Source organism: Methylorubrum populi (assembly GCA_036946625.1).
GTDB classification, from domain to species: Bacteria; Pseudomonadota; Alphaproteobacteria; order Rhizobiales; family Beijerinckiaceae; genus Methylobacterium; species Methylobacterium populi_C.
Genome location: JAQIIU010000003.1, coordinates 1,426,144 through 1,483,117 on the forward strand (window position 1 = coordinate 1,426,144; position 56,974 = coordinate 1,483,117).

At 69.0% G+C, this 56,974-nt stretch carries 50 protein-coding genes, 3 tRNA genes and 1 pseudogene (2 of these 54 running past the window's edge); 34 read left to right on the forward strand and 20 right to left on the reverse strand.

Translation table 11 applies throughout. The annotated features are described in order from the left end of the window. Window positions 1–877, reverse strand: partial view of an NAD(P)H-hydrate dehydratase gene (locus PGN25_18210; protein MEH3119455.1) — the 5' portion only. 647 nt of this gene lie to the left of the window's left edge; only the first 877 of its 1,524 coding nucleotides appear in the window; the start codon lies at window positions 875–877; the stop codon falls past the left edge of the window. A gap of 185 nt (window positions 878–1,062) precedes the next feature. Here PGN25_18210 and PGN25_18215 point away from each other — a divergent pair, with 185 nt between their 5' ends. Further along, complete coding sequence (locus PGN25_18215) at window positions 1,063–1,401, forward strand: P-II family nitrogen regulator (protein MEH3119456.1); 339 nt, start codon at window positions 1,063–1,065, stop codon at window positions 1,399–1,401. A 95-nt stretch (window positions 1,402–1,496) separates the two neighbouring features. After that, window positions 1,497–2,426 (forward strand): glutaminase, encoded by a 930-nt coding sequence (locus PGN25_18220; protein ID MEH3119457.1) that lies wholly within the window; start codon window positions 1,497–1,499, stop codon window positions 2,424–2,426. Between the two features lie 191 nt (window positions 2,427–2,617). Here the strand turns inward: PGN25_18220 and PGN25_18225 are convergent, their stop codons facing one another. Beyond that, window positions 2,618–3,664 (reverse strand): glutamine synthetase beta-grasp domain-containing protein, encoded by a 1,047-nt coding sequence (locus PGN25_18225; GenBank protein MEH3119458.1) that lies wholly within the window; start codon window positions 3,662–3,664, stop codon window positions 2,618–2,620. A gap of 599 nt (window positions 3,665–4,263) precedes the next feature. On the opposite strand from PGN25_18225, the gene glnA reads away from it, so the two are divergent. The 4 genes from glnA to PGN25_18245 all read left to right on the forward strand — a co-directional run bounded on the left by glnA (window position 4,264) and on the right by PGN25_18245 (window position 9,683). After that, window positions 4,264–5,673, forward strand: a complete 1,410-nt coding sequence (gene glnA, locus PGN25_18230; protein MEH3119459.1) for a type I glutamate--ammonia ligase — start codon at window positions 4,264–4,266, stop codon at window positions 5,671–5,673. 413 nt (window positions 5,674–6,086) lie between these two features. After that, window positions 6,087–8,456 (forward strand): ribonuclease R, encoded by a 2,370-nt coding sequence (gene rnr, locus PGN25_18235; GenBank protein MEH3119460.1) that lies wholly within the window; start codon window positions 6,087–6,089, stop codon window positions 8,454–8,456. A 23-nt stretch (window positions 8,457–8,479) separates the two neighbouring features. Then, window positions 8,480–8,974 (forward strand): DUF983 domain-containing protein, encoded by a 495-nt coding sequence (locus PGN25_18240; GenBank protein MEH3119461.1) that lies wholly within the window; start codon window positions 8,480–8,482, stop codon window positions 8,972–8,974. After that, a complete protein-coding gene (locus PGN25_18245) occupies window positions 8,925–9,683 on the forward strand; it encodes an NUDIX hydrolase (GenBank protein MEH3119462.1) in 759 nt (252 codons plus the stop codon). Before PGN25_18240 ends, PGN25_18245 begins: the two co-directional genes overlap by 50 nt. 297 nt (window positions 9,684–9,980) lie before the next feature. Here the strand turns inward: PGN25_18245 and PGN25_18250 are convergent, their stop codons facing one another. From PGN25_18250 to PGN25_18260, 3 genes are read right to left on the reverse strand one after another with little or no spacing between them, the layout of a single operon-like run. Next, a complete protein-coding gene (locus tag PGN25_18250) occupies window positions 9,981–10,850 on the reverse strand; it encodes an SDR family oxidoreductase (protein ID MEH3119463.1) in 870 nt (289 codons plus the stop codon). A 6-nt stretch (window positions 10,851–10,856) separates the two neighbouring features. Beyond that, complete coding sequence (queG, locus tag PGN25_18255) at window positions 10,857–12,071, reverse strand: tRNA epoxyqueuosine(34) reductase QueG (GenBank protein ID MEH3119464.1); 1,215 nt, start codon at window positions 12,069–12,071, stop codon at window positions 10,857–10,859. Then, a complete protein-coding gene (locus PGN25_18260) occupies window positions 12,068–12,760 on the reverse strand; it encodes a glutathione S-transferase family protein (GenBank protein MEH3119465.1) in 693 nt (230 codons plus the stop codon). The genes queG and PGN25_18260 overlap by 4 nt, the downstream gene beginning before the upstream one ends. A 228-nt stretch (window positions 12,761–12,988) precedes the next feature. Between PGN25_18260 and PGN25_18265 the strand changes: the two genes are divergently transcribed. The 4 genes from PGN25_18265 to PGN25_18280 all read left to right on the forward strand — a co-directional run bounded on the left by PGN25_18265 (window position 12,989) and on the right by PGN25_18280 (window position 17,372). Continuing rightward, window positions 12,989–13,828, forward strand: coding sequence for an undecaprenyl-diphosphate phosphatase (locus PGN25_18265; GenBank protein MEH3119466.1), 840 nt, complete (start codon window positions 12,989–12,991; stop codon window positions 13,826–13,828). A 367-nt stretch (window positions 13,829–14,195) separates the two neighbouring features. Continuing rightward, entirely contained in the window at window positions 14,196–16,016 is a 1,821-nt protein-coding gene (locus PGN25_18270; GenBank protein MEH3119467.1) for a methylmalonyl-CoA mutase family protein, read from the forward strand. A 331-nt stretch (window positions 16,017–16,347) separates the two neighbouring features. Then, entirely contained in the window at window positions 16,348–16,740 is a 393-nt protein-coding gene (locus tag PGN25_18275; protein ID MEH3119468.1) for a hypothetical protein, read from the forward strand. Between the two features lie 164 nt (window positions 16,741–16,904). Beyond that, entirely contained in the window at window positions 16,905–17,372 is a 468-nt protein-coding gene (locus PGN25_18280) for a hypothetical protein (protein MEH3119469.1), read from the forward strand. Between the two features lie 22 nt (window positions 17,373–17,394). Here PGN25_18280 and PGN25_18285 read toward each other — a convergent pair whose 3' ends face one another. Beyond that, the gene (locus PGN25_18285; protein MEH3119470.1) at window positions 17,395–17,838 is read right to left on the reverse strand and encodes a DUF2147 domain-containing protein; all 444 of its coding nucleotides are present in this window, start codon (window positions 17,836–17,838) and stop codon (window positions 17,395–17,397) included. A gap of 173 nt (window positions 17,839–18,011) precedes the next feature. On the opposite strand from PGN25_18285, the gene rfbC reads away from it, so the two are divergent. The 4 genes from rfbC to rfbA all read left to right on the forward strand — a co-directional run bounded on the left by rfbC (window position 18,012) and on the right by rfbA (window position 21,549). Then, on the forward strand, window positions 18,012–18,563 hold the full coding sequence (rfbC, locus tag PGN25_18290; GenBank protein MEH3119471.1) for a dTDP-4-dehydrorhamnose 3,5-epimerase: 552 nt from the start codon (window positions 18,012–18,014) through the stop codon (window positions 18,561–18,563). 128 nt (window positions 18,564–18,691) lie between these two features. After that, window positions 18,692–19,750, forward strand: a complete 1,059-nt coding sequence (gene rfbB, locus PGN25_18295) for a dTDP-glucose 4,6-dehydratase (protein MEH3119472.1) — start codon at window positions 18,692–18,694, stop codon at window positions 19,748–19,750. A 2-nt stretch (window positions 19,751–19,752) separates the two neighbouring features. Next, window positions 19,753–20,643 carry a dTDP-4-dehydrorhamnose reductase gene (rfbD, locus tag PGN25_18300; protein MEH3119473.1) on the forward strand — a complete coding sequence of 297 codons (891 nt, stop codon included), beginning with the start codon at window positions 19,753–19,755 and terminating at the stop codon, window positions 20,641–20,643. 15 nt (window positions 20,644–20,658) lie between these two features. Then, the gene (rfbA, locus tag PGN25_18305; GenBank protein ID MEH3119474.1) at window positions 20,659–21,549 is read left to right on the forward strand and encodes a glucose-1-phosphate thymidylyltransferase RfbA; all 891 of its coding nucleotides are present in this window, start codon (window positions 20,659–20,661) and stop codon (window positions 21,547–21,549) included. Between the two features lie 249 nt (window positions 21,550–21,798). Here the strand turns inward: rfbA and PGN25_18310 are convergent, their stop codons facing one another. Together PGN25_18310 and PGN25_18315 are read right to left on the reverse strand one after the other, a co-directional pair. Continuing rightward, window positions 21,799–22,425: a hypothetical protein gene (locus tag PGN25_18310; protein ID MEH3119475.1), complete on the reverse strand. Its 627-nt coding sequence runs from the start codon at window positions 22,423–22,425 to the stop codon at window positions 21,799–21,801. Window positions 22,426–22,483: 58 nt separating this feature from the next. Beyond that, window positions 22,484–23,923: a multicopper oxidase family protein gene (locus PGN25_18315; protein ID MEH3119476.1), complete on the reverse strand. Its 1,440-nt coding sequence runs from the start codon at window positions 23,921–23,923 to the stop codon at window positions 22,484–22,486. 177 nt (window positions 23,924–24,100) lie between these two features. On the opposite strand from PGN25_18315, the gene PGN25_18320 reads away from it, so the two are divergent. From PGN25_18320 to PGN25_18360, 9 genes are all read left to right on the forward strand, one after another. Further along, window positions 24,101–24,185, forward strand: a tRNA-Leu gene (locus tag PGN25_18320). A 113-nt stretch (window positions 24,186–24,298) separates the two neighbouring features. Continuing rightward, window positions 24,299–25,723 (forward strand): trigger factor, encoded by a 1,425-nt coding sequence (tig, locus tag PGN25_18325; GenBank protein MEH3119477.1) that lies wholly within the window; start codon window positions 24,299–24,301, stop codon window positions 25,721–25,723. Window positions 25,724–25,855: 132 nt separating this feature from the next. Beyond that, a complete protein-coding gene (locus tag PGN25_18330) occupies window positions 25,856–26,485 on the forward strand; it encodes an ATP-dependent Clp protease proteolytic subunit (protein ID MEH3119478.1) in 630 nt (209 codons plus the stop codon). A gap of 253 nt (window positions 26,486–26,738) precedes the next feature. Beyond that, complete coding sequence (clpX, locus tag PGN25_18335; protein ID MEH3119479.1) at window positions 26,739–28,010, forward strand: ATP-dependent Clp protease ATP-binding subunit ClpX; 1,272 nt, start codon at window positions 26,739–26,741, stop codon at window positions 28,008–28,010. A 266-nt stretch (window positions 28,011–28,276) separates the two neighbouring features. After that, window positions 28,277–30,700, forward strand: a complete 2,424-nt coding sequence (gene lon, locus PGN25_18340; protein ID MEH3119480.1) for an endopeptidase La — start codon at window positions 28,277–28,279, stop codon at window positions 30,698–30,700. Between the two features lie 138 nt (window positions 30,701–30,838). Then, window positions 30,839–30,914: transfer RNA gene (locus PGN25_18345), tRNA-Val, on the forward strand. Window positions 30,915–31,527: 613 nt separating this feature from the next. Then, window positions 31,528–31,671 (forward strand): hypothetical protein, encoded by a 144-nt coding sequence (locus PGN25_18350; GenBank protein ID MEH3119481.1) that lies wholly within the window; start codon window positions 31,528–31,530, stop codon window positions 31,669–31,671. A 3-nt stretch (window positions 31,672–31,674) separates the two neighbouring features. Next, a complete protein-coding gene (locus PGN25_18355) occupies window positions 31,675–33,372 on the forward strand; it encodes a methyl-accepting chemotaxis protein (GenBank protein MEH3119482.1) in 1,698 nt (565 codons plus the stop codon). 1,130 nt (window positions 33,373–34,502) lie between these two features. Continuing rightward, on the forward strand, window positions 34,503–35,675 hold the full coding sequence (locus tag PGN25_18360) for a glycosyltransferase (protein MEH3119483.1): 1,173 nt from the start codon (window positions 34,503–34,505) through the stop codon (window positions 35,673–35,675). Window positions 35,676–35,702: 27 nt separating this feature from the next. Here PGN25_18360 and PGN25_18365 read toward each other — a convergent pair. The 3 genes and pseudogenes from PGN25_18365 to PGN25_18375 form a co-directional block, all read right to left on the reverse strand. Beyond that, window positions 35,703–35,833 (reverse strand): annotated as a pseudogene (locus PGN25_18365) (L-histidine N(alpha)-methyltransferase). A gap of 71 nt (window positions 35,834–35,904) precedes the next feature. Then, window positions 35,905–36,660 carry a guanitoxin biosynthesis heme-dependent pre-guanitoxin N-hydroxylase GntA gene (gene gntA / locus PGN25_18370; GenBank protein ID MEH3119484.1) on the reverse strand — a complete coding sequence of 252 codons (756 nt, stop codon included), beginning with the start codon at window positions 36,658–36,660 and terminating at the stop codon, window positions 35,905–35,907. 272 nt (window positions 36,661–36,932) lie between these two features. Then, on the reverse strand, window positions 36,933–37,532 hold the full coding sequence (locus tag PGN25_18375) for an urea carboxylase-associated family protein (protein ID MEH3119485.1): 600 nt from the start codon (window positions 37,530–37,532) through the stop codon (window positions 36,933–36,935). Between the two features lie 360 nt (window positions 37,533–37,892). Between PGN25_18375 and PGN25_18380 the strand changes: the two genes are divergently transcribed. Continuing rightward, on the forward strand, window positions 37,893–38,687 hold the full coding sequence (locus PGN25_18380; GenBank protein MEH3119486.1) for an ABC transporter permease: 795 nt from the start codon (window positions 37,893–37,895) through the stop codon (window positions 38,685–38,687). Window positions 38,688–38,946: 259 nt separating this feature from the next. Beyond that, window positions 38,947–39,022, forward strand: a tRNA-Ala gene (locus PGN25_18385). Between the two features lie 188 nt (window positions 39,023–39,210). Here PGN25_18385 and PGN25_18390 read toward each other — a convergent pair. Beyond that, on the reverse strand, window positions 39,211–39,912 hold the full coding sequence (locus tag PGN25_18390; GenBank protein MEH3119487.1) for a hypothetical protein: 702 nt from the start codon (window positions 39,910–39,912) through the stop codon (window positions 39,211–39,213). 190 nt (window positions 39,913–40,102) lie between these two features. Beyond that, entirely contained in the window at window positions 40,103–40,414 is a 312-nt protein-coding gene (locus tag PGN25_18395) for a hypothetical protein (protein ID MEH3119488.1), read from the reverse strand. 456 nt (window positions 40,415–40,870) lie between these two features. Between PGN25_18395 and polA the strand changes: the two genes are divergently transcribed. Next, window positions 40,871–44,011, forward strand: coding sequence for a DNA polymerase I (polA, locus tag PGN25_18400; GenBank protein MEH3119489.1), 3,141 nt, complete (start codon window positions 40,871–40,873; stop codon window positions 44,009–44,011). Window positions 44,012–44,206: 195 nt separating this feature from the next. Here the strand turns inward: polA and nfi are convergent, their stop codons facing one another. The 7 genes from nfi to PGN25_18435 form a co-directional block, all read right to left on the reverse strand. Continuing rightward, a complete protein-coding gene (gene nfi / locus PGN25_18405) occupies window positions 44,207–44,869 on the reverse strand; it encodes a deoxyribonuclease V (GenBank protein MEH3119490.1) in 663 nt (220 codons plus the stop codon). A gap of 13 nt (window positions 44,870–44,882) precedes the next feature. Beyond that, a complete protein-coding gene (ychF, locus tag PGN25_18410) occupies window positions 44,883–45,980 on the reverse strand; it encodes a redox-regulated ATPase YchF (GenBank protein ID MEH3119491.1) in 1,098 nt (365 codons plus the stop codon). A gap of 20 nt (window positions 45,981–46,000) precedes the next feature. After that, window positions 46,001–46,450, reverse strand: a complete 450-nt coding sequence (locus PGN25_18415; protein MEH3119492.1) for a PIN domain-containing protein — start codon at window positions 46,448–46,450, stop codon at window positions 46,001–46,003. Next, entirely contained in the window at window positions 46,440–46,673 is a 234-nt protein-coding gene (locus PGN25_18420) for a hypothetical protein (GenBank protein ID MEH3119493.1), read from the reverse strand. Before PGN25_18420 ends, PGN25_18415 begins: the two co-directional genes overlap by 11 nt. Window positions 46,674–46,714: 41 nt before the next feature. After that, window positions 46,715–47,359 carry an aminoacyl-tRNA hydrolase gene (gene pth / locus PGN25_18425; protein ID MEH3119494.1) on the reverse strand — a complete coding sequence of 215 codons (645 nt, stop codon included), beginning with the start codon at window positions 47,357–47,359 and terminating at the stop codon, window positions 46,715–46,717. Window positions 47,360–47,463: 104 nt separating this feature from the next. Then, window positions 47,464–48,144: a 50S ribosomal protein L25/general stress protein Ctc gene (locus PGN25_18430; GenBank protein MEH3119495.1), complete on the reverse strand. Its 681-nt coding sequence runs from the start codon at window positions 48,142–48,144 to the stop codon at window positions 47,464–47,466. Between the two features lie 162 nt (window positions 48,145–48,306). Beyond that, window positions 48,307–48,789 (reverse strand): pilus assembly protein N-terminal domain-containing protein, encoded by a 483-nt coding sequence (locus PGN25_18435; GenBank protein MEH3119496.1) that lies wholly within the window; start codon window positions 48,787–48,789, stop codon window positions 48,307–48,309. A 361-nt stretch (window positions 48,790–49,150) separates the two neighbouring features. On the opposite strand from PGN25_18435, the gene PGN25_18440 reads away from it, so the two are divergent. The 8 genes from PGN25_18440 to PGN25_18475 all read left to right on the forward strand — a co-directional run. Next, window positions 49,151–49,348, forward strand: a complete 198-nt coding sequence (locus PGN25_18440) for a Flp family type IVb pilin (protein ID MEH3119497.1) — start codon at window positions 49,151–49,153, stop codon at window positions 49,346–49,348. A 371-nt stretch (window positions 49,349–49,719) separates the two neighbouring features. Then, entirely contained in the window at window positions 49,720–50,238 is a 519-nt protein-coding gene (locus PGN25_18445) for a prepilin peptidase (protein ID MEH3119498.1), read from the forward strand. Between the two features lie 527 nt (window positions 50,239–50,765). Further along, the gene (gene cpaB, locus PGN25_18450; GenBank protein MEH3119499.1) at window positions 50,766–51,551 is read left to right on the forward strand and encodes a Flp pilus assembly protein CpaB; all 786 of its coding nucleotides are present in this window, start codon (window positions 50,766–50,768) and stop codon (window positions 51,549–51,551) included. 11 nt (window positions 51,552–51,562) lie between these two features. Next, window positions 51,563–53,056: a type II and III secretion system protein family protein gene (locus PGN25_18455; protein MEH3119500.1), complete on the forward strand. Its 1,494-nt coding sequence runs from the start codon at window positions 51,563–51,565 to the stop codon at window positions 53,054–53,056. Window positions 53,057–53,080: 24 nt separating this feature from the next. Further along, on the forward strand, window positions 53,081–53,827 hold the full coding sequence (locus tag PGN25_18460; GenBank protein ID MEH3119501.1) for a CpaD family pilus assembly protein: 747 nt from the start codon (window positions 53,081–53,083) through the stop codon (window positions 53,825–53,827). A gap of 84 nt (window positions 53,828–53,911) precedes the next feature. Further along, entirely contained in the window at window positions 53,912–55,156 is a 1,245-nt protein-coding gene (locus PGN25_18465; protein MEH3119502.1) for an AAA family ATPase, read from the forward strand. Window positions 55,157–55,205: 49 nt separating this feature from the next. Beyond that, complete coding sequence (locus PGN25_18470; GenBank protein ID MEH3119503.1) at window positions 55,206–56,657, forward strand: CpaF family protein; 1,452 nt, start codon at window positions 55,206–55,208, stop codon at window positions 56,655–56,657. Then, window positions 56,654–56,974, forward strand: partial view of a type II secretion system F family protein gene (locus tag PGN25_18475; GenBank protein ID MEH3119504.1) — the 5' portion only. The gene runs 651 nt beyond the window's last position; 321 of the gene's 972 nt are visible here — the first part of the coding sequence; the start codon lies at window positions 56,654–56,656; its stop codon lies off the right edge, out of view. The genes PGN25_18470 and PGN25_18475 overlap by 4 nt, the downstream gene beginning before the upstream one ends.

Sequence of the window (56,974 nt, forward strand, 5' to 3'; positions counted from 1 at the left end):
CGTTCTCGGGCAGGGCTGCGGCGGGCGAGGCGACCGTGACGAGCCCCGCCCCGATCCGCAGCGCCCCGCGGGCGGCGAGCCGGGCCGCGCCGGTACGGTGGGCCGGGCCCGACAGGACCAGGGCATGGCCGCGGGTGTACTTGTGGCTGCCGGCGGTGAGCCGGGGCAGGGTCCAGAGGCCGGGCCCGTTGCGGAACAGCGCCGCCGCCTCTCCGGCGATGCCCGCGGCGAAGGCGGCCTCGCCGGTGCCGATCCCGGCGACGTGCAGCGTGCCGCAATGCGCCCGGCCCGGCTGCAGCAGATGGCCGGGCTTGAGTGCCACGAAGGTGACCGTCTCGGTCGCCTCGACCGCGACCCCACGCGCCGCGCCGCTGTCCCCGTCGATGCCGCTCGGCACGTCGACGGCGAGCACCGGGCCGCCCGCACGGTTGACCGCATCCACCAGCACCCGCGCCGCGCCGCCCAGATCGCGCGACAGGCCGGCGCCGAACAGGGCGTCGACGACGAGGTCGGCCGCCGGCAACTCCGCTTCCGCCGGGCCGACCGCTCCCGTCCACGCCTGGGCGGCGAGCGCGGCGTCGCCCTCGAGTGTCCCGCGGTCGCCGAGCAGGCGCAGGTCGACCCGGTAGCCGGCCCGTGCCAGGAGCCGCGCCGCGACGAAGCCGTCGCCGCCGTTGTTGCCGGGTCCGCACAGGACCAGCACCCGACTTCCCTCCGGCACCAGGGCGCGCGCCCGCGCCGCGACCGCGGCACCGGCCGCCTCCATCAGGGTGAAGCCGGCCGTGCCGCCGGCGATCGCCGCCGCATCGACCCGGCGCATCGCCTCAACGGTGAGCAGCCGGTCGGCGGTCCCCAGGGTCTTTGCCGGCTCATGCATGTAACGGGTCCACCTTGTGCCGTAATTTTCATCGATAATGATCGAATTGCCTATATATTCCGCTTTTATTGCCTATCTCATGCGCATCTTGCCGGGGGCGGTGTCCAAATCACCGTGGCGGTCGCGCGACGCGGATGGTAGATAAAGAGCGAAGTGAGCAACGCGCGCGGATCGGGCTTTTCCGGATGAAGAAGATCGAGGCGATCATCAAGCCGTTCAAGCTCGACGAGGTGAAGGAGGCCCTCCAGGAGGTCGGCCTCCAGGGCATCACCGTGATCGAGGCGAAGGGTTTCGGCCGTCAGAAGGGCCATACCGAACTCTACCGCGGCGCCGAGTACGTCGTGGACTTCCTTCCCAAGGTGAAGCTGGAGATCGTGCTCTCCGACACGCTCGTCGAGGGCGCGGTGGAAGCGATCCGCAAGTCGGCCCAGACCGGCCGGATCGGTGACGGCAAGATCTTCGTCTCGACCATCGAGGAGGCCATCCGCATCCGCACCGGCGAGACCGGCACCGACGCGATCTGAGTTCGCGGCGCCGGGACGAGCGCGCCGTTCCGGCCCGCTTCGTGAAGAGCCGTCGCACCCGTGACTCCCGCGACGTGCCGTAGCCGAGCGACGCCGTGCCCGATCTCGACGCCATCGTCAAAGACATCGCCGCGGAGATGCGGGCGCGGCCCGACCGCGGCGAGGTGGCGCGCTACATCCCCGAACTCGCCGACATCGACGCGCAGGCCTTCGGACTCGCCGTGATCGACGGCGACGGCCGGGTCGCGGCCGGGGGCGATGCCGACATCCCGTTCTCGATCCAGAGCATCTCCAAGGTCTTCACCCTGACGCTGGCGCTCGGCATGGTCGGCGACCGGCTGTGGCGGCGGGTGGGGCGCGAGCCCTCGGGCAGCCCGTTCAATTCCATCGTCCAGTTGGAGCGCGAGCACGGCATCCCGCGCAATCCCTTCATCAACGCCGGCGCCATCGCCGTCACCGACGTGATCCTGTCCGGCCACCAGCCGCGGGAGGCGCTCGGCGAGATCCTGCGCTTCATGCAGTTCGTGGCGCAGGACACGGGCATCGCCATCGACGCGCGGGTGGCGGCCTCCGAGAAGCGCACGGGCTTCCGCAACGCGGCGCTGGCCAACTACATGCGCTCCTTCGGGGTGATCGAGAACCCGGTCGATTACACGCTGGGCGTCTACTTCCACCACTGCGCCATCGCCATGACCTGCCGCCAGCTCGCCGCCGCCGGGCTGTTCCTGGCCTATTCGGGTCACCACCCGCTCGCCGGCCACTCGGTGATCTCGGCCGAGCGGGCCCGGCGCATCAACGCCATCATGCTCACCTGCGGCCACTACGACGGCTCGGGCGATTTCGCCTACCGCGTCGGCCTGCCGGGCAAGAGCGGCGTCGGCGGCGGCATCCTCGCGGTGGCTCCGGGCAAGGCCTCGATCTGCGTCTGGTCGCCGGGGCTCGACGCGGCGGGCAATTCCCATCTCGGGCGCATCGCCCTGGAGATGCTGGTGAAGCGCACGGGGTGGTCGATCTTCGGGGGGTGAGGGGCTGGGCGCCATCCTTGCGAGGCTTCAGCCGAAGCAATGACGGCGCTCCGCATTTTCCGGAAAGGTCGCGCCGCTGGATCGCTTCGCTGACGCTCGCGATGACGGCGTGACGTTTCGTAACGAAAAACCGCTCCCGCCTCGCGGCGGGAGCGGCTGTTTCGACGAGGTCGGCCGACCCCGAAAAAACCTTACGCGACGGCCTTCTGCGCGGCTTCGCCCGGGAGCGGAACCTCGGAGATCGTCTTCAGGACTTGGCTGGCGATCTGGTAGGGGTCGCCCATGGAGTTCGGGCGGCGATCCTCAAGGTAGCCCTTGTAGCCGTTGTTGACGAAGGAGTGGGGCACGCGCACCGAGGCGCCGCGGTCGGCCACGCCGTAGGAGAACTTGTTCCACGGCGCCGTCTCGTGCTTGCCGGTCAGGCGCATGTGGTTGTCCGGGCCGTAGACGGCGATGTGGTCGTCGAGGTTCTTCTCGAACTGGGCCATCACGGCCTCGAAATAGTCCTTGCCGCCGGTCTCGCGCATGAACGTCGTCGAGAAGTTGCAGTGCATGCCCGAGCCGTTCCAGTCGGTGTCGCCGAGCGGCTTGCAGTGGTACTCGATGTCGATCTCGTAGGTCTCGCACAGGCGCTGGAGCAGGTAGCGGGCCATCCACATCTCGTCGGCTGCCTTCTTGGAGCCCTTGCCGAAGATCTGGAATTCCCACTGGCCCTTGGCCACCTCGGCGTTGATGCCCTCGTGGTTGATGCCGGCGGCCAGGCACAGGTCGAGATGCTCCTCGACGATCTTGCGCGCGACCGGGCCGACGTTGGAGGCGCCGACGCCGCAATAGTACGGACCCTGCGGGGCGGGGTAGCCGGTCTCGGGGAAGCCGAGCGGGCGGCCGTTCTTGTAGAGGAAATATTCCTGCTCGAAGCCGAACCACGCGCCGGCGTCGTCGAGGACGGTCGCGCGCTTGTTCGACGGATGCGGGGTCTTGCCGTCCGGCATCATCACTTCGCACAGCACGAGCACGCCGTCGGTGCGGGCCGGGTCGGGGAAGTGGCGCACGGGCTTCAGGACGCAATCGGACGAGGAGCCCTCGGCCTGCTGGGTCGAGCTGCCGTCGAAGCCCCACAGCGGAAGCTGCTCGAAGGTCGGGAAGCTGTCGTACTCCTTGATCTGCGTCTTGCCGCGCAGGTTCGGTACCGGGGTGTAACCGTCGAGCCAGATGTACTCGAGCTTGTACTTGGTCATTTCGAGTCTCTCGTACCTTTGAGGATCCGCGTCCTGACGAAACCTGTGCGGGACCGGCGCCGTCCGAGTCCTGCCATCCCCGATGGAGCTTGGCGCGTCCGACAGGTCTTTCGCCCCGCCGCTTCCGAAGACGCCGACCCACCGGCGAGCAGGGCGCCAGCCCGACCCCCGAGCGCCGCCGTTCGGGCGGACGCTCCGATTCGCCCTCTAGCATGTCGCGTGCCAGCGGTGCCGTGACGCCGCGTCCGGTTCCTGCGGCAAAAGTGTCGGCAGGGCCGCCGGGCAGGGTCGCCGGGAGCGGGGACAAAATCCTGCGAAAGGGCCGCCGCGGCGCGGATTTTTGCCCGCCGACGGGTGGCAACGGGACGGCGCGGGCGATATCGTCCGCGCCGGCCGGCGAGATCGGCCGGGGCGCGAGAGGGGGCGGTGCCCGGACGAGCAGCCGAGCGGCGGACGCTGTGCGCGACGCCCCCGCGAGACGTCCCGCTCTCCCGATCACCCCCCCGACCCGCGCGAACGGTTCGGCTCGAGGGGCGAGCCCGGACCTTTCGGATGGCCCGCCGTCCCGCTTCCCGACATTGCCTGAGGAGACGCACACGATGACAACGGCCGCTGATGTGCTGAAGGCCATCAAGGACAACGACGTCAAATACGTCGACTTCCGCTTCACCGACCCGCGCGGCAAGTGGCAGCACGTGACCTTCGACGTCTCGCTGGTCGACGACGAGATCTTCCAGGACGGCACCATGTTCGACGGTTCGTCGATCGCCGGCTGGAAGGCGATCAACGAATCCGACATGCTGCTGATGCCGGACCCGGCCACCGCCTGCATGGACCCGTTCTTCTCCGCCTCGACCATGTCGATCGTCTGCGACGTGCTGGAGCCGTCGACCGGCGAGCCCTACGCCCGCGATCCCCGCGGCACCGCCAAGCTGGCCGAGGCCTATCTGCGCTCCACCGGCATCGGCGACGACATCTTCGTCGGCCCCGAGGCCGAATTCTTCGTGTTCGACGACGTGAAGTTCGGCGCCGACCCGTACCACACCGGCTTCCAGCTCGACTCGACCGAACTGCCCACCAACGGCTTCACCGATTACGAGGGCGGCAATCTCGGCCACCGGGTGCAGACCAAGGGCGGCTACTTCCCCGTCCCGCCGCAGGATTCGGCGCAGGACATGCGCGGCGAGATGCTGGCGGCGATGCAGTCGATGGGCGTGAAGGTCGAGAAGCACCACCACGAGGTGGCGAGCGCGCAGCACGAGCTCGGCATGAAGTTCGACAAGCTCACCACGCTCGCCGACCACATGCAGATCTACAAGTACTGCATCCACAACGTCGCGCAGAGCTACGGCAAGACCGCGACCTTCATGCCCAAGCCCGTCTACGGCGACAACGGCTCCGGCATGCACGTGCACCAGTCGATCTGGAAGGACGGCAAGCCGCTCTTCGCCGGCGACAAGTACGCCGATCTAAGCCAGGAATGCCTGTGGTACATCGGCGGCATCATCAAGCACGCCAAGGCATTGAATGCCTTCACGAACCCGTCCACCAACTCCTACAAGCGCCTGGTGCCGGGCTACGAGGCGCCGGTTCTGCTCGCCTACTCGGCCCGCAACCGCTCGGCCTCCTGCCGCATCCCGTGGACCACGAACCCGAAGGCCAAGCGCGTCGAGGTCCGCTTCCCCGATCCGATGGCCAACCCCTACCTCGCCTTCTCGGCGCTGCTGATGGCCGGCCTCGACGGCATCGTCAACAAGATCGATCCGGGCCCGGCGATGGACAAGGATCTCTACGACCTGCCCCCGCGCGAGCTGAAGAAGATCCCGACCGTCTGCGGATCGTTGCGCGAGGCGCTGCAGAACCTCGACCGGGACCGCGCCTTCCTCAAGGCCGGCGGCGTGTTCTCGGACGACCAGATCGACTCGTTCATCGAGCTGAAGATGGCCGAGGTGCTGCGCTACGAGATGACCCCGCACCCGATCGAGTTCGTGCAGTACTATTCGCTGTAGGGTCGGCTTCCACGCGGCGGATCGCCCGCGCACGGCGCCTTCGGGCAAGCCGGCCGGACGACGCCCGATGCGTGCCCTCGGCCGAGGATCGAACGATGAAGGAGGGGCCGGAGCGATCCGGCCCCTCTCTTCGGTCGCCCCTGCCTCGAACCCCATCCAGGGACCCGGATCGCGTGCGCGGACGGCAGCCCGTTCTCCATCGGTTCGCCTTGCCGTTGCCCGACGAAGACACGTCGGCCGCTCGAACAGGCTCTGAGTCGAGGCGCCGAACCTGTTCACGGGCGCCGCCGGAGCGTTGTCCCGGGGCGGGGAAGGGCCCATCTTCCCCGGGCGCCGGGATCGTCAACGGTCTCCCCGATCATCGAAATTTCTGCGCGCCGGCCTCGCACGGGGCGGCGCGGCGAGGCCCGTCCTTGGCCAGACGCATCACTCCGAAGGCGGGTCCTCCCGCTCTCCCCTCCCGCGAACGGATCCTCGCCTTCGTCGCCGACGCCCCCGGGACGGTCGGCAAGCGCGAGATCGCCAAGGCCTTCGGCCTGAAGGGCGCCGACAAGATCGGCCTCAAGGCGATCCTGAAGGACATCGAGGAAGAGGGCGCGCTCGACCGCGGCCGCGGCGGTTTCCGCAAGGGCGGCCGCCTGCCGCCGGTCGTGCTCGCCGACATCTTTTCGCGCGATCGCGACGGCGACTTGGTCGCCCGTCCGGCGCAGTGGGACGGCGAGGGCGAGGCTCCGAAGATCGCCGTCGAGGTGCCGCGCGCCGGGCGCCGGGGCGACCGTCCGGCCCCGGGCCTCGGCGACCGGGCCCTGATCCGCGTCGCGCCGGACCCGGAGGCGCCGGGCCGCTATACCGGCCGCGTCATCAAGGTGATCGGCAGGAACCGCTCGGAGGTGATCGGCGTCTACCGCGCCGGCCGCGACGGCGGGCGCATCCTGCCCGTCGAGAAGAAGTCGCAAGGGAAGGAGATCGCGATCCCGCCGGGCGAGGAGGGCGAGGCCCGCGACGGCGATCTCGTCAGCGTCGCGGTCGAGCGCGAGACCCGCTTCGGCCTGCCCCGCGGCCGGGTGACCGAGCGCCTCGGCGCCCTCGGCTCCGAGAAGGCGGTGAGCCTGATCGCCCTGCACCTCCACAACATCCCGCACGTCTTCCCCGCGGCCGTGCTGGCGGAGGCCGACGCGGCCAAGAGCGTGACCAAGCGCGGGCGGGAGGATTGGCGCGGGGCGCCGCTCGTCACCATCGACCCGCCCGACGCCAAGGACCACGACGACGCGGTGATGGCGCAGGCCGATCCCGATCCGGCCAACGCGGGCGGCTTCGTCGTCACCGTCGCGATCGCCGACGTCGCCGCCTACGTCCGGCCGGGCTCGGCCCTCGACCGCGAGGCGCTCCTGCGGGGCAACTCGGTCTATTTCCCCGATCGGGTGGTACCGATGCTGCCCGAGCGCATCTCGAACGACCTGTGCTCGCTGCGCGAGGGCGAGGACCGGCCGGCGCTCGCCGTGCGCATGGTGATCGGCGCCGACGGGGTGAAGCGTGGGCACAGCTTCCACCGCATCCTGATGCGCTCGGCGGCCAAGCTCGCCTACGCCCAGGCGCAAGCCGCCATCGACGGCCGGCCGGACGCCACGTCCGGGCCGGTTCTGGAGACGGCCCTGCGCCCGCTCTACGCGGCCTACGCGGCGATGAAGCGGGCCCGCGACGCCCGCGGTCCGCTCGCCCTCGACCTGCCGGAGCGCAAGGTGCTGCTCGACGCGCAAGGCGGCGTCGACCGGGTGATCGTGCCGGAGCGGCTGGAGGCGCACCGGCTGATCGAGGAGTTCATGATCCAGGCCAACGTCGCGGCGGCCGAGACCCTGGAGAAGGCGAACGCGCCGCTGATCTACCGGGTCCACGACGAGCCGGCGCTGGAGAAGATGCGGGCGCTCGCCGAGGTGCTGGCCTCGGTCGGCATCAGGATGACGAAGGCCGGGGCGCTGCGGCCCGACCTGTTCAACCGCATCCTGGCGCAGGTCGCGGACAGCGAGCACGCGCCCTTCATCAACGAGGTGGTGCTGCGCTCGCAGGCGCAGGCCGTCTACGCCGCACGGAATCTCGGCCATTTCGGGCTGAACCTGCGCCGCTACGCCCACTTCACCTCGCCGATCCGCCGCTACGCCGACCTGATCGTCCATCGCGCCCTGGTCCGGGCCTGCGGCCTGGGCAAGGACGGGCTGCCCGGCGACACCACGCCGGGAATGCTCGATGCCGTCTCCGAGCGGATCTCGGCGGCCGAGCGGCGGGCGATGGCGGCCGAGCGCGAGACCATCGACCGGCTGATCGCCGGCTACCTCGCCGACCGGGTCGGCGCCACCTTCTCCGGCCGCATCTCGGGCGTGACGCGCTCGGGGCTGTTCGTGAAGCTCGACGAGACCGGAGCGGACGGTTTCGTGCCGGTCGCCACCATCGGCCGCGAGTATTACCGCCACGACGAGGCGCTGCACGCCCTCGTCGGCGACCGCAGCGGCGAGACCTACCGCCTCGGCGACACGGTCGAGGTGCGTCTGGTCGAGGCGGCGGCGGTGGCCGGGGCGCTGCGCTTCGAGATCCTGTCGGAGGGCCGCAGCCGCTCCGGCGCGAAGGGCGGCGGGATCAGGCGCGGCGGCCTCAAAGCGAGGCCGGGTCAGGCCAAGGGCGGCGCCAAGAGCGGGGCGAAGGCGAAGTCGCCGAAGGGCAAGGCGCGTTCCGGCACCGTCTCCGCACCGGACGGCGACGGTGCCCGGCGGCATCGCGGCTCGCGCCGCTGAGCGGAAGGGGTTAGAGTCCGGCCATGGAGACCCCCGTCTTTCCCCCGCCGGCCCCGGTGCCGCAGGAGCGGACCCGGCTGATCCCGGCCATGGCCCGCGGCTTCCTCGACCGTTGCCCGCATTGCGGGCAGGGCCGCATGTTCGGGCGCTTCCTCAAGGTGCGGCCGGCCTGCGAGGCCTGCGGCCTGGAGATGGAGGGCCACCGGGCCGACGATCTGCCGCCCTACCTCGTGATCTTCCTCGTGGGCCACATCGTCGGCTATCTCGTCCTCGAGATCGAGATGGGCTACGAGGTGCCGCTCTGGGCGTCGATGACCGTGTGGCCGCTGCTCACCCTGGTCCTGGCGCTCGGGCTGCTGCAGCCCGTCAAGGGCGCGGTGATCGGGCTGCAATACGCGCTCGGCATGCACGGCTTCGGCAAGGCGCCCCCCGCCCGCGGCGGGAGCGGCGCGGGGGAGAGACGCGGCGGTGAGGCAGCAACCAGAACGGGCGACGCCGCCGGACTCGGATCGGCCTGAGCCCCCCGCCGCGGCACCGCGCCCGTCCCCCCTGCGCCCGCGCGACGCCGCGACGCTGATCGTCCTCGACCGTTCGCGCAAGCGGTTCAAGGTTCTGATGGGCCGGCGCCACGCCGGCCTCGCCTTCATGGGCGGCAAGTTCGTGTTTCCCGGCGGCCGCATCGAGCCGTCCGACCGGCGGATGCCGGTGGCCGGCGCCCTGTCGCAGCGGGCCGACGAGGCGCTCCGCGCCAAACTGCCCCGCGCCCCGCATCATCTCGGCCGCTCGCTCGCCCTGGCCGCCATTCGCGAGACCTACGAGGAGACCGGCCTGCTCGTCGGCACCCGTGGTTACGGCCCGCCGGAGGCACCGCCGGACGGGGCGTGGCGGGCCTTCGCCGAGGAGGGCGTGATGCCCGACCTCGAAGCGCTGCATCTGGTGGCGCGGGCGATCACGCCGCCCAGGCGCGTGCGCCGCTTCGACACCCGCTTCTTCGCCGTCGATCGCAAGGCGGTGGCCGCCGAACGGCCCGGTATCGTCGGGCCGGATGCGGAACTGACCGAACTCGCCTGGGTCGATCTCGCTGCCGCGCGCAAGCTCGACCTGCCGCGCATCACCCGCGTGATCCTCGACGATCTGGAGGCGGCGGCGGACGCCGGCTTCCCGCCCTACCGGCCGATCCCGCTCTACTTCGAGCGCCATGGCAAGGGCGTGCGGGAGGAGATCTGAGTCGGCCCGGTCCTGCCGCTGCGTCCGGCGGGGCGAGGACGGGATCGGCGTCCGGTTCGTCCGAGAGCCTGTTTGACTGCAGTGATCCCCTCTCGCCCCTCATCCTGAGGTGCCGCGTGAGCGGCCTCGAAGGATGCTCCAGATCCCGCGCGATTCCTGGAGCATCCTTCGAGGCCTCCGCTACGCTCCGGCACCTCAGGATGAGGGTTCAGGATGGGAGTAGGATCTTCCTCTCGCCTTGCCGTTGCCTGACGAAGACACGGCGGCCGGTCGAACAGGCTCTGACGCCGGCTCCGCTCACGCCTGCGCGTCGGCGACGAGCGCGGCCAGCCCTTCGCGGTAGGTCGGGTAGGCGAGCCGAACGCCCAGTTCCTCGCGGATCAGGCGGTTCCTGACCCGCTTGTTCTCGCCGTAGAAACTCCGCGCCATCGGGCTGAGGTCGGCGGTCTCGAAATCGACCGCCGGCGGCAGGGGCAGGCCGGTCAGCGCCGCGGCGTGCTCGATCACCGTCTGCGGCGGGGCCGGCTCGTCGTCGGTGACGTTGTAGGCCGCGCCCGGTCGCGGCCGCTCGATCGAGGCGGCGAGCGCGGCGGCGATATCGGCCACGTGGATGCGGTTGAACACTTGGTCCCGCTTGACGATGCGCTGGGTCCGGCCCTCGCGCAGCTTCACGATCGGGTTGCGGCCGGGTCCGTAGATGCCGGACAGGCGGAACACCTGAACCGCCTTGCCGGTCTCGGCGCCCAGGCGCAGCCACGCCTCCTCGACGGCGAGGCGCTCCCGCGAGCGGGCGCTCTTCGGCGTGGCGGGCGTGGTCTCGTCGATCCAGGCTCCGCCGTGGTCGCCGTAGACGCCGATGGTCGAGAGATAGCCGATCCAGCCGATGCGGCTCTTCGCGATCGCCTCGCGGTAGCGCCCGAGGGCGGTGTCGCCGTCCGGCCCCGGCGGCGCGGAGACCAGCAGAACGTCCGTGTCGGCGAGGTCGTCGGCGATGCGGAGATCGTCCGCATCCGGCCCGAAGGCGCGGACGGTGAAGCCGGTCTCCGCGGCGAGGGGTCGGGCCCGCGCCGGCTCGGTCACCGTCGCCCGCACGGTTCGGAAACGGGCTCGCTCGCGCTCGGAAAAATGCCGGGCGGAGAAGCCGAGGCCGAAGACGAACAGGTTCATGCGGGTTCAGGTCTCCCGGTTGCCGTCCTCTTCCATAGGAAGGGGAAGGGCGGCGCGCCATTCCTCCCTCACATGCGCCTCCGGCTCGTCGCGTCCATGGGTCTCGAACAGACCGTGGAGCCGCTGCCCCGGCAGCAATCGCCCGCAGGCCCAGACGGCCGCGCCGCGCACCACCGGGTCCGGTTCATCGAGGTGGGCCACCGCCTCCTCGGCGAGACCCGACTCACCGGAATTGCCGATGGCGATCAGCACGTTGCGCAGGAAGCGGTCGCGGCCGGTGCGCTTGATCGGCGTGCCGGCGAACCGCGTCCGGAAGGCCGCGTCGTCCAGGCGGGCGAGGTCCGCCAGAGGCGGTGCGAGAAGATCCGCGCGGGCGGCCATCCGGACGTCCCGGGCCGCGCCCGCGAACTTGTTCCAGGGGCAGACCGCGAGGCAGTCGTCGCAGCCGAACACCCGGTTGCCGATCTTTTCACGGTATTCGCGCGGGATCGGGCCGTGATGCTCGATGGTGAGGTAGGCGATGCAGCGGCGCGCGTCCAACCGGTAGGGGGCGGGGAAGGCGTCCGTCGGGCAGATGTCGAGGCAGCGGCGGCAGGAGCCGCAACGGTCGGTCTCGGGCGCATCGGGTTCGAGGTCGGCGCGGGAAAAGATCGCGCCGAGCATCAGCCAGTTGCCGTGCTCGCGCGAGATCAGCACCGTGTGCTTGCCCTGCCAGCCGAGCCCGGCGGCTTCCGCCAGCGGCTTCTCCATCACCGGGGCGGTGTCGCAGAAGACCTTCACCGGTTCGCCGGATTTCGCCGAGAGGAAGCCGCCGAGTTCCTTCAGCTTGCCCTTGATCACCTCGTGATAGTCGCGCCGCTGCGCGTAGGCCGCGATCGCGCCGCACGCCTTCAGGCGGACGAGATCGAGGGGATCGTGTTCGGGGCCGGCATTCAGGCCGAGCATGACGACGCTGCGGGCCTCGGCCCACAGGGCGGAGGGCGCGGCACGCTGGTCGGCCCGCTCCTCCATCCAGCCCATGGTGCCGTGATGGCCCGCCGCGAGCCATTCGGGCAGCCGCTCGCGCAAGCGCGGCACGGCGTCGGGCCGCGTGACGCGGAACGCCTCGAAGCCGAGACGGCGCGCGCGCGTCTCGACGGCGTGCCGGAGGGCGGGACCGGTGAGCGGGACTTTGCCCGCCCCCTTCGCCGACCGCTCGACCGCCCCCTCGGCCGACGTCAGAAGTCCAGATCCGTGTAGTGGGCCGCCGGCGGCATGCCCGGCGCCCGGTCGGCCAGGAGCGCGCGGAAGGAGGGCCGCGACTTCACCCGCGCGTACCAGTCCTTCGCCATCTCGTCCTCGTCCCATGGCACGTCGCCGAGATAATCCACGCAGGAGAGATGGGCCGCCGCCGCGAGATCGGCATAGGTCAGGTCGTCGCCCGCGAGCCAGCGGCGATGCCCGATCAGATACCCGACATATTGGAGGTGATAGCGCACGTTGGTGCGCGCCGCGCGAATGGCGTTCATGTCCGGAGGACCGCCCCCGGCCGCCGACGACATGAAGCGCTTGTCGATCTTCTCGGTGACGAGATACTCGGTCACTTCCGTGTCGAACTTGACGAGGAACCAGTCGAGCAGGCGCCGCACCTCGACCCGGGCCGTGGTGGTGTCCGGCAGCAGGCGCCGTCCGGCGAGCCCCAAGCCCCGCGTCTCGTCGAGATATTCCGCGATCACGCCCGCGCCCGGAATCGCGAGACCCGACTGCTCCACCAGCACCGGCGTGGTGCCGGCCGGGTTGACGACGAGGAAGTCGCGGCGCCGCTCCCAGGCCCGTTCCTCGACGAGGGTCGGCTCCATGCCCATCTCGGCCAGGACGAGGCGGATGAAGCGCGAGTTCGGGCAGAACGGGGAGTGATAGAGCGTCGCCATCGAGGCCGTGGTTCAGCGGTAAAGAAGGCAGAGCCCTGGGCAGACCGTGCCGCACCGGCAAAATTGGGGCGACGCGCCAGGATTATTTCTCCAGCGTTGCCACCTCATTAACAAACGCGCCGCAGGGCGGTAACCGCCCGTCAACCCTGCCGCCGCAAAGCTGCCGCATCGCCGTCGTCTGCCGCAGCCCGCATGTGCCGGGACATCGGCGCGGGGAACAGCAGGCCCATGGATCTCGTCCTGATCGCGAAGGCGCTCGTGCTCGCCGTGGTGGAAGGCGCCACCGAGTTCATCCCGGTCTCCTCGACCGGCCACCAACTCCTCATCGGCCACTTCATCGGCTTCCACTCGCCCAACAACACCTTCGAGGTGCTGATCCAGCTCGGCGCGATCCTGGCGATCCTGTTCGCCTATTTCGGGCGGCTCTGGGGGATCGCCACCGCGCTGCCGAACGACCCGAGGGCGCGCCGCTTCGTGCTGGCGGTGCTGATCGCCTTCCTGCCCGCGGCGATCGTCGGCGGGCTGTTCTCGAAATACATCAAGTTCTACCTGTTCAATCCGTGGATCGTCTGCGCGACCCTCGTGGCCGGCGGCCTCGTGCTGCTCGTCGTCGACGACACGGTCGGCGAGCCGAAGGCCGCGCCGCATGACGGCCCGACCGAGCGCCCGCGAAAGACCGACGTGTTCGAGTTCAGCCTGCCGATGGCGCTGAAGATCGGCCTGTTCCAGTGCCTCGCCATGATCCCCGGCGTGTCGCGCTCCGGCGCCACCATCGTCGGGGCGATGCTGATGGGCGCGAGCAAGCGCTCGGCCACCGAGTTCTCGTTCTACCTCGCCATGCCGACCATGGCGGGCGCCTTCGCCAAGGACCTGCTCGACAACTACAGGAACCTGTCCTCGAACGACGCGCTGCTGATCGTCATCGGCTTCGTCGCCGCCTTCGTCTCGGCCCTGATCGTGGTGCGCACGGTGCTCGACTACGTCTCCCGCCACGGCTTCTGGCTGTTCGCGTGGTGGCGCATCGTCGTGGGCTCGCTCGGCTTCGCCGGACTGATTGTTTTTGGCTGAAGCCTCAGGATTTTGAGCGAGGCGGGCGCGGTGACCCGGACGAATACCAAGCTGCAGGGAAGCCGACCGATGGTCGTATCCCTTGCGTCCGGCGGACGCCCGCCGCCGCGCCTTCGTGCGGGCAACGGGCGATGAGTCGGGATCATCGCCCGTTGGTATAAAGTCGGTTGTCGTCCGCCCGCGCCCCGTGCAAGGGCTTGCGGCCAAGTCGCTGCTCTCTCAAGAAGCAGCCGGGAAACGTCGCTGCCCTGGAGCTCGTCCCGACCGCGTTGCAATCGGGACAGGCTCCGGATCCTTGTTTTGACGCACTCTCTTTCGCCGAACCGGTGTCCATTTCGGCGGAGAGCGCTCTAGGGTCTCGCTCAAGATGGAAGATCGTCCCCTCGCCGCGTTGTTCGAGCCCGCCACCCGCGAGCGTTGGCGCGGCGCCGTCGAGGCCGCGCTGAAGGGGGGCGACTTCGAGAAACGCCTCGTCTCGAAGACCGCCGACGGCCTGCGCATCGAGCCGCTCTACGCGCCGGCGGCCGCCGCGGCGCAGCCGGTGCGGGCGCCCGGCCCCTGGCGGCTGGCGCAGCGCATCGACCATCCCGACGCGGAGAAGGCCGCGGCGCAGGCGCTGACCGACCTCGAAGGCGGCGCCGACGCGCTGGTTCTGGTCCACCGCGACGCGCCCGCCGCCCGCGGCTTCGGCCTCGACCTCTCGTCCGTGGACGCGCTGGACGCCGCGCTGAAGGGTGTGATGCTGCCGCTCATCGCCCTGCGTCTCGATGCCGGCTTGGCCGGCTTCGAGACGGCGGCTCTGCTCAAGCGACTGGTCGAGCGCCGCGGCGACGATCCGGCCGCCCTCGACCTCGATCTCGGCCTCGATCCCCTCGGCATCCGCGCCGCGACCGGCCGGCTCGATTCGGGCTGGGAGGCCCGGCTTTCCGAGGCGGTGAGCGTGTTCGAAGGCTATCGCGGCCGCGTGGCGCTCGCCGATGGCCGGCCCTACCACGAGGCGGGCGCGAGCGAGGTGCAGGAACTCGCCGCCGTGCTGGCCACGGCCGTCGCCTACCTGCGGGCGCTGGAGGCGGGCGGCCACGGCCTCGCGCAGGCGCGTGAAAAAATCTCCGTCCTGCTGGTGGCGGATGCCGACGAGTTCCTGACCATCGCCAGGTTCCGGGCGATCCGCCGGCTCTGGGCCCGGGTCGAGCAGGCCTGCGGCCTCGAACCGAGACCGCTGCGGGTGCTGGCCGAGACCGCGTGGCGGATGATGACCCGCCGCGATCCGTTCGTGAACATCCTGCGCACCGCCATGGCCTCGGCCTCGGCCGGCCTCGGCGGGGCCGATTCGGTGACGGCGCTGCCCTACACCCAGGCGCTCGGCCTGCCCGACGCCTTCGCCCGGCGCGTGGTGCGCAACAGCCAGATCGTGCTGATCGAGGAATCGAACCTCGCCAAGGTGTCCGATCCGGCCGCCGGCGCCGGCGGCTTCGAGGCGCTCACCGCCGAACTGACCGAGAAGGCCTGGGGCCTCTTCCAAGAGATCGAGCGCGAGGGCGGCATCGCCGCGAGCCTCGAATCCGGCGCGCTGGGCCGGCGGATCGCGGGGGTGGCCCAGGCCCGTGCCCGGGCGGTGGCGACCCGCAGGGAGCCGCTCACCGGTGCCAGCGCGTTTCCCTTCCTCGCCGAGAAGCCGGTCGCCGTCCTCGACGTGGCGCCCCGTCCCGCGACGACCCGGTCCGAGGCCGCTCTGCCCTCGCTGCGTCTGGCCGAGGCCTACGAGGCGCTCCGCGACGCCTCCGACGCCGTGCTGGCGGAGACGGGCCGGCGACCGGCGGTGTTCCTGGCCAATCTCGGCCCGGTGGCGGTCCACAACGCCCGCTCGACCTTCGCCGCCAACGCCTTCGCCGCGGGCGGCATCGAGGCGCTGGGCAACGACGGCTTTTCGGATGCGAGCGACTTGGCGGACGCGTTCAAGGCATCCGGCGCGCGGCTCGCCTGCCTGTGTTCCTCCGATGCCGTCTACGCGACGGACGCCGTATCCGCCGCCGAGGCCCTGAGGGCGGCCGGCGCCGGCACGATCTACCTCGCCGGCAAGCCCGCGGATGCGGATGCGCTGGGCCGGGCCGGCGTCCACGGCTTCCTGTTCGCGGGCTGCGACCTGCTCGCGCTGCTGCGCGAGGCGGCGGAGCGGGCGAGGGGTTGAGGGGAGAACCGTGTCGCAGGGGCGTGGTTTTCGAAGGGTCACGGCGCCGCCAAGGCTCGGAACTCAGGGCTCGGAACCAGGGCTCTGTACTCAGGCTCACGGCATTCGACCGTCATTCCTCTTGCCCTTGTCCGTCATTCCGGGTTCGCCTCCGGCGCCCCGGAATGACGGCGGAGGGGACGGACGGGGTGGATCGGTATCCTGCGCGCTTGTCGTGTCGACCCGGGGTCGCGGCCCTGCGGTGCCGCACGCAACCTTGACTCTGCGGGGTCCGAGGCAATCTTCCGGCAGGCACCGCCGTCAAGGCCTCCACCAGCCGGACCCCGACCCCATGCGCCTGCCGATCCTCGCCGCCGTCATCCTCGCCGTCACCGCCGCGGGGCTCGGCACGGCGGACGCGGCCAAGCGCAAGGTGCAGGTGCCCGACCGCTTCGACGGCCGCTGGAGCATCGAGGTCGTGACCCTCGATGGTCCCTGCGACCGGGCCTACCGCTATGGCGTACAGATCGAACGCGGCGAGGCCATCTACGGCGGCGGCGAGTTCGATATTCGCGGTCGTGTCTCGTCCAACGGCACCGTCCGCGGCACCATCTCCCGCGGCGGCAGTGCGGCGCAGGTGCTCGGCCGCCTCACCGCTCAGGGGACCGGCTCGGGCCGCTGGACGACGCTGGGCGACGGGCCGATCAGTTGCAGCGGAAACTGGAACGCCGTCCGCCGCGGCTGATGCCACCCGAGCGCCCCCGCCTGCCTGCGCCGGCTGGCTGTGGCCGCCGGGCGACAAACACTCACTTTATCTCGCGGTGCGGCAGAAGGGGCCGATTCTCGCCCTAGATCCGGCACGTTCTCCGGCGAACACTGACGGCGTTCGACACCCGTTCGAGGCGCCCCATGAAAGCCGCGATGAAAGCCGTGCCGTTCCTCGGCCTTGCCGCCGTGCTGCTCGATCCCGCGGCCGAGGCGCGCCCGGCCCGGCAGCACGTGCCCGGTTCCCCGCACGCGGTGCTGGCGCCGCTCGAAGAGGCGGCCACGGCCTGCTTCGCCGAGACGGTGATGTCCAACCCCAAGGCCGTTCGGCTGGCCCGGGACGGACGCTGGTACGAGGCCGCGGGCGTGACCGGCTTCCTGTGCCGCCCCGAGGTCGACCGCATGGCGGTCGCGCACGACCGCATCTACGGCCGCGGCACCGGCGCCACCTACTTCAAGGGCGCCTATGCCCGCCACCTCGACAAGCAGCTCGCCACCCGCCTGCAGCCCCTGCTGGAGCCGAAGGCCGTCGCGAGCGCCGAGCCGCCGACGGAGAAGGCGTCCCTCGCCGACAGCGCGGCTGAAGCCGCGCCGGAGGGTGCGGATCACTGACCCGGGTCGAAGCCGGGGCCTGTTACCGGACCCGCCGCCAGGTCTGGCGCTTGCACAGGACGCTGAGCACGCAGCCCGCGACCTCGACGGTGTCGGGTCCCTTGGGAGTCAGACTGCCCGAATAGGTCTTGCCGTCGGTCGGGTTGTAGAGACTGCCGTCGAAACCCGCACCGCCCGGAGTGCCGACCTGCATGATCTGCACGCCGACGAGCTTGCGCGTGCGCAGCGACGGATCGGGATTTTGCGCGTCGACGCCGGGACCGGTCGTCGACGCGATCACTCCGCAATAGCCGCCGCCGCAGCGGGAGATGCGTACGGTCGAGCCCGGCGTCTCCGTCTGCCATACGCCGGAGAGGTCCGCCGCCTTCTGTGCCAGGACGCCCGTGCCGGACACGGCAAGCAGCAGCGCGGCCGCGCGCGCCGCCGTCGACAGATGGCGTGAACGGTTGGCACGAAGCGTCGTCATCGGTGTTCTCCTCCTCTCCGGCTGTCGTTGCCGGATATCACCAGCGGTAGTCGTGCGGCCACGCTTCGACAAGGAGCGGGACGGCCGACGAGTTACGATACGGCCTTGACTTCGCCACCTTGGCGCGGCCTACGACCCGCAATTGCCGAGAGCGGGCGAGGCAGGAGCAACGGATGCAGGTGATCGAGACCGAGATCCCGGCGGTCAAGCGGGTGATCCCGAAGCGCCACGGCGACGACCGCGGCTGGTTCTCGGAAGTGTACCGGGCCGACATCCTCGCCGAGCACGGCATCGCCAACGTCTTCCTTCAGGACAACCAGTCCTTCTCCGCGCCCGTGGGCACGATCCGCGGCCTGCATTTCCAGGTGGCGCCCGGCGCCCAGGCCAAGCTGGTGCGGGTGCTCGCCGGGGCGATCCTCGATGTCGCCGTGGACATCCGCTCCGGTTCCCCGACCTACGGCCGGCACGTCGCCGTGCGCCTCGACGCGTCGGGCGGCGAGCAGCTCTTCGTGCCCGCCGGCTTCGCCCACGGCTTCTGCACCCTGGAGCCGGATACCATGGTCGCCTACAAGGTCGACGCCTATTACAGCCCGGCCGACGACCGGAACCTGCGCTGGAACGATCCGGCCATCGGCATCGAATGGCCGGTCGCCGAGGCCGATGCGATCCTGTCGGGCAAGGACAAGGTCGCCCCCCTCCTGGCCGATCTCGGCCGCGTCTTCTGATTCGAGGTGCCGGGAGCGGCGGCCGAGCCGGTTGATCCCGACCTCAGGTTGACATAGCCGCAACGCAACATGCCTCTTCCGGCTCGATGGGCGGAGAGCACGGGCCGGCACCGACGGAGTTTGGATCGATGCGCATTCTGGTGACGGGCGGCTGCGGCTTCATCGGCTCCGCCCTGGTGCTGCATCTGGTGCAGGATCTCGGCCACGAGGTGCTGACCCTCGACGCCCTGACCTACGCCGCCAACCCGATCTCGCTCGACCCGCTGAAGGGTGATCCCCGGCACCGCCTGGAGCGGGCCGACATCTGCGATCCGGCCCGTGTCCACGCGCTCTACGCCGACTTCCGGCCCGAGGCGGTGATGCATCTGGCCGCCGAGAGCCATGTCGACCGCTCGATCACCGATCCCGGCGCCTTCGTGCGCACCAACGTGATCGGCACCCAGGTGATGCTCGACGGCGCCCGCACCCACTGGGAGAGCCTCGACGGCGAGGCCAGGAAGACCTTCCGCTTCCTCCACGTCTCGACCGACGAGGTCTACGGCTCGCTGCCGCCGGACGCCTTCTTCACGGAGGAGAGCCGCTACGATCCGCGCTCGCCCTACTCGGCCTCGAAGGCGGCCTCCGACCACCTCGCGCGGGCCTGGCACGAGACCTACGGCCTGCCGGTGCTGGTGACGAACTGCTCGAACAACTACGGCCCGCGCCACTTCCCCGAAAAGCTGATCCCGCTGATGATCCTGGCGGCGCTGGAGGGCAAGGCGCTGCCGGTCTACGGCGACGGCCTGAACGAGCGCGACTGGATCCATGTCGAGGACCATGCCCGCGGCCTCGTCGCGGTGCTGGAGCGCGGCCGGCTCGGCGAGACCTACCTGCTCGGCGGGCGCTCGGTGCGGAACAACCTCGCCGTGGTGAAGGCGCTGTGCGCCGCCTTCGACCGGCTGCGCCCCGAGCACGGCCCGCACGAGCGCCTGATCTCCTTCGTCGCCGACCGGCCCGGTCACGACCGGCGCTACGCCATCGATCCTTCGAAGGCCGAGGCCGATGTCGGCTGGCGGCCGACCAAGGTGTTCGAGGAGGCGTTGGAAGAGACCGTGCGCTGGTATCTCGACAACGAGGCGTGGTGGCGCCCGATCCGAGAGGGCCGCTATTCCGGCGAGCGCCTCGGCCTCGCGCAAAAGAGCGCCTGAGCATGGACATCCTGATCCTCGGCGGCGCCGGTCAGGTCGGCACGGAGCTTCAGGCCTTTTCCTGGCCCGAGGGCGTGCGGGTGCATGCCCCCGACCGCCAGACCCTCGACATCGCCGACGAGGGAGCGATCGCCGCCGCGCTCGACGCGCGGGCCTATGCGGCGGTGATCAACCCGGCCGCCTACACGGCGGTGGACCGGGCCGAGAGCGAGGTCGCGGCCGCGTGGCGCCTCAATGCGCTCGCCCCCGCCTTCCTCGCCGCCGAGACGAACAGGCGAAACATCCCGCTCGTGCACGTCTCGACCGACTACGTGTTCGACGGCTCGGGCGACGGCTTCCATGCCCCCGACGCGCCCGTGAACCCGAGAAGCGTCTACGGCGCCAGCAAGGCGGCGGGTGAGATGGCGGTGCGCTCGGCCAACCCGCGCCACGCGGTTGTCCGCACCGCCTGGGTGGTCAGCCCGCACCGGGGCAACTTCGTGAAGACGATGCTGCGGCTGGCAAACGAGCGGGATCGTCTGACCGTGGTGGACGACCAGCACGGCTGCCCGACTTCGGCCGCCGACCTCGCCGCGGCGCTGGCCACGATCGCCCTGCGGCTGGCGGGTGACGAGGCCGCGCCGACGGGCACCTTCCACTGCGTCAACGACGGCGCCACCACGTGGTGCGACTTCGCCCGCGCGATCCTGGCGGGTTCGGCGCGGCGTGGCGGGCGCTCGGTGCCGGTCGAGGGCATCCCGACCTCCGCCTACCCGACGCCCGCGAAGCGCCCGGCCAATTCCCGCCTGTCCACGCAGAGCCTGACCGACGCCTTTCGTATCGCGCCGCGGCCCTGGGAGGCGGCGCTCGACGACATCCTCGACCGGCTGGTGGGGCCGGTCCGCTCCAACTGATCGGGACGTGTTCGTATGAAGGGCATCGTGCTCGCCGGCGGCTCCGGCACAAGGCTCCATCCGGCGACGCTGGCGATCAACAAGCAACTGCTGCCGGTCTACGACAAGCCGATGATCTACTATCCGATCTCGGTGCTGATGCTGGCCGGCATCCGCGAGATCCTGATCATCTCGAGCCCTGAGCACCTGGGCAACTACCAGCGCCTGCTCGGCACCGGCGAGCAGTTCGGGCTGACCTTCTCCTACGCGGTGCAGCCGCGCCCCGAGGGACTGGCCCAGGCCTTCCTCATCGGGCGCGACTTCGTCGGCCGCGACGACGTGGCCCTGGTGCTCGGCGACAACCTGTTCTTCGGCAACGGCATGAGCGAGCTGCTGGCCAAGGCCCGCGCCCGCAAGAGCGGGGCGACGGTGTTCGCCTACCACGTCGATCATCCGGAGGCCTACGGCGTCGTCACCCTCGACGAGTCGGGCCGGCCGCTGAAGCTGGTGGAGAAGCCCAAGACCCCGGAAAGCCCCTGGGCGGTGACCGGGCTGTACTTCTACGACAATCAAGTGCTCGACATCGCTGCCGACGTGAAACCTTCGGACCGGGGCGAGCTCGAGATCACCTCCGTCAACCAGACCTATCTCGAACGCGGCCAGCTCCATGTCGAGCGGATGAGCCGCGGCTACGCGTGGCTGGACACCGGCACGCACGACAATCTCCTGGAGGCCGGCGAGTTCGTGCGCGTGCTCCAGCACCGGCAGGGGCTTCAGGTCGCCTGCCTGGAGGAGATCGCCTACCTTCAGGGCTTCATCGGCCGCGAGCAGCTCCAGGCACGGGGCGAGCTCTTCGCCAAGACCAGTTACGGCCAGAACCTGCTGCGCCTCGCCCGGGAAGGCCGCCGGCCCGATCGGGATTTTTGAAGCGGGAGCCTTGGCGTTTCCGGCGCGGATGCCGTCGGACCGCCCGGATGCTCCTTTCGGCGCCGTCGCGGGTGCTGGATTGCTTCGCCTGACGGCTCGCGATGACGGCGCGGGTGCCTCTCTCCGTCATTGCGAGGCTCGGCGCAAGCAATCCAGCGCGCCGCATGTTCCGAAAGCTCGCGCCGCCGGATCGCTTCGCCATGCTCGCGATGACGGTCCGGGCAGCGAACCGTTCGGTATGAAATCGCGTCAGCGCCCGCCCTGGATGAGCACCGCGCCGGCATAGGTCTCGGCGACCTCGCAGAACGGCACGCCGCCGGCCGAGAGCACCGCCTCGACGGAGAACAGGGGCTCGCCGGGTCCGGGCGTTCCACCGCTCTCGGGGCGCCACAGCATCGTCGGCGTCCGGTTGCGGCGGCTGGGCCCCAGCGGGCGCACGACGTGGCCGAAGGGGGCCTGCGTGCCGTCCAGGGCCGCGTTCATCGCCGGCGTCAGGCGGCCCGGAACGTACCAGTTGTCGGCTTCCGACAGGACGTGGGCGCCGCAGGTGAGCCGCACCCGGCGGTAGCGCACCGGCTCGTCCGGCCCCACGGCCAGCCGCTCGCGCCGCGCCGCGCCGGGAGGCTCGTCCGGACCGGGGACGCGCACGGCGACGATCCGTGGATCGGGGCTGAGCCCGCGCTCGGCGCACCACGCTTCGAGCACGGCGGTGGCGCTCGGCCCGGCGAGCAGGCGGGCGCTCAAGGTTTCGATCAAGGCACGTGCCGCGGATCCATCCTGCACCTCCGGCCTCGCCTCGACCGCCTGGGCACGACCCTCGCCGGCCCCGCCCGGCGCCACGACGGCTCCGAGTGCGGCGAGACCGGCCGTCGGCATTCGTGTCGCTGCCCTCTCCATCGTGCAGCGCCATACGTCGCCGGCCGGCAAAGGTCCATCACGTCACCTCGAAGCTCGTCCACAGCCCCGTGTCGAATCGCTCCAGCACGGTGGCACCGAGGAGCCAGCGGCCGGGATTGTCGGCGACGAACGCGATCTGGGCGCTGCGTCCCTCCGGGATCTGCACGGTGTCGAGCCAGTAGGGCTCCCAGCCGTCGTCGAGCTGATGCAGCAGGCGGAAGACGTGGCCGTGCAGGTGCAGGCTCTGGATGAAGCCGGTGTCGTTGCGGATCGTCAACACCACCACGCCCCCGCGCCTGACCGAGAACAGCGGCGCCATTCCCGCCGCCCCGCTCGCCCCGTTGATCTGCCAGACCTTGCCCGGATCGCCCTGATAGGGCGTTTCGGCGCCGGGCTTGGTCTTGTCCGGCCGCACGCCGCCGGTCAGCACGAGGTCGCGGCGCAGCGCGCTCTGAAGGCGGATCTCGGCGGGCAGGCGCTTGTTCTCGGGGATCGAGCCGATCGCCGCCCGGCCCGCCTGCGCCACCGGTTCGCCGGAAGCCGTCAGCGTGGCGAGCGGCAGGCCCTGGCCGATCAGCGCGGTGATGGTGCCGGCCGGGCCCGCCTGCGCCGGCAGGTCGAGCAGCAGATCGTAGCGGGTGCCGGGCGCGAAGGGCAGCGTCGCCTTCAGCGGCTCGAAGGTGTCGCTGGGCTGCCCGTCCACCGCCGCGACAGAGGCCTTCAGCCCGTCGAAGCGAACGCGCAGGCTGCGCGCGTTGCAGGCATTGGCGAGCCGAAGGCGCAGGCGGCTGCCGGGCCGGGCCTCCAGCCCGAGGGGGATCGGCCGGCCGTTGAGCGTGACGACGCTCCCGAGGCGCCCGGCTGCGGCGGCGAAGGCGACCTGCCCGAACGGCTGGAGCGCGCCGGCCTCGTCGAGCCGCCAGTCCTGCAGCAGCAGCGCGATGTCCCCGTCGACCGGGGGCGGGGAGGGCTCCTCCACGATCAGCATGCTGGCGATGCCGCGGCCCGAGGGCTCGCTCGACCCGCCGACCACGAGGGGGCGGATCAGGAAGCTGCCGGCATCCGGCGGGGTGAACGCGTAGGTGAAGCGTTCGCCCGGCTCGATCGGCTCCTGCGTGACGCCGCCGACGCCGTCCATGGCGTTCCGGTTGCGCACCCCGTGCCAGTGCAGCGAGAGCGGCTTGTCGGTTCCGTTCTCGACGCGCAGCCGCACGGTCTCGCCGAGCTTGACCCGCAGGATCGGCGCCTCCGCCTGGCCGAGGCGCCAGACCGCCGTCTCGGGGGCGGGTTCGGGCTTGAGGCGGAGTTGAGCCGGCGCCGCCTTGAGGGGCATCGGCTCCGGTGGCGGCGTCTCGTCGGCCGGCGCCTGGGCTCCCGCGGCCGCCGGGATCAGGGCGAGGGCGGCGCTGCCGGCGAGCAGGTCGCGTCGCGAAAAAGATCCCGGCTCGGGCTGGGCCATCGGGTCGGGCTGTCGCATGGCGCCTCGCGTGGTCGTCGCGTCGTCTTTGACTTCGGGCCCCGCGTTGTAGACAGGCGCGGTTCGCCCCGCCACCGCGCAAACCCGTTCGCAAGTTTTTTGCTGCGGCCCCGGGTGCGCATGCTATAGACGCGCGCTTCGACGGCTCGGAACCCTGAGCCCGTGTCGATGGCGCTCGCGGGCGTGGCGGAACTGGTAGACGCGCTGGATTTAGGTTCCAGTGTCGCAAGACGTGGGGGTTCGAGCCCCTCCGCCCGCACCAAGTCCGTATCGGGATCGGCGTCAGGAACCGAAAACGGTTCCCGCCGGGGCCTCGCCATGGTGCCGCGGCACGCGAAGACGAGATTGCGGTTTAAAAACAGCGGACGAACGACGATGCAGGTGACCGAGACGACCTCCGAGGGGCTGAAGCGCGAGTTTCAGGTGCTCCTCCCCGCGACCGAGCTTGAGGATCGCCTCAACACCGAGCTCTCGAACATCAAGGGCAAGGTCCAGATCAAGGGCTTCCGCCCCGGCAAGGTGCCGGTGGCGCATCTGCGCAAGGTCTACGGCAAGTCGGTGATGGCCGATGTCCTGCAGAACGCCGTCAACGAGGCCAACCAGCAGATCGTGGCCGACAAGGGCCTGCGCCTCGCGCTGGAGCCGCAGATCGAGTTCCCGAAGGACGAGGAGCAGACCATCATCGAGCGCGCCCTCGATGCCAAGGGCGACCTCGCCTTCAAGGTGAAGCTCGAGGTGCTGCCGAGCTTCGACCTCGCCGATCTCTCCGACGTGTCGGTCAAGAGGCTCGTGCTCAAGCCCTCCGACGAGGAGGTGAACGAGACCCTGGAACGGATGGCCAAGGACAGCCGCTCCTTCGAACCCCGCGAGGAGGGCGCCGAGGCGCAAGCAGGCGACCGGGTCACCATCGACTTCGTCGGCCGCATCGACGGCAGCGCGTTCGAGGGCGGCAAGGGCGAGGATGCCGATCTGGAACTCGGCTCCAACACCTTCATCCCCGGCTTCGAGGACCAGCTCGTCGGCGCCAAGGTCGGCGAGCGCCGCCTCGTCAAGGTGGCCTTCCCGGCCGATTACCAGGCCGAGCACCTCGCCGGCAAGGACGCCGCGTTCGACGTCGCCGTGAAGGCGGTCGCCGCCCCCGGCGAGACGAAGATCGACGACGAACTCGCCAAGCGCTTCGGCATGGACGACCTGGAGAAGCTGAAGGAGGCCGTCTCCAAGGCCGTCGGCGCCGATTACGAGGCCCAGTCCCGCCGCAAGCTCAAGAAGGAGCTGCTCGACGCGCTCGACGGCAAGTACGCCTTCGAGCTCCCCCCGAGCCTCGTCCACCAGGAGTTCGCCGCCGTGTGGGCACAGGTCGAGCAGGACCTGAAGACCCGCGGCAAGACCTTCGAGGACGAGGGCACCACCGAGGAGGCCTCGCAGACGGAGTACCGCAAGATCGCCGAGCGGCGCGTCCGCCTCGGGCTGGTGCTTGCGCAAGTCGGCGAGACCGCCGATATCAAGGTCTCGGACGATGAGGTCAATCAGGCCCTGTTCGCCCGGATCCGGCAGTTCCCGGGTCAGGAGAAGCAGGTCTACGACTTCTACCGCAACAATCCGCAGGCGCTCGCCGAGCTTCGCGCGCCGCTGTTCGAGGAGAAGGTCGTCGACCATGTCCTCGGTCAGGTCCAGGTCGTCGAGGAACCCGTCTCCAAGGAGACGCTCTTCGCCGAGGCCGACGAGGCCGACGCGGCCTCGACGGACGGGAAGCCGAGCGAGTCCAGCAACGAGGCGGCGGCCGACAAGGCTGCCGGCTGATCGCCGACCCTCCGGCTCCGCGGCGGGCGGCGATCTTTGAGATCAGGCGGCGTTAACGGCTGCCATGTTCGCTGTAACCAACCGGCCCCGGGCGATTCGCGCCGGGGCCGGACTCCGGAGCCGAGGGCTGACATGAGAGATCCGGTCGACTACTTCCACAACTCGCTCGTGCCGATGGTGGTCGAGCAGTCGAGCCGCGGCGAGCGCGCCTTCGACATCTATTCCCGGCTCCTGCGCGAGCGGATCATCTTCCTCACCGGCCCCGTCGAGGACCAGGGCGCTTCGCTGGTCGTCGCCCAGCTCCTGTTCCTTTGGGCCGAGAACCCGAAGAAGGAAATCTCCTTCTACATCAACTCGCCCGGCGGTGTGGTGACCTCGGGCCTGTCGATCTACGACACGATGCAGTTCATTCCCTGCCCGGTCACGACGCTCTGCATCGGTCAGGCGGCCTCGATGGGCTCGCTGCTGCTCGCCGCCGGCGAGCCCGGCCATCGCTTCGCCCTGCCCAACGCCCGGATCATGGTGCACCAGCCCTCCGGCGGCTTCCAGGGTCAGGCCACCGATATCCTGATCCATGCCCGCGAGATCGAGGCGCTCAAGAAGCGCCTGAACGAGATCTACGTGAAGCACACCGGCCGCGACTACGAGACGATCCATCAGGCGCTCGAGCGCGACAACTTCATGACCGCCGACGCGGCCAAGGAATTCGGCCTGATCGACGAGGTGAAGCTCAAGTCCCCCGAGACGGCTGCCACGGTCTGAGGACGGCGGGGAACCTGAGGCGCCCAGGGCACGCTCTCTCGACCGCGACGGGTCTCATGCGTCCTTTGGGCGCCCGCCCTGGAGCCCAGGCCGGTTGATCCCGAGCCGGCCACATGATTGCATCGGGATTCGAGCGCCTCAATCCCGACGCATCCGCCCCGTGTGACTGTTTCTTTAGGCGGATGCGCTTACATCGTATGACCGAAGCGTGGGCCCTCCTGGCTGGGGCCGCGCCCGCGAACCGGAGACCGACATGAGCAAGACAGGCGGCAACGACTCGAAGAGCACGCTGTACTGCTCGTTCTGCGGCAAGAGCCAGCACGAGGTCCGCAAGCTGATCGCGGGCCCGACGGTGTTCATCTGCGACGAGTGCGTCGAGCTGTGCATGGACATCATCCGCGAGGAATCGAAGTCCTCGCTGGTGAAGTCCCGCGACGGGGTGCCGACCCCGAAGGAGATCCGCCGGGTCCTCGACGACTACGTCATCGGACAGGACTTCGCCAAGAAGGTTCTCTCGGTGGCCGTGCACAACCACTACAAGCGGCTCGCCCACGCGACGAAGCACAACGACGTCGAGCTCGCCAAGTCCAACATCATGCTGATCGGGCCGACGGGCTCGGGCAAGACCCTGCTCGCGCAGACGCTGGCCCGCATCCTCGACGTGCCCTTCACCATGGCCGACGCCACCACGCTGACGGAAGCCGGCTATGTCGGCGAGGACGTCGAGAACATCATCCTGAAGCTGCTCCAGGCCTCCGACTACAACGTCGAGCGGGCGCAGCGCGGCATCGTCTACATCGACGAGATCGACAAGATCTCCCGCAAGTCCGACAACCCCTCGATCACCCGCGACGTCTCGGGCGAGGGCGTGCAGCAGGCGCTCCTGAAGATCATGGAGGGCACCGTCGCCTCCGTGCCTCCCCAGGGCGGTCGCAAGCACCCGCAGCAGGAGTTCCTGCAGGTCGACACCACCAACATCCTGTTCATCTGCGGCGGCGCCTTCGCCGGGCTCGAGCGGATCATCTCCCAGCGCGGCAAGGGCACCTCGATCGGCTTCGGCGCCGTCATCCAGGCGCCCGAGGACCGCCGCACGGGCGAGATTTTTCGCAGTGTCGAGCCCGAGGATCTTCTCAAGTTCGGCCTCATTCCGGAATTCGTCGGCCGTCTCCCCGTGCTCGCCACGCTGGAAGACCTCGACGAGGAGGCCCTCAAGAAGATCCTGCAGGAGCCGAAGAACGCGCTCGTCAAGCAGTACCAGCGGCTGTTCGAGATGGAGAACGTCGAGCTGACCTTCCAGGACGAGGCGCTCAGCCTCGTCGCCCGCAAGGCCATCGAGCGCAAGACCGGCGCCCGCGGCCTGCGCTCGATCCTGGAGACCATCCTCCTCGACACGATGTACGACCTGCCGGGCCTCGATTCGGTCGAGCAGGTGGTCATCGGCCCGGAGGTGGTCGAGGGCAAATCCAGGCCGCTCTTCATCCATGGCGACCGCAACAAGGACGCACCGGCCAGCGTCAGCGCCTGACCGGCCTGCATCCAGGGCCGCCCGGTAGTGAGCCGGCGGCCCTTTTTCGTTCCGGGGGGGCCGCGCTTGAAAGCGTCTCCCGCAACGACCACTTCAGGCTCAGCGCGGGACCCTACGCTTGATCCCCCGAAAGGTTCGGGTCCGCGTCACCAGCCGCAAACGAATTCTCCGCTTCCGACCCTTCGCGGCCCGGTCGGCACCTGGCAGGATGCTTGCTCTCCGCATGAGGAGCGAATGCCCGGCGTCAACATATAAGGGAAACCCCCATGACCCAGTCGAAATCGCGCCAGCCGGTCGTTCCCGGTTCGACGGGCTCCTACGCCGTCCTGCCGCTGCGCGACATCGTCGTGTTTCCGCACATGATCGTGCCCCTGTTCGTGGGCCGCGAGAAGTCGATCCGCGCGCTTGAGGAGGCGGTGCGCTCGGACCGGCACATCCTGCTCGCGACGCAGATCAACGCCGGCGACGACGATCCGGCCACCGACGCGATCTACACGATCGGCACGCTGGCTTCCGTGCTCCAGCTCCTCAAGCTGCCCGACGGCACCGTGAAGGTGCTGGTCGAAGGCGCCGGCCGCGCGCAGATCGAGTCCTTCGTGCGCTCGGACGAGTACTACGAGGCGCGTGCCCTCACGCTCGCCGACGATCTCGGCGACCGCGTCGAGGCCGAGGCGCTCGCCCGCTCGGTGATCTCCGAGTTCGAGAACTACGTGAAGCTCAACAAGAAGATCTCGCCCGAGGTCGTCTCCGCCGTCACGCAGATCGACGAGCCCTCCAAGCTCGCCGACACCGTCGGCTCGCACCTCGCGGTCAAGATCGCCGACAAGCAGGCGATCCTCGAAATCCCCACGGTGGCGCAGCGCCTGGAGCGCGTGCTGTCGCTGATGGAGAGCGAGATCTCCGTGCTGCAGGTGGAGAAGCGCATCCGGACCCGCGTCAAGCGGCAGATGGAGAAGACCCAGCGCGAGTACTACCTCAACGAGCAGATGAAGGCGATCCAGAAGGAGCTCGGCGACAGCGAAGATGGTCGGGATGAGCTGGCCGAGCTTGAGGAGAAGATCGAGAAGACCAAGCTGACCAAGGAGGCTCGCGAGAAGGCCACCGCCGAGCTGAAGAAGCTGCGGCAGATGTCGCCGATGTCGGCCGAGGCCACGGTCGTGCGCAACTACCTCGACTGGATGCTCGGCATCCCGTGGGGCAAGCGTTCGAAGATCAAGAAGGACCTGCTGGGCGCCCAAGCGCTTCTCGATTCGGATCACTTCGGCCTCGACAAGGTCAAGGACCGGATCGTCGAGTACCTTGCCGTGCAGCAGCGGGCGAACAAGCTCACCGGCCCGATCCTCTGCCTCGTCGGCCCGCCCGGCGTCGGCAAGACCTCGCTCGGCAAGTCGATCGCCAAGGCCACGGGCCGCGAGTTCGTGCGGATGTCGCTCGGCGGCGTGCGTGACGAGGCCGAGATCCGCGGTCACCGCCGGACCTATATCGGCTCGATGCCCGGCAAGATCGTCCAGTCGATGCGCAAGGCCAAGACCTCGAACCCGCTGATCCTGCTCGACGAGATCGACAAGATGGGCATGGATTTCCGCGGCGACCCGTCGGCCGCCCTGCTGGAGGTTCTGGATCCGGAGCAGAACGGCACGTTCAACGACCACTACCTTGAGGTCGATTACGATCTCTCGAACGTGATGTTCGTGACGACCGCCAACACGCTCAACATCCCCGGCCCGCTGATGGACCGGATGGAGGTGATCCGCATCGCCGGCTACACCGAAGAGGAGAAGCTGCAGATCGCCCGCCGCCACCTGATCCCCGAGGCGATGAAGAAGCACGGGCTCGGGACCGACGAATGGTCGATCACCGACGACGGCCTGATGATGCTCATCCGCCGCTACACGCGGGAGGCGGGCGTGCGCAACCTGGAGCGCGAGATCTCCAACCTGATCCGCAAGGCGGTGAAGGAGATCCTGATCACCAAGGTGAAGCAGGTGGAGGCCAGCCCCGACACGCTGCCGGAATTCCTCGGTCCGCCGAAGTTCCGCTACGGCGAGATCGACGCGGACGATCAGGTCGGCGTCGTGACGGGTCTGGCCTGGACCGAGGTGGGCGGCGAATTGCTGACCATCGAGGGCGTCATGATGCCCGGCAAGGGCAAGATGACGGTCACGGGCAACCTGCGCGACGTGATGAAGGAGTCGATCTCGGCGGCGGCGAGCTACGTCCGCTCGCGGGCGATCGACTTCGGCATCGAGCCGCCGCTGTTCGAGCGCCGGGACATCCACGTCCACGTTCCGGAGGGGGCGACCCCGAAGGACGGCCCGTCGGCCGGCATCGCCATGGCCACCGCCATCATCTCGACGCTCACCGGCATCCCGGTGCGCCGCGACGTGGCGATGACCGGCGAGGTGACCCTGCGCGGCCGCGTCCTGCCGATCGGCGGCCTGAAGGAGAAGCTGCTCGCGGCGCTCCGCGGCGGCATCAAGACGGTGCTGATCCCCGAGGAGAACGCCAAGGACATCGCGGAGGTGCCCGACAGCGTGAAGAACGGCCTGGAGATCGTGCCCGTCTCGCGGATGGACCAGGTGCTGCAGCACGCCCTCGTGCGCCAGCCCGAGCCGATCGAGTGGGACGAACCGCTGCCCGCCAAGACGCCCAAGCGCGACGAGGACGGTGCGGCGGTGGTCGCCCACTGACCGTCCTCACGCCGCCCCCATGACGAAGCCCCCGGAGCAGCCGCCCCGGGGGCTTTTTCGTCCGACAGGAGAGCGGAGGCGGCGGCTTGGCCTTGCGCCGCCGCGTTCCCTTCCGTAACGCTCACAGGGTGCCGGTTCGGGCGGTTAGCTCAGTTGGTAGAGCGTCTCCTTTACACGGAGAGGGTCGGGGGTTCGAGTCCCTCACCGCCCACCAGTGTTTGCAATGATTTAGCCGATGCTCGGCTTTGTGATGCACCCCGATCGGCGGGTACTGGGGTGCATGCGGAGTGCAGAGGGTATGCGAGCTAAGCGAACCAAATTCCTGGCTTTGCTCGATCTCTGTAGCGCGCAAAATCGAATGCCATCAGTTCATGGCGGGCGACAGGGTTCACGGTTGAGGCTCGCTTGAAGCGGTGACGGGCCACACGCCCGAAAGGCGGTGGAGGCTCTTCTCAGCCTCCTACGGTTCCTTGCGAAAAACTTGGCTTTTACCTTGCGCCGTACCACGCGAGCGATGTGCAGTCTGTCGTCGCAGACTAGTTATCTTTTTGTTTTTATTGGTTTGATTTTTGTTGGTTTCTGTCCTGCCGAGCCGACCACTACTTGAAATCCGACGTTTGCCTTTTGCTCGCGGGAACCGATGAGGGGGAGAGTGGCAGTTGGCTCGACAGCCGGAAGCGGCCGTTCGAGGCCGTGCCGCCCCAATGGGTGCAGCATCATACATTCGGTGGGATGCCCGTTTGGCTGCGAAGTACGCTGTAACCCCATTTGGAGTAAGTGTTCCCGCAATTCCACACTTCTCAGCGGAACCGCAGGAAACACGGGAAATGAGACGCATCAACAATGAACAAGCATCTCGCGGTATGCAGGCCATGGTGCAGTGCGAAGATATCATGGCGATGGCACAGCCGATTTATCATGTATTAATGAATATGTCGTTTTTCAAATGCCGAATAGAAAGAGAAGGATGATTTATGTCCATGCTCAGGAATAGTAAAATAATTCTCAAAATCCTTGCGCCCATCGGCCTCATGGCCATGATGGCCGTGGGTCTGATCGCCTATGCGCGCCATGCCCTGCTCGATCTTTCGGAGCAGGCGCAGCGCATCGTCAACGTTCAGGTGGGCCGCCAGGAGAACATTCTGCGCTTGCAGATCCATATCACCGAGGCGACAATTCAGAACCGGAATATTATCATCGAAACCCGCCAAGAGCAGATGGATGGTTACAAGGTTCGACACGAGGCCGCGATCAAGGGCGCCTATGAGGCGATCGACCGTTTGATTGCCCTGGCTGATACAGCCAATCGACGGGAGATGAACCAGCGGCTGCGTCAATCGGCCGAGACGTTCTTTACCATCCTGGCTCGTTCGACGGATCTCGGGCTGCGCAACGAGGGTGCGGCTGCGATGAAGATCGCCCAGCAGGAGGCCTCGCCCGCTAGAGCCGCGCTGTGCGACCAAGTTCAGCGCCGCATCGATGGAATTGTGCAGGAACTGGCCGAGGCCAAGCTGGCGGCTCGGGCAGCCGCGGATCGCGCCGCCAACCTTCTGATTGTGAGTGCCGTTGCCGGTCTGCTGCTCGCCTTGGGCCTAGCGACGGCGATCGTCGTCTTCGGGATCACGCGCCCCCTCACGAATCTCGTTCGCGTGCTTCAGCACATGGCCCAGGGTGAGACGGATGCGGAGATCCGGGAAGCGGTCCGCGGCGACGAGATCGGTGCCGTCGGCCGTGCCGTCGAGGGGATCAAGGCCATGGTGGCTCGCAAGGCCGCCGAGGAGGCTGAGATGCGCCGCATCGCCGACGAGGCCGCCGCCGCCGAGCGCAAGCGCACGATGATCGAGCTGGCCGACCGCTTCGAGGCGGCCGTGGGGGGCATCGTCGGCATGGTCTCGTCCTCTGCCACCGAGTTGCAGGCCACCGCCTCGACCATGACCGCGACGGCGACCGAGACCGCGACGCAGGCCACCACCGTCGCCGCGGCGGCGGAGGAGGCGGCGACCAACGTCAACACCGTGGCCTCCGCCGCCGAGGAACTCGGCAGTTCCGTCGTCGAGATCGGCCGGCAGGTCTCCGGCTCCGCCGAACTGGCGCAGACCGCCGTGTCGGAGTCGGACCAGACCGCGCATCTCGTGCAGGAATTGAATGCCGCCATGAGCCGCATCGGCGACGTGGTCGGCCTGATCTCCTCCATCGCCGGCCAGACCAACCTGCTGGCGCTGAACGCCACCATCGAGGCGGCGCGTGCCGGCGAGGCCGGTCGCGGCTTCGCGGTCGTCGCCGCGGAGGTGAAGGAACTCGCCAACCAGACGGCGCGGGCGACCGAGGAGATCTCGGGTCAGATCGGGCAGATCCAGGGCGTCACCGGCCAAGCGGTCTCGGCCATCGGCGGCATCGCCGGCCGCATCCGCGACATCGACGCGACCGCAGCCGCCATCGCGGCGGCGGTGGAGCAGCAGGGCGCGGCGACGCAGGAGATCGTCCGCAACGTCTCCCAGGCCTCGACCGGCACGTCGGAGGTGACGGGCAACATCGCGGGCGTGGCGGGCGCCGCCGAGGAGACGGGCGCGGCCGCGGCCCAGGTGCTCGCCTCGGCCTCTGAACTGTCGCGCCAATCCGAGCACCTGGGTTTTGAAGTCACGCGCTTTCTGCAAACCGTGCGCGCGGCCTGATCGCACGCCGTCGTTTCGTGGCGAGAAGGCACGCGAGGGTTCGGGTCGCTCGGACGGCCCGGACCCGTCGCATTCTTGACGAGGCGATCAGGCTGCTCGCGGTATACTCGGCCGGAAGGCCGCTGAGTGCCTGTTTGAAAGCGGTGATCCCATCTCGCCTTGCCGTTGCCTGACGAAGACACGTCGGCCGGTCGAACAGGCTCTCAAACGCCATATCTCGACTGTTTGGGCTCCACGGCGCAGCACATGGTTGATACGCCATAGTCTGTCGCGGCGCCGCCAAGTCATTGATGTGCGTAGAGTATTCTTCGGCTGGTTCCCGTCCCTCGCCGCCCGCCAAGCGGATCGAGGACTTCGTTACTTCAACCGGGGCATTGTGTGGATGGCTGCACAAAGTCAACAGCCCTCGCGAGAGGGCCGTCTGTCATTCGATTGCGCGCAGCGTGTTCGGTTGTGCCGCAACCGCGGTCCGGAGGCGGACGCGCCGATACCCTGCTACGTCGAGGAGGAAGCCGCTCCGAGACCGGATTGCTCCGCGCCATCGCCTGCGCTCGTTTCCGCCGAGTTGTCGTTGCCGCCCGGTCGGAGGACGTTGCGGCTTGGCCGTCCGTTCCTCGATTTCACGCGCAAAAGCACGGGGGCGATGCGCGTCGAGCGCCGATGGATCCAGGCATCCTGCCTTCCGCGCAAGGGGCGTCCGTACTGCACGGTTCTGCGTCCTCTCATCGTCATGCCTCGGCGTACCGACGAACGCGATTGTATGCGAAGCCGAGCGGGAGATGGGCCGATTGAATTGACTGAGCGTCCCAAATTTCCCTGAAACGTCGGGTGTGATCGTGCGCGTCCGACCCGTTCGAGGGCAGCCGGGCCAAATCGACGGCCTTTGGCGGGACGCCTGGGCCGGTCGTCGCGGTTCGATGCGGCCGACGGCTTTTTCGCCGTATCGATGCGTTCGCGCGGATGAAGCGCCCCTGCTGAGTCGCTCAACCTTGGGGACAGGCGAAGAGGCGCTCGAGCGTCCGCTGCATGGCGCCGGAAGGGCATGAGGAGACCGGCGCGCCGGGATGACGGATTTCCTGTTCGTTCACAGTCATTTTCCGGGCCCGTTCGGCTTTCTCGCCGAGGCTCTCATGGACCGGGGGCATCGCTGCGCGGCCATCGCCGCGGAGACGGCCCCGGGCCTGTCCGGCCTGCCGGTCCTGCGCTGGCGACCGGGCCGGACGGCGACGCCCGGCCTGTTCCCTCTGGCGAGCCCCGCCGAGGCGGCGTTCATCAACGCCACCGCCGCCCTGGGCTGTGCCCTCGAACTGCGCAAGCACGGGTTCGATCCGTCCGTCATCGTCGGCCATCCGAGCCGGGGCGAGACGCTGCTCCTCAATCAGGTGTTTCCGCGCGCCCGCGGGCTCGCTTACGCGCCGTACTATCGAGCGGAGGGCGATGCGCTCGGCTTCGATGCCGAGTGGGCCCGCCCACCGTCCCTGGAGGACCGCCTTCGGGATCGGGCGGGCAATGCGGCGCTGGCGATGGCCTATGCCGAGGCCGACCGGCTGGTCTGTCCGACCGAGTTCCAGCGCGGCCTCCTGCCGCCGGCGCTTCGGGCGCAAGCCAGCGTGATCCACGAGGGGATCGACACGGATCGGGTGCGCTACGATCCCAGGGCGGTGGTGCGGTTGCCGACCGGACGCGTCCTGACCAAAGCGGTGCCCGTCGTCACCTTCATTGCCCGCCGACTGGAGCCCCTGCGCGGCTTTCCGACCTTCATGCGTGCCCTGCCGCGCCTGCTGGCGGCGGTGCCGCAGGCCGAGATCCTGGTGATCGGCGAGGACGGGCGCCGCAATTCCGTGACCAAGGTCTCGCGGGCCCAGACCTGGAAGGAGCGGATGCTGGCCGAACTGGAGGGGCGGTTCGATCTGGAGCGCGTTCACTTCCTGGGCCGGCTGTCCCACGAGGAAATGCTGGCCGCGCTCTCGGTCGCGACGGCCCATGTCGCCTACACCTATCCCTTCGCCCTCTCCCGCTCGCTGCTCAAGGCGATGGCCTGCGAGTGCCTCGTGATCGCCTCGAACTGCGCGCCGATCCACGAGGTGATGCAGGACGGCGTCAACGGGATCGTCCGCGACTTCTTCGATGCGGACGCTCTGGCGGAGGAACTGATCACCGCCTGCCGCTCACCGGAGCGGGCGCGGCTCCTGCGCGAGGCGGCCCGGCGCACGGTCGTCGAGCGCTACGACCGGCGGCGGTACTGCCTGCCGACCTGGCTCGCGCTGCTGACCTACCTCGCCGACGCGCCGCCCCGAGGCTGATGCGAAAAGCCGGTCTCGCGCACCGCATCAAGCGCGGAACAGATGTAGGCTGACGCCGCTTCCGCATCGACCCAGAGGCGAACCGGCTCCCATCCCTGTGCCGCTGCCAGGGCGCGGAACGTCTCGGGCGGATACTTGTGAGAAGTGTCGGTTCGGATGAACAGCGCATCCTCGCGCGTCTCGTCGCGGGCGCCCGCCTCATGGGAGAGAGAGGCGGCCCGCGCCATCTTCAACCCTCCATCTGTCCGGCGACGAAGGCGCCCGAGCGCAGATCGGCCGCGACCTGCTGCGCGTCCCATTCCGGCGCGTTCTCGCGGCGGCGGTAGGGGCAGATCCAATCGTCCGGCACCGCCCGCCCGCTGAACTGCCGTGCGGCGGAGCGCTCGCCGTGCCGGGCGAGCATCGGGTTGGCCGAGCCGGTCCAGGCCACGTCCCGCTCGACGATGGAATCGCGCATCCGCTCGTAGCGGCCCTCGGCCCGCAGGCGCTCGAACTGGTCGTGCAGGTTGAACACCAGCACCGGATTCTCGAAGCGGCGCGCCTTGCGGCTCGCTCCCGGATGCAGCCCGACGATGAAGAAACCCTCGCCGCCGAGGCTCATGGAGAAGTGCATGTCGTCCGGATCGGCCGAAACCCGTGGGTCCTGGGGATGGCCGAGCCCGCTGTCGCGGTCGGACAGCGACTGCATCCGCTGCCACAGGGCGGCCTCGAACGCCTCCTCCGAGAGGCGGCGCGGTTCCTCGAACACCACGGCGAAGCTCTGGAACCGGTCGCGGCGGGCGCGATAGCGGCAGATGAAGGCCAGCAGCGCCGGGTAGATCCGCCCGTCGTCGCGGTCGGAGGCGATGTCGCGGGCAACCAGCACCTTGATCTGCCCGCGGGACAGGGCGGATTTGGCGCCGACGCAGGGGAAGGGCTGCTGGCGGATGAAGTGCCGAAAGCGTTCGGCCAGGGGGTGACCGGCATCGTCGGTAGGCAGAAGCATGACACCTCGTGCGAAGCGGGCAAGCGGATGCGGCGAAGCGGGTTCTCGGCCCGAGTCGGCAGCCGGGATGTGAGGAGATTCGGCCGTCCGCAGTCGGCCGGCCCTCGGAGAAGATGAACTGCGCGGAAAACCGCAGGACCAATCCATTGTTCCGCTGCCGCTGGGGATAACCGTAAAACTACAGTGGTTATCTCTTCTGCGGTCTTCTTGTGTGTCCGCGACATCGTGGCGCAGAATGTTCGAAATCGCGCGCAAAGACTTCCTGTCTGGGTTCAGGATTCGATCTCGTAGTGGATCGGCTTGAAGGAGAAGTTGTTGGATTGCAGGGCCGAGCAGGCCGTCAGGCCGACGACGAGGTCGGTTTCGGCGACGAAGCTCACCCGGTCGCCGGCTTGGCTGAGCGGCGGACGTACGGCGATTTCGCCGCTCTGCCCGTCGACGGTGACGTGCATGAACACGTTGAAGGCGACGGGGATCCGGTCCGGCGCGATCCCGTAGGGTGCCAGTGCCTCGGCGAGATTGCCGAAGCAGCCGCGGTGCGGATGCTCGTCGCCGTAGATGATCCGGAAGGTGTCGGCCGAGCAGGGCGTGAGCAGGAAGTCGTGGCGTCCCACCGTGTCCTCCACGATGCGCAGCAGCACGTTGGAGCGGTTGGAGTAGATCGGGTCGCCCGTCGTGAGGAAGATGCGCGAGGCGTAATCGATGGTGCGGCCCGAGGAGATGGCCTCGTCGAGGTCGTCCCGGCGGAAGGCGACGAGGTCGGCCACCTGCTCGCCCTGCGGATCGATCACGGTGAGACGCTGGCCGCGGTCCAGGGTGAAGGCGGTCCCCGAGCGCGGCGGGATCTCGTGGCGCGCGGCGGTCTGGCTCATCGAATGGGGTCTCCTCGAAGCGGGCGCTGCCCGCGGGTCTGCGTGGGTCGGCGGCGGAGCAGGCTTGGCCGCAGCGTTGGCGCGACAGGGGATCAGACGAGGGAGTTGTCGGGTTCCCGCCCCGTGTGAGCGTTCCGGCCGCAGCGCCTGCCTCGCCCTCGCCGCGGACACGCTCGGCGGGGCGGGGCCGTGGCTCGGCCTCGCGGTGTTCACGGTGGTATTGGCAGCATTCTCACCGCGTCGCCTCGCGTTCCGATCCGCCGGAGGCGGGCTCGGCCTCCTGAGGTGTCGGCCCGTCCTCGATTTCGTCGCGATTGCGGAGGACCATAGAGGCGCGACCGCCCCGTGACGACGGATTCCATGAACGCCCACGCCTCGTCTCTGCCTCGCCGCCAGAGCCATCTCGACGTCTACCTGCGGGTCATCAGCGCCTTGATGCTGCGCGACATGCGCAGCCGCTTCGGCGGCAACTACTGGGGTTACCTCGTGCAGGTGCTCTGGCCCTGCGCCCACTTGGCGATCATCGTCGGGGCCATGACGTTTCGCGGCATCACCGCCCCGATGGGCGACAACGCGATGGTCTTCGTCGCCACGGGCGCGCTGCCGGCCCTGGCTTTCCAGTACATCTCCCGCGAGGTCATGAAAGGCTACATGATCCACAAGCCGCTGACCTATTTCCCGCAGGTGAAGCGGTTCGACACCGTCGTGGCGCGCATCCTCGTCGAGATCGTCAGCAGTTTCATGGGCGTCAGCCTCGTCTGCGTCGTCCTCCTCTGCTTCGGTGCCGATCCCGTCCCGGTCGACATGGTCACCGCGATCACGGGGTACTTGGCCGCCATCGGCCTCGGGATCGGTGTCGGGACGATCAATGTCGGAATCTGTTCCGTATTCCCGGGATGGCAGATCGGCTATATTTTGGTGACCTTGACGCTCTATCTTACGAGTGGTGTCTATTTCATGGCCTGCTACATGCCGGAAGAGATTTACGGCTACATGAAATGGAATCCGATCACGCAGCTCATCGAATGGGTCCGCCTCGGCTATGATCCGACGCTCCCCATTCAGGTCGATTACATCTACGTCTTCGGCTGCATCTTCGGCAGCCTCACCATCGGTCTTCTCATGGAGCGCTACGTCGTTCGGGCGCAGGTGTAGGGGGGACGGGCCGCGGTCGTCGCGTTCGCCGGGGACAGCGGCGGCTTGCATCGCTCACGGAAAGCCCGGGATCGGCCGCACCGGACGCGCGTGGATCGATCGCACGGCGTGGATTGCGAGGCGGCTCAAAAAGTCGGCGGCGCCTCGAAAAAAGGGGGTTGAGTCCCGCCGATCCGCCCCTTATAGAACCGCCATCGCCGACGCACTCAGCGCCGTCGGTGGCGACGGAGGCCGGAAGCGGTCACCGCGACAAAGTGATGGGGCCTTAGCTCAGCTGGGAGAGCGCTTCCATGGCATGGAAGAGGTCATCGGTTCGATCCCGTTAGGCTCCACCATCTCAAATCGGCGTTACGAGGCGGACGCTTCGGTTTCATTCCGAGCGTCGGACGCTTGATACGAATTCTCCGAAATTCGTTCGATGGGCCGATCGCGTCCGGAGCGATCGTATATGGCTGCGCCGTTGCGGGCTCGTCCGAAAGGTCGGGTTTGCCTGGGCCCTCGACGGTTCCGTGCGTGGTCCGGGTTACCGCGCCGTCCGCCAGGGACTGACGACCCGGGTGGTCCGCGGCTCCGTCTCGGTGCGGGCTTGGCGGTCGAGCGTCTCGACATCCTCTCGCGGCGCCCATCGGCGGGCCTTGGCCAGGGCCTTGCGCGCTTCGTCGGCGGGCATGGCGCCGTGCGGCAGCATCATCGCCAGCAATTGCCGACGGGTCTTGGCGTCGATCGAGCGGGACCGCTTCACGTCCTCGAAATCGCTCAGCCGGTGACGCGCCGCCTTGGCGCCGCGGCCACGCTCCTCATGACCCATGAACACTTTCGGACCACCGGACATCACCACGATGTCCCCGGGGCGCAGGGTCTCGTCCCGCAGGAGCGCTGCCGTCGGATTGGCGGCGATCGCCTTCGAGTCGACCGGCTGTTTTCCGCTGATCCCGTCCCCATCCTCCGGCAGGGCGGCGTAGCGGACCTTCGGACGGCTCCGCTCCGTCGTGCCGCGATGACGGCGCCAGCGGTAGCGCTCGTTCACCTCGCCACCGCCATAGACATCGATGGGGGCGACCGGCGCGGGGGCGGGGGCAGTCTGTTGCGGCGCGAACAACTGCTGGAACAGGCCGCCGAGGCCGCCCTCCTGTGCGCGGACTCCGGCGGCGGTGGACAGAACGAGGGCGGACGAAGCCAGGACGAGCGCGAAGCAACGTCCGGAGCGGGGCGAGGTCGAGGGCATCGACGGCTCCTGAAGCGAGGCGGTCGCGTTCGACCGATGCGCTGTCAACAGGAGGGCCAGCTTTACGGTTCCGGCGGAAGCTTGGCGGAACTATGGATTTTTCGTGAACGCCCGGTGCGGCACGCAAAAGAGAACGGCGAGGTTCACGCCCCGCCGTCCCCCATCGACGCCATGTCGTTGCCGAGAGGGCTCAGTACGCCGGGCGGCCGGAACTGCCCGAGGCCGGATAGGCGGTGTCGCCGGCCGGACGGCGGACCGAGCCGGTGACGATGTCGTCCGCCGCGTCCACGGTGCCGCCGACGATGTTGCCCGCCGCGCCGGTGACGCCGCCGATCAGGCCGCCGCGCCCCTGCGCCGGGTCGATATGCGCACCCCAGACGTTCAGCGTGCCGTCACGGTTGTAGCTGGCACTGTCCGAGGCGGGGCTTTGAGCGAGGCTCGGTGTCGCGGCGAGGCCGAGGGCCAAAGCGAGGGCGGCGGTGATCTTGGTCCGGTTCTTCATGATCGTTCCTTTCGGATTCCGTTGTGATGCGCGGGGTGACGAGGGCGGATCTAACCTGTATTGCGGTTCGACGCACCGCTGCCCGTCTTCGATGAGCCCGATCTGGTGTCGATTTCCCGCGCGGCAATAGCCTGTTTGTCGCAGTGCAGCATCGATATCGTTCAGAATAGCCGAACGTTTCTGGAAATTTGCTGCCGCGACATTGCGCGCGCCGAAAAAGCGATTTCCTCTCAAAGTGTTCCCGAGGAAGCGGGCGCGCCGGCGGGGCTCGTGCACAAGCGCACCGAGGGCCGGCGGCTCGCGACTTTTTCATCTTCGGGCTGCCGCCGAGCGCAAGAGAGCCGGGGACCCGCGGCATTTCCTGGCGCTCCGGTGATGTCCCGGCGCCCCCGAAATGCTCTATGCATCGGCTCGGGCCCGCCTCCGGGCCCTTGTTCGCCGATGGCTGTTCGACCGATGACCGACGAGACGCGACCGCAATCGGACAAGCCCGTCGGCGCCGACGACCGGGTGATCCTCGTCGATGGCTCGTCCTTCATCTTCCGGGCCTACTTCCAGTCGATCAATCAGGACCAGAAGTACAACACCCGGCCCTCCGACGGTCTGCCCACGGGGGCGGTGCGCCTGTTCTGCACCAAGATCGCCCAGTTCCTTCAGGACGGCGCGGCGGGCGTGAAGCCGACCCATCTCGGCATCGTCTTCGACAAGTCCGAAGGCTCGTTCCGCAAGGAGCTGTTCCCCGACTACAAGGGCCACCGCCCCGATGCCCCCGACGACCTCAAGCGGCAGATGCCGCTGATGCGCGACGCGGTGCGTGCCTTCGGCCTGCACGCGGTGGAACTGGAGCGCTACGAGGCGGACGACCTGATCGCGACCTACGCCCGGCAGGCGGAGGCGCGGGGCGCCGAGGTCATCATCGTGTCCTCCGACAAGGACCTGATGCAGCTCGTCTCGGACAAGATCCGGTTCTACGACTTCGAGTCCGGCGCCAGGGGCAAGCCCGGCTACCGCCCTGAGCGCAACCTCGACCGCGAGGCGATCATCACCAAGTGGGAGGGCCTCGTCCCGGAACGGATCGGCGACGCGCTGGCCCTGATCGGCGACACCTCGGACAACGTGCCGGGCGTGCCGGGCATCGGCCTGAAGACGGCGGCTGCGCTGATCAAGGAATACGGCAGCCTGGAGCAGCTTCTGGAGCGCGCGGCCGAGATCAAGCAGCCCAAGCGCCGCGAGACTCTGCTCGCCAACATCGATCAGGCCAAGCTCTCGCGCCGGCTGGTGGCGCTCGAAGAGAGCGTGCCGGTGCCGGTCCCGCTCGACGCACTCGGCGTGCCGCAGCCCGATCCGGAAAAGCTCGTCGGCTTCCTGAAGGCGATGGAGTTCAACACCCTGACGCGGCGCATCGCGCAGATGCTCCACGTCGATCCGGAGGCGGTGAAGCCCGATCCGGCGCTGCTGCCGGGGGCCCGGCCCCACGCCTACGCCAACGCGGCCGGCGGCAGCGATGCGGTGCCGTTCTTCGGCGACGAGGTGCCGGTCGATCCCGAGACGGAAGCCGCGCCCGAGCGCGCGGACGGCGCGGCGCCGCCCGAGGCGGGCGAAGTCGATCCCTTCGCCGATCTCGACCTGCCGGAGGCGGCGCCGAAGAAGCGCGGGCCCTCGGAGCCGACGCCCTCGACGCTGGTCGCCGCCCGCGCCGCGGAAGCGGTGAAGCCGTTCGACACGGCGGCCTACGAGACGGTCGCCACGGTCGAGCAGTTGGAGGCCTGGATCGCCGAGAGCTACGAGGCCGGCGTGATCGCGGTCGATACCGAGACCGACGCGCTCGACGCGGCCAAGGCCGGCCTCGTCGGGATCTCGCTCGCCACCGCGCCGGGTCGGGCCGCCTACATCCCGCTCGCCCACGTCAAGCCCGAGGTGAAGGGCGGCGACCTGTTCGGCGACGGCGGTGCGGAGGCCGACGCCTCCGACAGGCAGCCCGGTCAGATCGATTTCGAGACCGCCCTCAAGCTGCTCAAGCCGCTGCTTGAGGATGCGGGCACGCTCAAGGTCGGGCAGAACCTGAAATACGACCTTTCGGTGCTCCACCGCTATCGTATAGACGTGACGCCGTTCGACGACACGATGCTGATCTCCTACGTGCTCGATGCCGGCAAGGGCGGGCACGGCATGGACGAACTCGCCCGCCGCCATCTCGGCCACCAGCCGATCACCTTCTCGGACGTGGCGGGCACCGGGCGCAACAAGGTCACCTTCGACCGCGTGGCGATCGACAAGGCGACCGCCTACGCGGCGGAAGACGCCGACGTGACCTTGCGCCTGTGGCGGATGATGAAGCCGCGCCTCGTCGCCGAGCGGCGGGTCGCCGTCTACGAGACGCTGGAGCGCCCGCTGGTGCCGGTGCTGGCGCGGATGGAGCGGGCCGGCATCCGCATCGACCGCGAGATGCTGGGCCGCCTCTCCGGCGACTTTTCGCAGATCCTCGCGCGGCTCGAGGAGGAGATTCAGGAGGACGCGGGCGAAAAATTCCAGGTCTCGTCGCCGAAGCAGATCGGCGACGTGCTGTTCGGCAAGATGGGCCTGCCCGGCGCCAAGAAGACGCCTTCGGGGCAGTGGGCCACGCCCGCGACCCTCTTGGAGGAACTCGCCCAGGCCGGCCATGATCTTCCGAAGAAGATCCTGAACTGGCGCCAGCTCTCGAAGCTGAAATCGACCTACACCGACTCGCTCCAGGAGCACGCCGACCGCGGCACCAACCGCGTCCACACCTCCTTCGCGCTCGCCGCGACGACGACGGGCCGACTCTCCTCCTCGGACCCGAACCTGCAGAACATCCCGGTGCGCACGGAGGAAGGCCGGCGTATCCGCCGCGCCTTCGTGGCGCCCGAGGGCAAGAAGCTGATCTCGGCCGACTACTCGCAGATCGAGCTGCGGCTGCTGGCCCACATCGCCGACATCCCGCAATTGCGCGAGGCGTTCGAACAGAGGCTCGACATTCACGCGGCCACCGCCTCGGCCATGTTCGGCGTCGCCCTCGACCAGATGACCGGCGACCTGCGGCGGCGGGCCAAGACCATCAATTTCGGCATCATCTACGGCATCTCGGCCTTCGGGCTGGCCGACCGGCTCGGCATCGGCCGCGAGGAGGCCTCCGCCTTCATCAAGCAGTATTTCGAGCGTTTTCCGGGCATCCGCGACTACATCGACACCACCAAGCGGTCATGCCGGGAGAAAGGGTACGTCACCACCCTGTTCGGCCGCGTCTGCCACTATCCGCAGATCCGCTCGAACAACCCGTCCGAGCGGGCGAGCGTCGAGCGCCAGGCCATCAACGCCCCGATCCAGGGCACCGCCGCCGACATCATCCGCCGCGCCATGACGCGGATGGAGGATGCGCTGGAAGCGAAAAAGCTCACCGCGCGGATGCTGCTGCAGGTGCACGACGAACTCGTCTTCGAGGTGCCCGACGACGAGGTGGAGGCGACGATTCCGGTGATCGCGCGGGTGATGGAGGAGGCGCCCGCGCCGGCCCTGACGCTCAGTGTCCCGCTGGTGGTCGAGGCGCGGGCGGCGGGGAACTGGGAGGAGGCGCACTGACGCCTTCGGAAGCCGCCGACGTTACGGTGTCCAGACCGCTTCGCTGCCGCTCGCGATGGCGGCGGAGGTTTTTCTCCCCGTCATTGCGAGGCTCGGCGCAAGCAATCCGGTGCGCTGCCTTTTCCGGAGGAGTCGCGCCGCTGGATTGCTTCGCTTCGCTCGCAATGACGAAGGATGAAGGAGGCCGTCACCGTATCAGAAATCGCCGGCCGCCGTGTGCGCGAGGCGGATCGGCTCCGGCAGGCGGTACTTCGGCGAGCAGGCCAGCACCAGCTCGACCGCGCTCGGGATGTCGGCGAGGTGCCCCGGCGAGATGAACAGCGGGTGCTTGGCCGTGCGGGTGCGGACCACGGCGCCGATGGTCTCGCCGCGGTCGATCAGCGGCACGTGCGCGCCCTTCGCCTCGGGCAGCGGCGCGTTGGTGCCGACGAGCCGCGTCTTGCCGACGCCGACGGTCGGGCGCTGCAGCCACAGGCCCATATGGCTGGCGATGCCGATGCGGCGCGGGTGCGCCGTGCCCATGCCGTCGAACAGGAACACGTCCGGCTCCGTCCGCAGGCGCCCGAACGCCTCCTCCAGCACCGGCCCTTCGCGAAAACTCAGGAGGCCGGGGATGTAGGGGAACGGCGTCGGCCGCTCGGCGACCGCGGTCTCGACGAGAAGAAAGCCCGGAAAGGTCACGACGACGACCGCCGCGCGGGAGCGCTCGTTCTTCACGCTGACATCGACCCCGGCCACCAGCCGTAGGGCGCCGAGATCGATGGCCCGGTCGGCCGCGATCTCGGTGCGGAGCCGGCGCTGGAGTGCGACCGCCTCGGCCGGCGTCAGGTCCCAGGCATGGCGCGGGTGGAGCTCCATGCCGGGCTCCCCGTCAGTTGGCGAAGCGGAAGTGCAGCACGTCGCCGTCCTGCACCACGTAGTCCTTGCCTTCGAGCCGCAGCTTGCCGGCATCGCGGGCGCCGGCCTCGCCGTTCAATGTCGTGTAGTCCTTGAAGGCGATGGTCTCCGCGCGGATGAAGCCCTTCTCGAAGTCGGTGTGGATCACGCCCGCCGCCGCCGGGGCGCGGGTTCCCTTGGTGATCGTCCAGGCGCGGGCCTCCTTCGGGCCGACGGTGAAGTAAGTCACGAGGCCGAGCAGGTCGTAGCCGGCGCGGATCACCCGGTTGAGGCCGGGCTCGGCCAGCCCGACGGCTTCGAGGAACTCGGCCTGGTCGGCCTCCGGCATCACCGCGATCTCGCTCTCGATCTTGGCCGAGACCACCACGGCGACCGCACCCTCCGCCCTGGCGCGGTCGAACACGGCCTGCGCGTGGGCATTGCCCTTGTCGGCGTCGCCCTCGTCGACGTTGCAGACGTAGAGCACGGGTTTCGCCGTCATCAGGCCGAGCTGCTGGAACAGCCGCTCCTCCTCCGGCTTGCGCTCGACCAGACGCGCGGGCTTGCCGTCGCGCAGCAGCGGCAGCGCCCGGTTGACGAGGTCGAGGAACTCCCTGGCCTCCTTGTCGGAGCCCTTGGCGCGCTTCTCCAGGGCGACGACGCGCTTCTCCAGGCTGTCGAGATCGGCCAGCATCAGCTCGGTCTCGATGGTCTCGATGTCGGCGATCGGATCGACCCTGCCCTCGACGTGGGTGACGTCGCCGTCCGTGAAGCAGCGCACCACGTGGGCGATGGCGTCGACCTCGCGGATGTTGGCGAGGAACTGGTTGCCGAGACCCTCGCCCTTCGAGGCGCCGCGCACGAGGCCGGCGATGTCGACGAAGGTCAGCCGCGTCGGAACGATCTCCTTCGAGGAGGCGATCCGGGCGAGGTCGTCGAGCCGCGGATCGGGCACGGCGACCTCGCCCACGTTCGGCTCGATGGTGCAGAACGGGTAGTTCGCGGCCTGGGCCGCGGCGGTCTGCGTCAGCGCGTTGAAGAGGGTCGACTTGCCGACGTTCGGCAGGCCGACGATGCCGCATTTGAAGCCCATGGCTGGTCCTGATGCTCGTCCTAATGCTCGGTCACGACGGCCTCTGGGCCGACGGTGAAGGGATTGAGGATGGTGGTCCCGCGGACCGTGCGGCCGTGCTGATAATCCTCCGAGAGAAGGTATCGGCAACCGGCTCGGATCGCGGATGCGAGGATGACGCAATCCCACCACTGGAAGGCGGTTTCCGCGCGGATTGTCCATGCCTGCGCGATGAGTTCGAGGTCGGTCGTCCCCTGCGACGAGGCGTGAAGCTCGACCGTCATGCGCCGCAACTCGCTCGGGTCCACGGCGACCTTGCCGCGCAGGACGGCATTGATCAGTTCACCGAGGACCTGAGGACTCACCACGAGCGCGTCGCGCGCAGCAAGGCTCGCGAGCCATCGGCTGGCCGCCTGCTGCTTGGCGGGGAAGCGGTCGTCACGAGCGTAGAGGAAGACGTTCGTATCGACGAAGACCAGATCAGTCGTCATCGTACAATTGCGCCGTCGTCGGCGCCATCCCGTTCTCGTCCAAGACGTGGAGAGGCGGTCCGGCCAGGAAGCGCTCGATCGCCTCGCTCTGCGTCAACGGTCGGCCGACGCGCTGCTCGACCGCCTCGGCGACGAAGCGGGACAGGCTCTTGCCGTCCCGTGCGGCGGCAACACGCGCCCGCTGTAGCAGCGCCTCGCTCATCGTTACCGTGACGTTCTTCATGACGGCCTCCGCGGCCTGTATCGTGTCCTCGTGTTTTCGTGTCAATTCGCGTCGCGGGTCGCGTCCTTCGCCCTCGCCTTGCCGGCCTCGGCCGGCGTCTTCACCGTCTCCCAGCCGCGGCCGGCCATGGCCAGATGCACCTTGTTCTGGAAGCTCGCATCCTCGCCCGCGGCCAGCAGGGCCGCGTGGTCCGCGGTCGCGCGGCAGAGATCCTCGACCCAGGGCTCTTCCGCCTTGGCGAAGTCGTTGAGGACGTAGGCGTGCACCCGTGCCTTGTCGCCGGGATGGCCGATGCCGAGCCGGACCCGGCGATAGTCGTTGCCGCAGAGCGCCGTGATTGAGCGCAGGCCGTTATGGCCGGCATTGCCGCCGCCGAGCTTCACCCGGAGCTTGGCCGGCGCCAGATCGAGCTCGTCGTGCAGCACGATCACGTCGGCGAGCGGGATCTTGAAGAAGCGCTGCGCCTCGCCGACCGAGCGGCCGGATTCGTTCATGAAGGTCTGGGGCTTGAGCAGGATGGCCCGCTCGGAGCCCAGCACCGCCTCGGCCGCCTCGCCCTGGAAGCGGCGGCGGAACGGGCTTGCCCGATGGATGCGGGCGATCTCGTCCACGGCCATGAAGCCGATGTTGTGGCGGTTGCGCGCGTAGCGCTGGCCCGGATTTCCCAAACCGACGATGAGCCGCATGCGCGCTCCCGATTCCGTGTCCCGACGAACGGAAATGCCCCGGCCGGGCGGCCGGGGCATCGATGGATGCGCAAGGAGCGGGCGCCGTTCGCGCCCGCTCCGGCTTACGCCTCGGTCTCGTTCTTCTCGCCGGTGGCCTCGGCTTCCGCCTTCTCCCCGGCGGCCTCGGCGGACTGCGCCTCGGCGAGCGCGGCCTCCTCGGCCTCGACCTCGGCGCCGAGCACCGTCGGCGGCAGGATGTTGGCGACCGTGTCGGTCGGCTCGCCGGTATAGGTGCCGGCGGGCAGGCGCAGGTCGGCGGCGTGGATCACGTCGCCGATCTGGCGGCCGGTGAGATCGACCTCGATCGCATCCGGGATCTGGTCGGGCGCCACGTCGAGCGACACCGTGTGCAGCGCGACGTTGAGCGTGCCGCCCTTCTGCTTGATGCCCGGCGCCTTCTCCTCGTTCACGAAGTGGACGGGAACGTCGACCGTGACGGTCTGGCCGGAGACGACGCGCAGGAAGTCGACGTGCAGCGGCACGCCGCTGACCGGATCGAGCTGGAAGTCGCGCGGGATCGCGCGGGTCTTCTTGCCGCCGACGGTGATGTCGAACAGCGTGGTCTTGAAGCCGCCGGCGTAGATCAGCGTGCGGGTGCGGATGAGGTCGACGGCGATGGCCTGCGGGGCCTGGTTGCCGCCGTAGATGACGGCGGGAATCTGGCCCTGGCGACGAACGGCCCGGGCGGCCCCCTTGCCGACCCGGTCGCGTGCCACGGCCTCAAGCGTCTTGGTGGCGCTCATGGCGTGATCCTTCTCGAATGAATGGCCCGGGCCAACGACAAAGGCCGCCCGAAGCGGACGGCCCGACCGTTCCCCAGCGCGCCCGTGCCTCCAAGGGTGTCTCGAGGGCGCGGGCTGCGCCATACACGCAACGCGGCCGCGTGGCAACGGCCGCCCTCGGCTTTACCGGCTCGGGGTCGCCATGGTGCGGCGCTGCTCGGCCTGCTTGCTGGTTTCGTCGAAATACTTGGTGGCGTCGCCGAGCTGCACCGCGGGCTGGCAGTTCGGCGTGCAGGAATAGGATTCCCGGTCGAGGCCGCGCTGCACGGTGATGATCGAGGCCTGCGGCGCCTGCACGCTGATGGTCGATTCGGCGAGCATCGCGCCCTTTCCGTCGAGGGCGATCAGATTGGTGGTGCCGAAGCTCTTTCCGGTGAGCACCACGACGCCGTTCTTCTGCAGCGTGATGTCGGCGATCATCGGATTGCCCACCACCACGGTCTGCGTCTTCTCCGGCAGGCGGATCACCTTCGCGTTGTCGACCTGCACCGAGACGGCACCCTGCGGCGTGGGTTCGTTCGCGCGGGCGGGCGCGGCGAGGACGAGCAGGGCCAGGAGCGCCGGGGCGGTACGCAGCGGGAAACGGGCAGGGCGCAGGCGGGGCATGGCTTCGAGTGATCCGGTCGCACGAAGGTCCGGCGGCGCACCGCCGATGTCCGCCCGCACCACGATGCGATCGTAGGGGGCGTCTCTCGTCGCGGTAACGAACAGGAAACTGATGAAGGAAGCGCTAACTGCGTCTCGGCCCGAATTGCGCCTGAGCCTGTGTCGGCCTTCGATGTACAAGTTTAAGGATGTGGACAAGGTGTCGTTAACTGAGGCGATCGAACGTCCGGAACGAGGCTTGGTTCGAAGGTCGATTTAACTCAAACGCAACGCGTCGGGACTACATCTCGACCCGTCGCCGATCGGAGCCTATACAGCCTTCCGACGGTCGCCCACAAAATTTAGACAAGTGGAGATCATCGTGAAGAACATCGCCAAGCGTTTCGTTGCCGACGAGTCCGGTGCTACCGCCATCGAGTATGGCCTGGTTGCTGCGATGATGGGCATTGCTGTCGTGGCAATCTTTACCGCGTTCAAGACGAGCCTGACCACCGCCTTCGGGACGCTCGGAACCCAACTGAACACCCAGGCTGCCAAGATCCCGTCCGGCAGCAACTGACTTGAGTCGTACTGCCGCATTCGAGGCCGGCGCAAGTACTACCGGGCGGTGAGAACGGGACGGCGGACTGATTCGCGATAGGCGAACCGCCTTGCTCCCGTTCTCCGCCACCCTTCCGAGCCACGACGCTGCGAGGCGACACAGTCCGGGACCGCGCAATACGGCTCCCAATCGGCAGTCGCTTGCACCGTGGCAAGGGCGGGGACTGCCCATAGCAGGCGGATCATCCACGGATCTCGATGGTGACCGTCCCGATGGATCGCATCACGAATCGTCTCTGCGACGCCGACCGGCGAAGCGGCCGGTGATCGCGCGTTCGGTCGCTCAGTCGCCAGTCCCGGTCCGATCAGGGGACCGTTGCGGAGAGTTCCTTGTCGAAGACCTTGGCGACCTTGCTTCTCGGCGGCGTCTTTCCCTTCCTCATGGCTTACGCCGCCACGAGCGACCTGCTGACCATGCGGATCTCCAACCGTGTGACCGTCCTCGTCGTCGTGGGCTTCGTGCTGAACGTCCTGGTGTCCGGCATGACTCCGGCCGAGCTGACGTCACACGTCGTAGCGGGTGTGCTGACGCTCATCGCTGCTTTTACGATGTTCGCGCGCGGATGGGTCGGTGGGGGTGACGCCAAGCTCGCTGCTGGAACAGCTCTCTGGCTCGGTCTCGATCATCTCGCGGACTATCTCATAGTCGCCTCGATACTCGGGGGGGCGCTGACCCTCGCGATCATCTACGCCCGCACCTACCCACTCCCGAAACAGGCCCTACGGTTGCCCTTCGCCGTGCATCTGCACGATACCAAAACGGGTATTCCTTACGGCATCGCCCTGGCGGCGGCGGCGCTGGTGGTGCTGCCGAGCGCGGTCGGCTGGGAGCGGCTCGTTCTCGCCTGAGAGACTGTTTGAGCGGCCGACGTGTCTTCGTCAGGCAACGGCAAGGCGAGAGGAAAGCCCACTCCCGTCCCCACCCTCATCCTGAGGTGCCGGAGCGCGGCGGAGGCCTCGAAGGGTGCTCCAGATCCCGCGCGATTCCTGGAGCCCCCTTCGAGGCCGCTCACGCGGCACCTCAGGATGAGGGGAAAGATGGGATCACCGCAGTCAAACAGGCTCTGAGGATCGTTATCGGCAGCCTCATAACCAAGCGGCGATGATCGACCGATGATCGGAATCATCGCGTCCGGCGGATGCCCGCCGTCTCGCAGTCGCGAGGGCAGCCGAGGATGCGTGGTTCTCGTCGCCGGCTGGTATCAGGCATCCGGCCGGGCTTGGGTTCGTCGATCCTGGTTAATACGGCGAAAGCGGTTCGGCTGAGACGCTCCGGAGGAAGTGCGGTCACGTTCGGTTAACCTTAACTTGACGAATCCGGGGCAAGTCTCGGAACCGGACGGCGACGGAGCCGTCGCCACGGTTCCGACCCTGCCATGAAGCCAGCCCGTCTCGCCGTCCTCGGCATCGCGATCGTCGCGGGCTGCGGCGCCGCTCTGCTGATGAGCGGAGAGGAAAAGCCGCCCGAGCCCGTGGCCGCCGCCAAGGTCGAGGCTCCCGCGCCGGTTCCGATGGGCGAGGTTCTGGTCGCGGCCGCCGAACTGCCGATGGGGCAGACCCTCAAGCCCGAGGATCTGCGCTGGGTGCCCTGGCCGGAGCAGGCGGTCTCGCCCGGTCTGATCGAACGCCGCGCTTCGCCCAAAGCCCTCGAAGAGGCCGTCGGCTCGATCATCCGCACCGGCTTCTCGGCGAACGAGCCGATCCGGTCCGAACGCCTGGTCAAGGCGGGCAGCGGCTTCATGTCGGCGATCCTGCCTTCCGGCATGCGCGCGGTGGCGATCACCACGGATACCCGCGGGTCGAGTTCGGCGGGCGGCTTCATCCTGCCCAACGACCATGTCGACGTCATCACGACCAGCAACGATGGCGGCGAGCCATTCGCCGAGACGCTGCTGAGCGACGTGCGCGTGCTCGCCGTCGGGCAGATCGTCCAGGAGAAGGGCGGCGCGAACGTGGTCACGGCGGAGACCGCGACCCTCGCCCTCACGCCGTCGCAGGCCGAGGCGGTCACGCTGGCGCAGAAGATCGGGCAGCTCTCGCTCGTGCTGCGCAGCATCCAGGATTCCAGCCGGACCGCCTCGATCGCCGAGGAGGCGGATCTGCCGACCGAGGGGGCCATGACCGTGGTGCGCTTCGGTGTCGCCAAGCAGCAGCGCCGGTGAGGACGGGACCGATGTCGCTCCAAAGCCGCTCCCGCGGGATCGCTCTCCCCCTTCTCTCCGGCGCTTGGCTCGCCGTGGCCGCCCTGACCGGTCCGGCCGACGCCCAGGTCGGAGCCCCGAACGCCGCGGTCCTGACGATCGGCCCCAACGAATCGGCCGTCTCGCGCCGGGTCGAATTGAGCAAGGGCCGCTCGCTGATCGTCGATCTGCCGCGCGACGCCAAGGAGGTGTTCGTCGCCAACCCGGCGGTCGCCAACGCCGTCGTCCGCTCCAGCCGCAAGCTGTTCCTGATCGGCATCGACAACGGCGCCACCTCGATCTTCGTGATGGATGCCGAGGGGCGCCAGATCGCGGCGCTCGACGTGACCATCGCCCGCGACATCAACGTCCTGCGGCAGTCGCTGCTCCAGAGCCTGCCCGGCGGCCGGTTCGACGTGAAGGCGGTCGGCGATTCGCTCGTCCTCTCGGGCAGCGTGAACGCGGCGTCCGAGGCGCAGCAGGCGCTCGACATCGCCAACGCCTTCGTCGGGATCGGGGGGGCGGGCAGCGCGACCCGCGGTGCGGTCATCAACAACCTGACGATCCGCAACAAGGATCAGGTGATGATCCGCGTCACCGTGGTCGAGGTGGCGCGATCCGTGCTGAAGCAGTTCGGGATCAACGTCAGTGGCAACTGGGCCGCGCTGAATCCGCTCAGCCCGACCGGCAACGTCCTGACGAACAACACGCTGTTTCCGCTGACGGGCTCCTACACGCCGGACGGCAATGCCCTGTCGGCCTCCGTCCGCTCCGGCGGCTTCTCGCTCCAGGCGACACTGCGCGCCTTCGAGCAGGCCGGCGTCTCGCGCATCCTCGCGGAGCCCACGCTGACGGCGATCTCCGGTGAGGCCGCCAAGTTCACGGCTGGCGGCGAGATTCCGGTACCCTCGAACTGTTCGGCTGCGACGGCGGGCGCGGCCTGTACGGTCTCGCTCACCTACAAGCCCTACGGCGTGAGTCTGGCTTTCACGCCTGTCGTTCTGGCCGAGAACCGCATCTCGATCCGCGTCGCCACCGACGTGACCGAACTCGATCAGCAGAACAGCTACAGCTTCACGTTTCCCGGCTCCACGCGGGTCACGCCGGTTCCGGCAACGACGAAGCGCAGCTCCGAGACGACGGTGGAGCTCGCCTCCGGCGCCACGATGATGACCGCCGGCCTGATCCAGCAGAAGAACCGCGCGGCGATCTCGGGCCTCCCCGGCCTGATGAGCCTGCCGATCCTCGGCGCGCTGTTCCGCTCCCGCGACTACCAGCGCGACGAGACCGAACTGATGATCATGGTCACGCCGTTCATCGCGCAAGCCATGGAGGCGCGGCAGGTGCAGCGGCCGGACGACGGTTTCGTCGACGCGCCGGACGGGCAGGCGGTGCTGCTCGGGCGGCTGAACAAGCTCTACGGCACGGTCGGCGGCGGCACCCTCGGGCCGGCCTATCGCGGCCGCGTCGGCTTCATCGCCGACTGACGCCTCAAGCAGGATCGAAGACCGATGTCCGCCACTCCCCGAATCCCCCTCTCGCGTGTCGGGCCGCTGCTTGCCCTGGCGCTGGCCGCGGGCCTTCTCGGCGCCTGCCGGGCGGAGCGCGTCGCCGCCACCGGCTCGACCTATCCGATCGACGTGCGCACCCGGCACCCGATCGTGCTGGCCGATGCCGACCGTACCCTCGACGTGTTCCCCACCGGCATCGGCCATGTCGATCCGCGTCAGCGCGCCGACATCGAGGCCTTCCTCGTCGAGTACCGGCGCTACGGCCGAGGCCTCCTCGTCGTGGAGGTGCCCCGCGGCGTGTCGCCGGCCCTGGCCGGGCCGGTCGAGCGCACCGGCGCGGCGATCCGGCGCTTGGCGAACGCGATGGGCCTGCCGCCCGGCGGGGTCCGCGTGGGCGCATACCCGGTCGCGAACCCGAATCTGGCCGCGCCCCTGCGCCTGAGCTTCCAGCGCATGCAGGCGAAGGTCGCCGACAAGTGCGGGCTGTGGCCGCGCGATCTCGGTGCCAGCGACCTGCGGGCCGACTGGTCCAATGAACCGAGCTGGAACCTCGGCTGCGCCACGCAGGCCACGATCGCCGCTCAGGTCGCCGATCCGATCGACCTCGTGCGCGGCCGGCCGGAGGGCCGGATCGACACGATCCGCCGCACCCAGGACATCGGTCGGCTGCGCGAGGGCAAGGATCCGTCAACCGAATGGCGGCAGGATGGAAAGACGAACGTCAACAACGACGTGAGAAGCGACTAGGCGAACGCGCCCGCCGCGGGCGGTGCCGCTCTCACCCCCGACCCTTCGCCGCCCCACGGCCATCCGAACCGGAACCCACGCGTCATGCCGGATACCCACGAGGCTTCAGAGCGGACCATCGCCCCGGTGCCGCGGATCACGATCCAGGCCTTCTGCGAGGCGCCGGAGACGGCGGCGATGATCGAGGGCATCGCCGCGGACCGCCGGATGCGCAAGGCGCACGTCAAGGTGCAGATGGGCGGGGGGGCGGCCGCCGTCGAGGCCTACCGGCACGCGCCCACGCCCAACGTGATCCTGATCGAGTTCATGGGCCTGAAGTCGCGGCCGCTCGAATGCCTCGACCAGCTCGCCGAGGTCTGCGACGAGGGCACCAAGGTGCTCGTCGTCGGCCACGTCAACGACGTCCTGCTCTACCGGCAGTTCATCCAGCGCGGGGTGAGCGAGTACCTGATGGCGCCGGTCGAGCCGGTCGACATGATCACGGCGGTCTCCGACCTGTTCACGGCACCGGGCACCAAGCCCGTCGGGCGCACCGTCGCCGTCTACGGTGCCAGGGGCGGCGTCGGCAGCTCGACGGTCGCCCACAATCTCGCCTGGACCGTCGCCCGCGAGCAGGGCACCGCCACGGTGATCGCCGACCTCGACGTCGCCTTCGGCACGGCCAGCCTCAACTTCAACCAGGATCCGCCCCAGGGCATCGCCGAGGCGGTGTTCGCGCCCGAGCGGCTCGACGCCAACCTGCTCGACCGCCTGCTCTCGAAATGCGCCGACAACCTGAGCCTGCTCTCGGCACCGGCCACCCTCGACCGCACCGTCGACCTGACCGAGCCCGCCTTCGACGCGCTCACCGACCTGCTGCGGGCGGCGGTGCCCTGCATCGTCCTCGACGTGCCGCATCAATGGTCGGCCTGGACCCGCCGCGTGCTGGTCGGCGCCGACGAGATCCTGATCGTCGCCGCGCCGGATCTGGCCTGCCTGCGCAACGTCAAGAACCTGCTCGCCCTGCTTCAGCAGCAGCGGCCCAACGATGCGCGGGCGCGGGTGATCCTCAACGGGGCCGGCGTGCCGAAGCGGCCCGAGATCGCGGCGGCGGAGTTCGCCAAGGCGCTCGACCTGCCGCTCCAGGCGGTGATCCCGTTCGAGCCCGCCCTGTTCGGCACCGCGGCCAACAACGGCCAGATGATCGCCGAGGTGCAGGCCGGCTCAAAGCCCGCCGAGATCTTCTCGGACCTCGCCGCCGTCGTGACCGGCCGGGCCGAGATCCGCCGCGCCCGGGCGAACATCCTCGAACCGCTGCTCGCCCGGCTGACCCGCAAGAAGGCGTCCTGAGATCGTGCCGTCCCCCCTCTCCACCCGAAGCCGCTGAGGGCGAGGCGCCATGTTCGGCCGACGCTCCACCGCCGCCCCGGCTCCCGTCCCGGCCGCACCCGCCGCCGGGCCGGTGCCGGCCGCCCCGCCGATCCTCCAGCAGGAGGCCGCGCGCCCGCGTCCCGAACTGCCGCCGAGCCGCCCGGCGCCCGTGCCGCCGCAGCCGAAATCGGAGGACTACTTCCGCACCAAGAGCATGATCTTCGGCGCGCTGATCGAGGCCATCGACCTCGCCCAGCTCGCCCGGCTCGAAGGCGAGGCGGCGCGCGAGGAAATCCGCGACATCGTCTCGGAGATCATCGGCCTCAAGAACATCGTCCTGTCGATCGCCGAGCAGGAGGAACTGCTCGACGACATCTGCAACGACGTGCTCGGCTACGGTCCCCTGGAGCCGCTGCTCGCCCGCGACGACATCGCCGACGTGATGGTGAACGGGGCCGACCGCACCTTCATCGAGGTCGGCGGCAAGATCCAGCTCACCGCCGTGCGCTTCCGCGACAACCAGCAACTGATGAACATCTGCCAGCGGATCGTCAGCCAGGTCGGCCGGCGCGTCGACGAGGCCTCCCCGATCTGCGACGCGCGCCTGCCGGACGGCTCGCGCGTCAACGTCATCGCGCCCCCGCTCGCCATCGACGGGCCGGCGCTCACCATCCGCAAGTTCAAGAAGGACAAGCTCACCCTCGACCAGCTCGTGCGCTTCGGGGCGATCTCGCCGGAGGGCGCGAAGATCCTCCAGATCATCGGCAAGGTCCGCTGCAACGTGGTGATCTCGGGCGGCACCGGCTCGGGCAAGACGACGCTGCTGAACTGCCTCACCGCCTTCATCGAGCACGACGAGCGCGTCATCACCTGCGAGGACGCCGCCGAGCTCCAGCTTCAGCAGCCGCACGTGGTGCGCCTCGAAACCCGGCCTCCGAACCTGGAGGGCCAGGGGCAGGTCACCATGCGCGACCTCGTGAAGAACTGCCTGCGCATGCGGCCCGAGCGGATCATCGTCGGCGAGGTGCGCGGGCCGGAGGCCTTCGACCTGCTTCAGGCGATGAACACCGGCCACGACGGCTCGATGGGCACGCTGCACGCCAACTCCCCGCGCGAATGCCTCGCGCGGATCGAATCGATGATCACCATGGGCGGGTTCGCGCTGCCCTCGCGCACGCTGCGGGAGATGATCACCGGATCGGTCGACGTGATCATCCAGGCGATGCGCATGCGCGACGGCGCGCGGCGCATCACCCACATCACCGAGGTGATGGGGATGGAGGGCGACGTCATCATCACCCAGGACCTGTTCGTCTACGACGTGCTCGGCGAGGATGCCAACGGACGCCTGATCGGCCGCCACCGCTCCACCGGGATCGGCCGCCCGCGCTTCTGGGAGCGGGCCCGCTATTACGGCGAGGAGCGGGCGCTCGCCGCCGCCCTGGACGCCGCCGCGGCTCGGACGGAGGAGACGCCGTGAGCGCGATCGATGCGCCGCTGGCGGCGGGCCTCGTGGCGGTGGCCGCGGGGGCGGTCGCCTACGTCTTCCTGATGCCCTACCTGTCGGGCGAGAAGCGGGCCGACCAGCGCCGCAAGGCGCTCGGCCAGTCGCGGGCTGTCCTGGTCGAGCGCGGTGCCGCCGCCAACCGCCGCGAGCAGGTCGCCAAGAGCCTCAAGGAACTGGACGCGAAGCGGGACAAGACCAAGGTCACGCTCGAACTGCGCCTCGCCCGGGCCGGGCTCGATTGGACGCGCCGGAAGTACTACCTCGTCTCCGCGATGATGGCGGGCGTCCTC

Bases quoted from the DNA above. Each gene is read 5' to 3' on its own strand.
- PGN25_18215 (MEH3119456.1), top strand. From the start codon at position 1,063: ATGAAGAAGATCGAGGCGATCATCAAGCCGTTCAAGCTCGACGAGGTG.
- PGN25_18225 (MEH3119458.1), bottom strand. From the start codon at position 3,664: ATGACCAAGTACAAGCTCGAGTACATCTGGCTCGACGGTTACACCCCG.
- glnA (MEH3119459.1), top strand. From the start codon at position 4,264: ATGACAACGGCCGCTGATGTGCTGAAGGCCATCAAGGACAACGACGTC.
- PGN25_18240 (MEH3119461.1), top strand. From the start codon at position 8,480: ATGGAGACCCCCGTCTTTCCCCCGCCGGCCCCGGTGCCGCAGGAGCGG.
- PGN25_18250 (MEH3119463.1), bottom strand. From the start codon at position 10,850: ATGAACCTGTTCGTCTTCGGCCTCGGCTTCTCCGCCCGGCATTTTTCC.
- PGN25_18260 (MEH3119465.1), bottom strand. From the start codon at position 12,760: ATGGCGACGCTCTATCACTCCCCGTTCTGCCCGAACTCGCGCTTCATC.
- PGN25_18265 (MEH3119466.1), top strand. From the start codon at position 12,989: ATGGATCTCGTCCTGATCGCGAAGGCGCTCGTGCTCGCCGTGGTGGAA.
- PGN25_18270 (MEH3119467.1), top strand. From the start codon at position 14,196: ATGGAAGATCGTCCCCTCGCCGCGTTGTTCGAGCCCGCCACCCGCGAG.
- PGN25_18275 (MEH3119468.1), top strand. From the start codon at position 16,348: ATGCGCCTGCCGATCCTCGCCGCCGTCATCCTCGCCGTCACCGCCGCG.
- PGN25_18280 (MEH3119469.1), top strand. From the start codon at position 16,905: ATGAAAGCCGCGATGAAAGCCGTGCCGTTCCTCGGCCTTGCCGCCGTG.
- PGN25_18285 (MEH3119470.1), bottom strand. From the start codon at position 17,838: ATGACGACGCTTCGTGCCAACCGTTCACGCCATCTGTCGACGGCGGCG.
- rfbC (MEH3119471.1), top strand. From the start codon at position 18,012: ATGCAGGTGATCGAGACCGAGATCCCGGCGGTCAAGCGGGTGATCCCG.
- rfbB (MEH3119472.1), top strand. From the start codon at position 18,692: ATGCGCATTCTGGTGACGGGCGGCTGCGGCTTCATCGGCTCCGCCCTG.
- rfbD (MEH3119473.1), top strand. From the start codon at position 19,753: ATGGACATCCTGATCCTCGGCGGCGCCGGTCAGGTCGGCACGGAGCTT.
- rfbA (MEH3119474.1), top strand. From the start codon at position 20,659: ATGAAGGGCATCGTGCTCGCCGGCGGCTCCGGCACAAGGCTCCATCCG.
- PGN25_18310 (MEH3119475.1), bottom strand. From the start codon at position 22,425: ATGCCGACGGCCGGTCTCGCCGCACTCGGAGCCGTCGTGGCGCCGGGC.
- PGN25_18315 (MEH3119476.1), bottom strand. From the start codon at position 23,923: ATGCGACAGCCCGACCCGATGGCCCAGCCCGAGCCGGGATCTTTTTCG.
- tig (MEH3119477.1), top strand. From the start codon at position 24,299: ATGCAGGTGACCGAGACGACCTCCGAGGGGCTGAAGCGCGAGTTTCAG.
- PGN25_18330 (MEH3119478.1), top strand. From the start codon at position 25,856: ATGAGAGATCCGGTCGACTACTTCCACAACTCGCTCGTGCCGATGGTG.
- clpX (MEH3119479.1), top strand. From the start codon at position 26,739: ATGAGCAAGACAGGCGGCAACGACTCGAAGAGCACGCTGTACTGCTCG.
- lon (MEH3119480.1), top strand. From the start codon at position 28,277: ATGACCCAGTCGAAATCGCGCCAGCCGGTCGTTCCCGGTTCGACGGGC.
- PGN25_18350 (MEH3119481.1), top strand. From the start codon at position 31,528: ATGAGACGCATCAACAATGAACAAGCATCTCGCGGTATGCAGGCCATG.
- PGN25_18355 (MEH3119482.1), top strand. From the start codon at position 31,675: ATGTCCATGCTCAGGAATAGTAAAATAATTCTCAAAATCCTTGCGCCC.
- PGN25_18360 (MEH3119483.1), top strand. From the start codon at position 34,503: ATGGACCGGGGGCATCGCTGCGCGGCCATCGCCGCGGAGACGGCCCCG.
- gntA (MEH3119484.1), bottom strand. From the start codon at position 36,660: ATGCTTCTGCCTACCGACGATGCCGGTCACCCCCTGGCCGAACGCTTT.
- PGN25_18375 (MEH3119485.1), bottom strand. From the start codon at position 37,532: ATGAGCCAGACCGCCGCGCGCCACGAGATCCCGCCGCGCTCGGGGACC.
- PGN25_18380 (MEH3119486.1), top strand. From the start codon at position 37,893: ATGAACGCCCACGCCTCGTCTCTGCCTCGCCGCCAGAGCCATCTCGAC.
- PGN25_18390 (MEH3119487.1), bottom strand. From the start codon at position 39,912: ATGCCCTCGACCTCGCCCCGCTCCGGACGTTGCTTCGCGCTCGTCCTG.
- PGN25_18395 (MEH3119488.1), bottom strand. From the start codon at position 40,414: ATGAAGAACCGGACCAAGATCACCGCCGCCCTCGCTTTGGCCCTCGGC.
- polA (MEH3119489.1), top strand. From the start codon at position 40,871: ATGACCGACGAGACGCGACCGCAATCGGACAAGCCCGTCGGCGCCGAC.
- nfi (MEH3119490.1), bottom strand. From the start codon at position 44,869: ATGGAGCTCCACCCGCGCCATGCCTGGGACCTGACGCCGGCCGAGGCG.
- ychF (MEH3119491.1), bottom strand. From the start codon at position 45,980: ATGGGCTTCAAATGCGGCATCGTCGGCCTGCCGAACGTCGGCAAGTCG.
- PGN25_18415 (MEH3119492.1), bottom strand. From the start codon at position 46,450: ATGACGACTGATCTGGTCTTCGTCGATACGAACGTCTTCCTCTACGCT.
- PGN25_18420 (MEH3119493.1), bottom strand. From the start codon at position 46,673: ATGAAGAACGTCACGGTAACGATGAGCGAGGCGCTGCTACAGCGGGCG.
- pth (MEH3119494.1), bottom strand. From the start codon at position 47,359: ATGCGGCTCATCGTCGGTTTGGGAAATCCGGGCCAGCGCTACGCGCGC.
- PGN25_18430 (MEH3119495.1), bottom strand. From the start codon at position 48,144: ATGAGCGCCACCAAGACGCTTGAGGCCGTGGCACGCGACCGGGTCGGC.
- PGN25_18435 (MEH3119496.1), bottom strand. From the start codon at position 48,789: ATGCCCCGCCTGCGCCCTGCCCGTTTCCCGCTGCGTACCGCCCCGGCG.
- cpaB (MEH3119499.1), top strand. From the start codon at position 50,766: ATGAAGCCAGCCCGTCTCGCCGTCCTCGGCATCGCGATCGTCGCGGGC.
- PGN25_18455 (MEH3119500.1), top strand. From the start codon at position 51,563: ATGTCGCTCCAAAGCCGCTCCCGCGGGATCGCTCTCCCCCTTCTCTCC.
- PGN25_18460 (MEH3119501.1), top strand. From the start codon at position 53,081: ATGTCCGCCACTCCCCGAATCCCCCTCTCGCGTGTCGGGCCGCTGCTT.
- PGN25_18465 (MEH3119502.1), top strand. From the start codon at position 53,912: ATGCCGGATACCCACGAGGCTTCAGAGCGGACCATCGCCCCGGTGCCG.
- PGN25_18470 (MEH3119503.1), top strand. From the start codon at position 55,206: ATGTTCGGCCGACGCTCCACCGCCGCCCCGGCTCCCGTCCCGGCCGCA.